Source organism: Rhodococcus sp. 05-339-2 (assembly GCF_002258965.1).
Classification (GTDB): Bacteria; Actinomycetota; Actinomycetes; order Mycobacteriales; family Mycobacteriaceae; genus Rhodococcoides.
Window position 1 is genome coordinate 807402 of record NZ_NOYW01000018.1, and the last position, 57671, is coordinate 865072.

The window sequence follows — 57671 nt, forward strand, 5'->3', positions numbered from 1 at the left end:
GCGCGTCGATCCGCGCACCGAGGTACGGACCGTCACCGACGGCCCGTACGCCGAGTCGCACGAGGTTCTCGGCGGCTACGACGTGATCGACGTCCCCGACCTGGACGCGGCACTCGAGTGGGCGGCCCGATGCCCGGGCTCCAAGGACGGCGGCGCGGTGATCGTGCGGCCCCTTGCAGAATTCTGACCGGCGCAGTCCCGCCATGCAGGATTCCTCGGTGAACGAGTCGGGGGTTCATCGAGCGCTCGAATCGGTCTTCCGAGCCGAGCGCTCGATTCTGCTCGCCTCGTTGGTACAGCGGTACCGCGACCTCGACCTCGCCGAGGAAGTGACCTCGGACGCCATCGAGTCGGCCCTGAAACACTGGCCGGTCGATGGCGTCCCGTCACGGCCGGGGGCGTGGCTACTCACCACTGCCCGCCGGAAAGCGGTCGATCGGCTGCGCCGCGATCAAAACCTGGCCGCCAAAGTCGGAGTGCTGCAGGCGGATACGGATCGCAGCGAACCGAGCAGCCCGAATTCGCTCGACGATGCTCTGCCCGACGACCGGCTGCAGTTGTTCTTCACGTGTGCACACCCGGCGCTTGCGGCCGGTGACCGACTCGCGTTGACGCTTCGATGCCTGGCCGGTCTCGGTACCGGCGAGGTGGCCCGTGCGTTGCTCATCCCTCCGGCCACGGCGGCGCAGCGAATTGTGCGGGCCAAAAACAAGATTCGGGCCGCACGGATTCCGTTTCGCCTCCCGGGCCCGGACGAGCTGGCAGGCAGGGTGCCGATGGTGCTCGAGGTGGTCTATTCGATCTTCACCGAGGGCTATTCGGCGACCTCGGGTGAGAGTGTCGGGCGAGTCGATCTCGTCTCCGAAGCCATCGGTATGGGACGACTTCTCCACACCGCACTGCCGACCGAGCCCGAGGTGGCAGGCCTGCTGGCGTTGATGCTGCTCATCGACGCCAGACGCGACGCTCGCACCGACTCGGATGGCGACATCGTGCTGTTGGCAGATCAGGACCGTGGACTCTGGAACGCCGAGATCATCGCCGAAGGGACGGAACTCGTGGTCGAGGCCCTCAGCGGCGGCCGGGGCGGTCCGTACGCCGTGCAGGCGGCCATCGCTGCGCTGCATGCAGAATCACCCGACACCGACAACACGGACTGGCCCCAGATCGTTGCGCTGTACGACGTGCTCATGACACGGACACCGAATGCGATCGTCGCGATGAACAGGGCTGTCGCACTGGCGATGCGCGACGGTCCCGAGCCCGGTCTGCGAGAGCTCGACCGGCTTGCCGACGAGGCGTCGTTGCGCCGATATCATCCGTATCCCATGGCGAGAGCCGATCTGCTGCAACGACTCGACAGGTTCGAGGAGGCGGCGGTGGAGTATCGCAGTGCGTTGGATTTCGCCCGAACCGCACCGGAGAAGCGCCTGCTCCGACGTCGGCTCACGGAAGTGAGCACCTGCCGCAGTCAGGCCGACAGAACCGCGTCCACCTGATCTGCCGTCAACGCACGGTCCGCGTACACCACGCGAATTGCGTCGACATCCGGATTGCCGACGTCGGGTCCGCGGGTGATCAACTCCAGGCCTACGCGTTCGGCCACCCGCGCCGACGCGACATTGTGTTCGAGCAGGTATGCCACGATCGGCAGTTCGGGCTCGGTTCGGTGCGCGCACTCGACTGCGATCTCACACATCTCCGCGGCATACCCGTTGCCCTGCGCGTCGGGATGGAGGCGATAGCCGAGATTCCAGAAGGCGTTGCGGCGCTTCGAACATCCGCCGTAGCCACTGACCGTGCGGCTGCCGCGCTCACGAATGATCCAGGTGGACAATCCATCCCGCCGCCACTGATCCGACCAGCCCTGCACCATTCGTTCGGTCACGCCGGGATCGGTGTGCCGCAGGCTCGGAAAGTGGGTCCACGACTGCGGGTCGCTGCAGATAGCGTACAACTCATCGAGATCGGCGACGGCCGGCTCGTCGAGGTCGAGACGCGAGGTTCGTATTCGCACACGCCGGATCCTACGGGGAGGAAATCTGGTAGACCGGTGGTACGGAATCGAGTGAAGGGTGTGACCGTCATGGCCGAGTGGGTCAAGAAGATCGAAGAGAACGCGAAGGGTCTCATCGCCGAGGCCGAACAGGAGTTGACGGCACTCGAGGGCGTGGACACGGTCGACCTCACCGCCGACGCCTCCGAGGACGGCGAGGATCCCGACACGGTCACCAGTGACGATGCCCGCGAGCAGGTTTCGGACTGAACCGACGGTACCCAGTCGTCACGCCCGGACCACGACGACACACGATCGGTCGGTGGACGTCGATCGGAATCATCTGTCGCGCACCAGGTCTCGACTCGACGACGGCCGTGCCCGACGCGGGATGTCCACCGTCGCGGCACTGTCCGAAATGCTCGAACACACCGACCGGTAGCCGGGATCAGTCGAACACGGACCAACAGATGCTGCTTCTTCTCTTCTGGTCTTCCAACACCAGCCGGCGCACGCTGTTCGGAAGCCGGTCACGCTGCCACTCGAGCTCTTTCCTGCCTGCACTCGTCTCTCGGCCTGCGGGTGCCGCCGCCCGCGCTGCCTTGATGGCGTAGGCGGCTGCTCCGAGCTCGTGTTCGGGTACGTGAGCCACGCAGGCTGCCTGGCCCGCGGCGTACGCGGCGAAGCGAGAGCAACCGACGAGCGGCCGTGCTGCTCCCATGGCGTGGCCACCGAGGGCGCGGGTGGCCATCATCGCGAGTTCGCCGCGCACCCACGCACGGGTGGCCTCGATCGCCTCGCGTGGTCGCGGGTCGACGGGTCGGACCGTCTCGAACAAGTGGAGGACGTGTTCCGCACACTCGGCCGCCCAGAGCGCGAGGCTCCGATGGTCGTCTTCGGACAGAAGTCCGCCGCGCTGCACGGTGATGAGGCGAGGGTCTCGGACGGCGGGAAGAATCACACGAGTCGTCCTTTCGACGGTATCGCGTTCGCCCTCGGGCCGAACGGGCCGTTCCTACACATACGAGAATACGAAAAAGACCCAGGACATAAGTCCTGGGTCTTCGTCAGTGGTAGCGGGGACAGGATTTGAACCTGCGACCTCTGGGTTATGAGCCCAGCGAGCTACCGAGCTGCTCCACCCCGCGTTGCAACTACGAAGTTACTACCGTGCGTACGGCCAATGCAAATCACGTGACTTCCGAGCGCTGTCACCCACTCGACGAAGTGCACCGCGGCAGGTTGTGGCTCGCGCTTATCATGCCGTAGGCGGCTCGAAATAGTGCTCCGCGTCTCTTTTCGTGCGTGTTTCGAGTCACATAACGGTCGGGTTACGAAGTAGAAACAATAGCGCCACGACCGGGCCTGAGCTGCCGAAATACCCCCTTGAGTCCCAGTATGTGGACAACGACTGTCCCATTCCGGCTCAGTGACGGTGAGCAGATCCTCGACTACCTTCACGGGCGGCCCTAAACCGCTGGGCCTGCACCACCCCGCCGCTTCCTTCGCTCTGCCCCGCGGGTGTGGTCCCCAATACGTACGGGGGCAGAGCCGCGACGATACGAAGTGCCTGGTCACGAACGCCGTACATCCCGGCGAGGTGATTGCAGGCCAGTCGCGCCAGTCGAGCGCGGAGAGGATTCACCCCGCATGACCACACAGAACAATTTCGGCAAGCGCGCTCTCGGATTGGTCGCCATCGCAGGTGCCGCCGTAGCAATCCCCCTCGGCGTTTCAGCCGGAACCGCCAACGCAGCCTCGAACAACTGGGACGCAGTTGCACAGTGCGAGAGCGGTGGCAACTGGAGCATCAACACCGGAAACGGCTACTACGGTGGCCTGCAGTTCTCGCAGAGCACCTGGACGGCCAACGGCGGAACCGGATCGCCGGCCAACGCATCCAAGGCCGAGCAGATCCGCGTCGCGGAGAACACCCTGCAGAGTCAGGGACCGGGCGCATGGCCCGTGTGCGGTCAGCAGCTGACCAAGGGTGCCTCCACTCCCGAGCCCGAGGCAGCTCCCGCACCGGCTCCGCAGCCGGCTCCCGCACCGGCACCGGCACCGGTCGTGGCTCCCGAGGCCGCAGCAGCCACGCAGGCTGCACAGGGCGTGTTCGACGCGGCGTCCAAGCTCGCCGACCAGTACGGCCTGAGCACCCAGTTCCAGCACCTCGTTGCAGCGAACGCCCCGGTGCTCGCGCCCATCGGACGCTGATCACCCGGCAGTTCGTCGAACTGCCTCTCACGTTGCCTCGTATCTCACGCGCGAGCAGGTGACGAACGACGGAAGGGCCGCCTCACCATTCGGTGAGGCGGCCCTTTCGCTCGTATCGACCGGTTCGGGTCAGCAGACCTGACTCGACCCGATCAGTTGCCGGCCCGGTTGTACGTGTCGACCGCGGTCTGCAGGTTCTCGAGCGCAGTGCCGAGTTCCGCCAGATTTCCGCTCTGCTGCGCAGTGCGCACAGCGGAGAGTGCAGCGTTCAAACCGGAAACGGCAGCATCCCTCGTCGCCGAACCGCCGGTGGCGGGGACAGGAGTTGCCGCAGGCGTGCCACCGTCGGACGGCGCGGTTTCGGGAACAGCGCCGGGCTGCGTATTTCCGTCGGTCTCACCGGGTGCGGTGACCGTGCGTCCGGCACCCGCTCCGAACACCTGCTCGATGGCCTCGGGCAGTGTCGCGGCATACCCGACGCGGCCCTCGTACGAGACGAGTACTCGAATCAACTGCGGATAAGCGGACGCCTCGTTGGTTCGAGAGGCGTACACCGGTTCCACGTAGATCAATCCACCGTTGCCGACCGGAAGTGTCAGCAGGTTGCCGAACTCCACGGTGTTCTCACGGCGCACGATGCCGAGACTCTCGGATACGTCCGTCGTGGTCGTCATCTGGTTCTGCACCTGATTGGGACCCTGAGTCGACGTATCGGTCGGCAATCGCAACACGGTGATCTTGCCGTAGTTCTCCGGGTCCGAATCCGCACTGACGTACGCGCCCAGCACCTCTCGGCGATATCCGACCAGCGCACTGGTCAGCTGGAACGACGCCTGATTCTCCTCGTTGGAGATGTCGGATGCGACGACGTAGTACGGAGGCTGCTTGGCCGCGGTGTTCTCTGCGGTCGGATCGGTCGGAACTTCCCAGAACGCGTTGTTGGTGAAGAACTCTCGCGGATCGTTGACGTGGTACTTGGTCAGCAGTTCACGCTGAACCTTGAACAGATCTTCCGGGTAACGGAAGTGATCACGAAGCTCGTCGGACACCTGGTCCTTGGGGATGACGGTTCCCGGGAACACGCCTTCCCATGCCTTGAGCACGGGATCGTTCTCGTCCTGCTCGTAGAGCTTGACGGTGCCGTCGTAGGCATCGACGGTGGCCTTCACCGAGTTTCGGATGTACGACACCTCTCGGCTCGGCAGTGCTCGTGTCGTCGTCGACTCGATGCTGTCGGCCGTGGCGTCCTCGAGCGACATCCGCTGGGCGTACGGGAAGTTGTCCAGCGTGGTGTACCCGTCGATGATCCAGACGAGCTTGCCCTCGACGATCGCCGGGTAGGTCGATCCGTCGGTGGTCAACCACGGTGCGACCTTCTGAACGCGGTCGCGGGGGTCACGGTTGAACAGGATCTTCGACTCGTCGCCGATCACGCTCGAGAACAGAATGTTGCGCTCGGCGTACTTGCTGGCGAAGACGAGCCGGTTGAAGAAGTTGCCGACGTCGACACCTGCTGCACCGGTGTAGGTGTAGCTCTTGCTGTCGGTGTCGTACTCGCGAGGCTCGCCGGTGGAACCGACGATCGAGTAGTCCGCGTCGGAGTTCGCGATGACCGGGCCGAAGTAGATGCGCGGCTGGTCCAGGTCGCCGGGCCCGTCCTTTCGGATGGTGCCCTCGGAGTCGTTCTCGATCCAGTTGACCTGGTAGTTCGGGTAACCGCCGCGTCCGCCGCTGGATTCGTCGGCGACGGCCTCGTCGACGGAGTTGGCCGGCGCTGCGACGAAACCGTTGCCGTGCGTGAACACGGTGTGGCGGTTGATCCAGTCTCGCTGGTTCGCGTCGAGGGTCTGCGGTGAGATCTCACGGGCAGCAACGACGTAGTCGCGCAGGTTGCCGTCGGCATCGGGGTACCGGTCGACGGCCAGAGTGTCGGGGAATCCGTAGAAGTTACGGATCTGACGCTGCTGGGTGAACGTGGGCGCGAGGATGTTCGGGTCGAGCAGACGGATGTTGGACATCGTGGCCGACTCCGACGCCACCTCGCCGGGGCTCAACGCCGCCTCACCGGAGTAGTTCCGATAGGTGACCACGTCGTCGGTCAGTCCGTACGCCGCTCTGGTGGCCGCGATGTTCCGCTCGATGTACGTGCTCTCCTTGTCCGCCGCGTTCGGGCGCACCGAGAACTGCTCCATCACCATCGGCCAGACGGCACCGATCAGGATCGACGAGAGCACCAGCAGCGCAGTGGCCAACGCCGGAATTCGAAGATCACGCAGGAAGATAGCTGCGAAGAACGCGATGGCACAGATCACGGCGATCGCGAGCAGGATCAATTTGGCCGGCAACACCGCATTGATGTCGGTGAAGCTGGCACCGGTGAACGTCGGTTCTTTCCGACTGCTCGACAGCAGGGTGTAGCGGTCGAACCAGTACGCCACGGCCTTGAGCAGAACGAAGCTGCCCGCCAGGACGGCGAGCTGGATCCGCGCTGCGCGAATGAGGGCTCCCTCACGTCCGGCGAGCCGGATTCCGCCGAATACGTACTGCGTCACCAAGTTCGCGAAGAACGCGACCAGGACGGCGACGAAGAGCCAGTTGAGGATGAATCGGTAGAACGGCAGATCGAACGAGTAGAACCCGACGTCGAGATTGAACTGTGGATCGGTCATCCCGAAGTCCCCGCCGTGCAGGAACAGCTGAACCGTCACCCAGTTGGTCTGGGCGATCATGCCGGAGAGGAAACCGAACACCACCGGAATTCCGATGCCGAACAGGCGCAGACGGCTCATCACCGTGGTGCGGTACCGCGCGATCGGATCGTTGGGACCGGCGACCGGAACGAACACCGGCCGATTGCGGTACGCCAACAGCAGTGCCGCGAAGACGATGAGTCCGACGACCAGGGAAACGACGAGGAAGATCACCAACCGCGTCAGCAGAGTGGTGGTGTACACGCCACGGAAGTCGACTTCGCCGAACCACAGCCAATTGGTGTACACGTCGATCAGACGGGGACCGATGAGTAGCAAACCTGCTGCCACCAAGGCCAATACGAGCAAGATCCGGCTTCGCCGCGACAAGGACGGCATACCGGTGGGGGGCCTCATGCCCACGTGCCACACTCCAACTTCGGGCGGCGCCGATCGGCACCGCAGATGACTTCGGCGATGCACTCAGTGTGCACCGCATGTCCGTTTCGCCCTACTGTACGTACGTTGATCCTACGGCTGCGACAACCGTACTGCGGCCACTGCCAAACCCAGGTCAGGAGCGTCGCGTCGAACAGAACCATCGGAATGCGAGGATAGTGCGGTGAGCAACGACAGCAACGGACTGCCCGGCAGAGACGATTTCGGAAGCGAGTTCGACCCGGAGTCGGGTGGGCAGGACGTGGCGGAGGCTCTGGCTCGATGTGCCCGCGAGGTGGCGGATTTCGTCGACGCGGGCGGATGGCACCAGGCCCCGCAGATGTTCGCGTTGGTGCCGACCGCAGCGCTCGCCGCGGCCGAGCCCGGCCTGCTCGACGATCTCGCCGACGGTGCCGCACTGACGCCGATCCAGCAGCACTCGCTGCCCGAGGACATCACCGGCGGCTCCCCCGCCCTGGACGAGTTCCTCGCCACCTCCACGTGGCCCGAGGGTGTGGTCGGATGCGCCCTGGTTCAGGAGATAGTCGTGCTTCCACCGACTGCCGAATCGACCCTCGACGATGCCTTGATGCCGTTGCTCGCAGATCCCGATGCAGCCGACGAAGCCGCACGCTCGGCCGCCGAGAACCATCCCGAGAAACGGGATGCTCGGTTGATCGTCGCGGTGCTCAAGGACGGCCCGTCCCTGACGTTGCTGCAGTTGCACCCGGACGAGGACGCCGATCCGTTCGCGCCCATCGACCTTCGCATCGCCGAGGATCTGGCCCCCAACGTCGTGCACGGCCTCTACGCAACGTTCGACGTCGTCGACGACGACGACGACTAGCGGCAGGGCCCGGTCAGCTGCAGGACGGCGCGTCGCCGCCGGAGCCGATCGCCTGCAGAGCGTCGACAGCACTGTCCAACGATTCGACGCGCACCAGACGCAGTCCGTCGGGAACGTTCTGTTGGGCTTCACCACAGTTGGCGTCCGGCACCAGGAACGTGGTGGCACCCGCTTCGCGAGCCGCGATCAGCTTGTAGGGAATGCCGCCGATCGGCCCGACGGTACCGTCGGCGTCGATCGTTCCGGTGCCCGCGACGAACTCACCGTTGCTCAGCTCCCCGGGACTGAGCTTGTCGACCACGGCGAGGCTGAACATCAGTCCGGCCGACGGACCGCCGACGTCGGCGAGGTTGAACTTCACGTCGAACGGCACGTCCGGCTGCTCCTCGGGCGTGACTCCGAGGTATCCGAGGGATGCATCGTCGGGCCGAGCACCGAGCACCACTGCGCTGGTCTGCGTCGACCCGTCTCGCACGTACTCGATGTCGAGAGAATCGCCCGGCGCTCTGGAACTGACGGCCTCACGAACGGCCGATGCAGTCGCGACGGGCGTGCCGCCGACCGACACCAGCGTGTCCCCCACATTCAGCACGCCTGCAGCGGGGCCGTCCTCGGCCACACTGGCCACCGCCAGTGACACGGGGAGATCGAGATGGTGCAGAGCAGCCAGTTCGGCGCTGGATTCGGACTGCTCGAAATCCGCCTGATTACCCTCCTGCACTTCTTCTTTCGTCATGTCCGGCGGATAGACCTCTTCACGCGGGACCAGGCCTTGGCGTCCGCTCGCCCAGAAGCCGAGAGCCTCGAACAGATTGAGCTGATCACGCACGGCCACGGTCGTCATGTTCAAGTGACCCGTGGTCGGGTCGACCTCGGTTCCGTCGATCTGCACCACGGGCACCCCGTCGACGTCGCCGAGAGTGTTGTACGTCGGTCCGGGGCCGAGTGCGGCGAAGGGAACGGTGACGACCGAACCGGTGACGCCCAGCACCACCACGGGCACCAGCGCAGCGACGAGAGTGGCGATCCTTCGGTTCACTCCGTAGACACTAGATCCGAACGAAGTCCACGGTGCAGACCGCCCCTACCGAGTGCGTCGGTGCCGGCTTCACACGGGTCCGACTGTTCGCCGTCAGCGTGACGATCCACCACTCTCTCCGTTCTCCGGGCTTGTACCGTTGAGTCATGAGCAATTTTGGTTTCGGTGCCCCCGACGACGACCCGGACAAGAAGAAGGATCCGGACGGCTCCGGCAACCCTGCCGGCTTCGGGTTCGGTGCGGAGGGCTTCGACCCCGCACAGCTGGGCCAGATGCTCACCCAGTTCGGTCAGATGCTCAGCGGAATGGGAGCTGCGGGCGGAACCGGTTCGGGGCCGGTGAACTACGACCTGGCCAAGCAGCTGGCACGCCAGCAGATGGGCGATTTCAGCCCGGTGTCGGCGGGCGAACGGGAGGCCGTCACCGACGCCGCGCACCTGGCCGAGCTGTGGCTGGACGGGGCGACGACGCTGCCTGCCGGTGCCACGAAGACCGTTGCCTGGACACCGGTCGACTGGCTCGACAACACGATCGACACCTGGAAGCGCCTGTGCGACCCCGTCGCCGAGCAGATTTCGGGGATGTGGACATCCGGACTGCCCGCCGAGGCCCAGCAGATGGCCGGGCCGATGATGGGCATGCTGACGCAGATGGGCGGGATGGCGTTCGGCTCGCAGCTCGGCCAAGCTCTCGGCCAGCTGTCCAAGGAGGTGCTGACGTCCACCGACATCGGCCTGCCCCTCGGACCGTCGGGGACGGCGGCGTTGTTGCCGTCGGCCATCGCGTCGTTCAGTGAGGGGCTCGAGCAGCCCGACCGTGAGGTGTTGGTGTTCCTCGCCGCTCGTGAAGCCGCCCATCAGCGGCTCTACAGCCACGTCCCGTGGTTGCGGCAGCGGGTTCTGGCCACCGTCGAGGAGTACGCCCGCGGAATCAGGATGGACTTCTCGGCCATCGAGGAGGCCGCCGCAGGACTCGACCCGTCCGCGCTGACCGATCCGTCGAAGATCGAGGCGATTCTGCAGCAGGGTGCCTTCGAGCCCCAGACGACGCCGGAGCAGAAGCATGCACTCGAGCGTCTGGAGACACTGCTCGCCCTGGTCGAAGGATGGGTCGAAACGGTGGTGGCGGCCGCTCTCGGCGATCGTCTGCCCGGTGCCGTCGCACTCGGCGAAACCATCCGTCGCCGCCGGGCGTCGGGAGGCCCGGCCGAACAGACCTTCGCGACGCTGGTCGGCCTCGAACTGCGCCCCCGCAAGGTCCGCGAAGCAGCCGATCTGTGGCGTCAGCTCCTCGCCGCCGCCGACATCGAGGGGCGTGACGGCGTGTGGGCACACCCCGATCTGCTGCCCGACTCGTCGGATCTCGACAATCCCGCGGCGTTCATCGACCGAGTGGTCGGTGGTGGAACATCGAACTTCGACGACCCGATCGCGCAGCTCGAAGCAATGGAGGCCAAGGAGGCCGAAGAGCGCGCCGAGCGCGCTGCGGAGAACGACGACAAGGGCACCGACGACGGTCCCGACAGAGGTTCATCCACAACCTGACCCGGGCGGTGTCGCACCGCTTCGATCCAGCTCGTCGAACGCCTGCTCGGAGGCCCTTCCACCCTGTGGATAACGCGCTCCGAGTGGGCGTTCTTCGCGGTCTGGGCTGCCAGAGTGTGTTTCATGATCACACCGACAGTTCGACTCGATCCTGCGGTGGCAATTCTGCCGCGGCGAGACGGCACAGTTCAGTTGGGTTGGAATCCCGAGACCAGCGTCGTCGTCACTCCACCTCCCGGCACCGAGCCGGGCTCGATACTCGACATTCTCCGACTCCTCGCCGCAGGCCACTCCAGACCGCACATCGTCTGTCACGCAATGACATTGGGAATGTCCGCCAATCGGACATCGGCGATGCTCGGCGAACTGGAGGATTCCGGGTTGCTGCTGCACGGCACGAGCGAACCGGTGGTGTCCGACGCCTCACCGGGTGCCTCGCAGGCCGGATCGGGGGCGGTGAAGACCGTCCACCTGGTGGGGCGAGGCCCGATCTCCGACGCGTTGGCCTCCGGTCTGAGTCGTACCGGAGTGACGGTGAGTCGGACGAGTCTGACTCCGACGCGCTACCCGCACTCGGTGGTGAAGTCCTGGAACTACGACGTCGTGGTGTTGGCCGACGATCTGGTTGCCGAACCTCGATTGGTGACCGATCTGGTGCGCCTGCGCACCCCACATCTGCAGGTGCGGCTACGAGACGGCAAGGGGATAGTCGGTCCTTTCGTGGTGCCCGGTCGGACCAGTTGCCTGCGGTGTGCCGATCTGACGCGCTGCGACTTCGAGCCCGAGTGGCCACATCTGTCCGCTCAACTGCTCGGCACGGTCGGCCAAGCCAGCAGCGCGACGGTGTTGGCCACGGCAGCGTTCGCGTTCGCTCAGTTGGAGAACCTCATCGGCCGTTCCGACGCCGCGCTCCCCGAGACCGCCGACTGCACCATGGAGCTGGACTTCGCGGCAGCCGGAACCACCGTGCACAAACGGCTGTGGTCCAAGCATCCGCACTGCGATTGCTGGCACTGACGAAACGCACCGAACGCGAGTTCACCTCGACCGACAGCGGTCGGTGCGGGGCGGTCCGAGCAATTGTCGGAAGGTTCAGCCATGATGGAGCTGTGTCTGACATACCGCGCCGTGGATCGACTCGTACTGCAAAACTGGCCAGCATTCCCCTCGGAATGGCCGGTCGTGCTGCCGTCGGGTTCGGCAAGAAGCTCGCCGGCGGCAATCGCGACGAAATCGACGCGGACATGGCCGCCAAAGCAGCAGAACAGCTCTTCTCCGTCCTCGGGGAACTCAAGGGCGGTGCCATGAAGCTCGGGCAGATGCTCTCGGTGATGGAAGCGGCCGTTCCGGAGGAGTTCTCGGAGCCGTACCGCGAGGCGCTGACCAAGCTGCAGGCGCAGGGACCGCCCATGCCCGCGAAGACCGTGCATCGGGTGTTGGACCAACAGCTCGGAACTGCGTGGCGGTCGCGTTTTCTCGATTTCGACGACACTGCGATCGCCTCGGCCAGCATCGGACAGGTGCACCGAGCTACGTGGTCGGATGGACGCGATGTCGCGGTGAAGATCCAGTACCCCGGCGCGGACGACGCATTGCGCTCCGACCTCAAGACGCTGAACAGGTTCGCGAACCTGTTCAGCACGGTGCTCGCGGGCACGGACGTCAAGCCGGTGCTCGAGGAATTGACGGCTCGTACCGAGGACGAGCTCGACTACCGCATCGAGGCGGCGAATCAACGTGCCTTCAGCAAGGAATTTGCGGGCGATCCACAGTTCGCAATTCCCAAGATCGTCGCCAGTGCACCCAAAGTGGTTGTCAGCGAATGGATGACGGGTCGGCCGCTGGCCGATGTGATCGCGAACGGAACGGCCGAGGAACGCAATCGGGCGGGCGAACTGCTCGCACTGTTCGCATTCGTCTCTCCGGCGCGGGCGAAGTTGTTGCACGCCGATCCCCATCCGGGCAATTTCATGATGCTCGAAGACGGACGCATGGGCGTCATCGATTTCGGTGCCTGCGCTCCGATGCCCGACGGCCTCCCTCCGGTTCTCGGCAGAATGGTCTCGCTCGCGCGTGACGAGAAGTTCGACGAACTCGTGGTGTTGTTCACCGAGAGCGGCTTCGTGGTGCCGGGCCGAACGGTGACGCAGAAGGAGATCGAGGACTATCTACGTCCGTTCACCGATCCGATTCACACCGAATCGTTCCATTTCACCAGGGCCTGGTTGCAGAAGGCTGCGGGCACAGCCGCGGATTTCAACAGTGCGCAGTTCCGCACCGTTCGCGCGTTGAACATGCCTGCCGAGTACGTGATGATCTTCCGAGTGCTCGGTGGGCTGGTCGGTATCTGCGCGCAATTGGACGCCTACGCCCCGTACATGGCCATTCTCACCGAGTGGCTGCCCGGCTTCGCCGATTGATTCGTTCGGCGAAACCGGGCACCGGTCTCGGACATCATGCTGCGTTCTTCCGCGGCCGTCCTCGGGGACGCTTGCGGGCGATGACGACACCCTGCTCGAGGATCTCACCGCCCCACACGCCCCACGGCTCGGCTCGGTCGAGGGCCGCGCTCAGGCAGGTACGCCGGATGGGGCACTCGGCGCACAGCGCCTTCGCCTGCTCGAGTTCGGCAGGGGTGTCGGCGAACCACATGTCGGGGTTCGCCGCTCGGCAGGGCACCGACAGTGCCAGCTCGACCGATTCGGTCGAACACTGTGCAGCGTAGGCACTCTCGGACTCTGGTCGGCATGTCGTCCGGATCGTGGCGGTTGACACGTCGGTCTCCTCTACTTTTCGTGCGGCGTCGTTATCGGTTCGAGGGGTGATGCGAACCTGTCGGCCTCACGCTCGGATAGAGGAACTACCTGAACGAGAAAGGCCACGGTCCGCGAGTGCGGGTCCGTGGCCTGGTGGGGCTTGTCGAAGCGTCTACCGACAGTGAAGTCGGTGTCTGCTGTCGAGCACGGACGCACGTGGTGCGCGGTGACGTCGGGCTGCCTGAGCAACGGCTTTCGCTCCTGGTGCCAGGGCGACCTGGGCGGAATTCGAACCCGAGGCCGCGTATGCGGACTCGTCGATGGGGCCGAAAGCGGAGGAACGAATCCACGTCTGCGCAACAGAGCCTGCGGCGGCGGCATGAGTGCCGAGGGGGGCAACTCCGAAGGGTGCCGTGCCGAGGACAGGGCTGAACGCGACGGTTGCGTGGGCAACGGCGGCGTGCAATGTGTTGATCATTTTCTTCAGCTCCTGTTCTGGTCTCGTCGGCGGATGGGACAGTGCGCGATCTCCCGCGGCACGTGAAACAGACTAAGCCCCCCGCCGATATCTGCACAAGTTATTTTCTACCTGCGGTTTCGCGGAAATTCTCACCCTCTGCGTCACGCGTCCGAGGCCCGCACGACGGTGAGGACCTCTTCGCCGAACCGCTCCAGTTTCTTGGCCCCGATTCCCGGAATCGCCACCAGCCCACGCTCGTCCTGCGGTTGCTGCTCCGCGATGGCCGTCAGCGTGTTGTCGCTGAAGACCACGTACGCGGGCACCTTCAGTTCGCGGGACTTGTCCAATCGCCACGACTTCAGCGCATCGAGCAGGGCGATGTCGACGTTCGACGGACAACTGTCGCACCGACCGAGCATGGTCGCGGACGTGCCGATCAACGGCTTGCCGCACAACCGGCACTTGGGACCGGACTTCTTGGCAGCAGGCGCGGCGATACGCGACGCGGGTGAGTCCTCGGGAATCAGACCGTTGAGAAACCTCGACCGTCGCCGTGATTTGCGTCCGCCCTCGTTGCGGGCGAGTGCCCAGGACAGATGCAAGTGGACACGGGCGCGCGTGACACCGACGTAGAGCAGCCTGCGCTCCTCCTCGACGGCTGCCTCGTTGTTGGCGCTGGGGTCGTTGCCGATCGCGTGCGAGATCGGCAGAGTGCCGTCGGCGAGACCGACGATGAACACCGCGTCCCACTCGAGTCCCTTCGCCGCGTGCAGCGAGGCGAGCGTGACGCCCTGCACCGTCGGTGGATGCCGAGCCTCGGCGCGTGCTGCGAGCTCGCCCAGCAGTTTGTCGAGAGTCAGGTCGGGCTCGTGCACCAGCAGCTCCTCGGTGAGCTGCACCAGACCACCCAACGATGCCCACTTCTCGCGGGCCTGCGCACCCGTCGGCTCGGTGGCAGTCAGGCCGAGCGGAGCCAACACCGCTCGCACCAGAGCCGGTAGCCCCTCGCCCGCCTGCGCGCCGTCGGGCAGATCGTCGCGACCGCCTGCCTGCCGCAACGCGTTGACACCCTGCCGCACCTCGGGTCGGGTGAAGAACCCTTCACCGCCGCGCACCTGGTAGGGGATCTTGAGCTCGGTCAACGCCTGTTCGTGTGCCTCGGACTGAGCGTTGATGCGGTAGAGGATCGCGATCTCGGCCGGTTCCACGCCCTTCGAGATCAACCTCTTGATCGCTCGCGCCACGCCGTCCGCTTCCGCCGGCTCGTCGTCGTACTCGAAGAACTCCGGTTCCGGACCCGGCTCGCGCTGACCGATCAACTGCAGTCGGGTGCCTGCGATGCGACCGCGGGCGGCTCCGATGACGCGGTTCGCCAGCGACACCACCTCGGGCGTCGAACGGTAGTCGCGCTCGAGCCGAACCACGGTGGCCTCGGGGTACTTCCGTGAGAAGTCGAGGAGGTACCGCGGAGATGCGCCGGTGAAGGAATAGATGGTCTGGTTCGCGTCACCGACGACGGTGAGATCGTCACGCTCACCCACCCAGGCGTCGAGCACCCGTTGCTGCAACGGCGTCACGTCCTGGTACTCGTCGACGACGAAGCAGCGGTAGCGCTCGCGGAACTCGTCGGCCACCGACGAATGTTCTTCGAGCGCGGCGGCCGTGTGCAGCAGAAGGTCGTCGAAGTCGAGCAACATCCCGTCGCCGCCGCGTGATTTGAGTTCCTCGTAGCCGGCGTACACGGCGGCGACCTTGGTCGCGTCCATCGGAACGTCACGGCGATTGCTCGCCGCGATGCGCGGATAGTCCTCGGGTGCGATCAACGATCCCTTGGCCCATTCGATCTCTCCCGCGAGATCCCGGATGGCGTCGGTCGACGTGGACACCCCGGCGCGGTTGGCCGCCTGCGAGACGACGGTGAACTTGCGATCGAGAAGCTGCCATCCGGTGTCGCCGACCACCTGCGGCCAGAAATACTTGAGCTGACGCATGGCCGCGGCGTGGAACGTCCGAGCCTGCACCGGAGGGCCGTCTCCCCCGACACCGAGCTCACGCAAGCGACCGCGCATCTCGCCGGCCGCGCGCGCAGTGAACGTCACTGCGAGCACCTGCCCCGAGGACACGTGCCCCGCCGAGACGAGGTGGGCGATGCGTCGGGTGATCGTGCGAGTCTTTCCCGTGCCCGCACCCGCCAGGACGCAGACCGGGCCGCGGGGAGCCAACACTGCCGCGGATTGCTCCGGATCGAGTCCGGCGGTCATCGCGTCGTCAGCCATGAGGTCCATTGTGTCAGTGCCTACCGACAGCTCCACCCGGGGCCGAACCGGGTGTCCGACGGCCGATGCGGGTGTCGGCCGGAACAATCGCGTCGGCGCTCCTGTTGACTGTTGGCGTGACCACTACCGAGAACACCCCACAGACCCCGGCCGCGCTGACCGTCTACTCCACCACGTGGTGCGGTTACTGCCGCAGGCTCAAGACCCAGCTCGACCAGGCCGGAATCGAGTACGCCGAGATCGACATCGAGCAGAACCCGGAGTCGGCCGACTTCGTCGGCAGCGTGAACAACGGCAACCATGTGGTGCCGACCGTGCTGTTCGCCGATGGGTCGACGGCCACGAACCCCACTCTGGCCGAGGTCAAGCGCGCGCTGTCGCTCTGACCGACCGTCAGGCCGACGCCGCCCAGGCCTCGAGCATTCCGCGCGCGATGGAGATCGAACCTGGGAGCAGCAACCGTGACGTCGAATCCGATCCCCAGTCACCCAGTTCGAGCGCTGCGACCACCTCTGCTCGGTCGAACCAGTGGGCCTCGGCGATCTCGCCGTCCTGAAAGTGCAACGGTTGCTGCGGGTCGGCGACGGCGGAGAATCCGATCATCACCGAACGCGGAAACGGCCAGGGCTGACTGCCCAGATATTCGATGTCGGAGACGTCGAGGCCCACTTCTTCCCTGATCTCCCGAGTCACACAGGTTTCCAGCGACTCACCGGCCTCGACGAAACCCGCCAGCACCGAGAATCGACGCTCGGGCCACGCAGGTGCTCGGGCCAGCAGCACTCGATCGCCACCGTCGTGAACCAGACAGATCACCGCCGGATCGGTACGAGGGAACTCCTCGTGACCGGTCGACGTGCTCGTCCTCGACCACCCCGCGCTCGACGGAACGGACGGCGCACCGTCGAGGGAACTGAACTGTGCGCTCGCATGCCAGTTGAGGATCGCCAGGGCTCCGGTCACCATCGACAACGCGTCGCTGTCGAGGCGATCACCGTCGGTGCGCAGGTCGCCGAGGGTGCCTGCAACCACCTCGACCCGCCTGGCCCACAGGTGTCGATCGCCGTGAATTCCGAGAAAGACCGCATCGGCCGTCGGCTCGGCGGCGACGTCCGCGGCGGAGCCGAGCACCAGACCGTGCTCGTCCACCGGGAATCGGCCTCTGCCGTCCACGTTCAGGATTCGAGCTGTCGGCCAACCCGCTGTCAATGTTGCGGTGTCTCGGCGCAGTTCCTCTGCCCTGTTCAGTGGCGATCGGGACAGTCGAGGTGGGTGAGCGAGGTGGAATTTCGGCACGCGCACGACCCTACTTGGCCGGGACTAGTCGCCCACGCGACGGATGTACAGCAATCGATCGGATGCCTCGACCGCATCGACTTCCGGGGTGCCGACTCGGAACAGTTTGCCGCCCCGCACCACTCCGAGGACGATGTCGGTGAGGTGCCGCGGAGAACCGCCCACCTCGTCACGCTCGACTTCGCGTTCGGCGATGGCGAAGCCCGCCTCCGGGGTCAACAGATCTTCGATCATCTCCACCACGGACGGGGTCGACGTGGCGATGCCGAGCAGACGTCCCGCGGTCTCCGAGGACACGACGACCGAATCGGCACCGGACTGACGCAGCAGGTGCGTGTTCTCCGCTTCCCTGATGGCCGCGACGATCTTTGCTTTCGGAGCGATCTCGCGTGCGGTCAGAGTCACCAGCACCGCGGTGTCGTCCCGGTTGGTCGCCACGATGATGGCCGCCGCATGCTGGGCTCCGGTGAGCCGGAGCACGTCGGACTTGGTCGCCGACCCGTGCACGGTGACCAAGCCCAGGGCCGATGCGGCGTCGAGTACCGTCTGATCGGTGTCGACGACGACGATGTCGGACGCCGAAACACCGTCTCCGAGCATCGCGTCGACTGCGGTACGGCCCTTGGTGCCGAAACCGATGACCACGGTGTGATTGCGCACGCTGCGTCTCCATCGCTGAATTTTGAATGCCTGCCGGGACCGCTCGGTGAGAACCGACAGCGTTGTACCGACCAACAGAATGAGGAACAGGACCCGAAGGGGTGTGATGACCAGGATGTTGACCAGGCGCGCCGACGGACTCATCGGTGCGATGTCACCGTATCCCGTCGTCGACAACGACACCGTCGCATAGTAGAACGCGTCGAGAAACGACAGTTCGCCGTTCTGGTTGTCGCTGTAGCCGTCTCGATCGAGATAGACGACGAACGCCGCGAGGAACAGGATTCCGAGCGCCATCAGCACCCGCTTGTAGATGGCGCGCCACGGACTCGACTCCAGTTCCGGAACCCGCAGCACTCCGACGAGCGCGAAGTCGGGCTTGTCGGTCAGCGCGCCACTGTCACTCAGACGCGCTCGCAACCTACCTGCCACGTCGTCCGCCGAGGTACTCACCGAAGTCGAGATCATTCACGGCACGCAGCGTAACCCCATGCCAGGCTTCTGTGCCGACGACGCCGGGTGTGGCACGGTATGGGCATGACACAGAGATCGAGTCAGGCGGCCGCACTGCGCCTCGCCGGACTGCTCGCCGGAGCCGGAGTTCTGCACTTCGCCACCCCGAAGTTCTTCGATGCCCAGGTACCGACGGCCCTGCCCGGCTCGGCGCGGACCTACACGCAGGTCTCCGGCGTTGCCGAACTCGCCGTGGCCGCAACGCTTGCCGCACCGCGGACCCGTCGACTGGGCGGTGCACTCGCAGCCGCGCTGTTCGTCGTGGTCTTCCCCGCCAACATCAACCTGGCATGGAAGTACGTGCAGAGCCCGAAGACCTCGCCGGCTCTCAAAGCAGCGATGATCGCCCGACTGCCGATGCAGATTCCACTGGTCACCGAGGCTCTGAAGGCTCGTCGGAACGCACCGTGACCCTCGGTTGCTCGGGCCCGCCCGGGCCTTCCAGGAGTTGGGCCAATTCTGTTGCGTCCGGAAGGTTTTCGGGCGCAATGGTGTGACCACTGCGCACGTAGTGGAACGCCGCGCGCACTCGATCGAGCGGTACCGGTTCGCTGCGCCCGATCGACATCAGCTCGGCCCACGCCAGCCGGTAGGCCGCGAGCTGCATCGCCACCGCCCGCTGCTCCGACGCCGTCGGCTCGGCACCGGTTTTCCAGTCGACGACGGTCCACCCGCCGTCGGGGTCTGCGAACACGGCGTCGATACGTCCTCGCAGCACCGTTCCCGCCACGGACGTCTCGAACGGCACCTCCACTTCGACGGGACTGCGGAGCGACCACTCCGAGTCGAGAAACGCCTGCTGGAGGGTTTCCAGGTCCACGTCGGCCGAGGCTCCGGTGTCGGCCGACCCCGGCAGTTCGTCCAGGTCGAGCAGTCGGGTCGCACCGAAGCGCCGCTCGATCCAGGCGTGGAACGCGGTTCCTCTGCGGGCCAACGGGTTCGGCGGGAACGGCAGCGGCCTGCGTAGGCGCGACGCCAACGCGTCGGGGTCGGCCGCGAGGTCCACCAGCTGTGTCACCGACAGGTTGCCGGGCAGAGCCACGTCGACTCCTGCGACCGATCTCGCGGCCCGCTCGGCCAGCAGAGTGTCGACGTCCGCGGCCCAGTTCTCGGGGTCCTCCCGAATTCGATCATCGGTGCCGTCGTCTTCGCTCGGTGCGGCCGAGATGTCTGCCAACGCGCGCAGTACTTCCTGCACGCCGCTCTCGATCGCTCCTCGTCGTGGACCGAGTGGATCGCGCGGCCAGGACGCGGTGTGCGGCACGGCCCCGAGTGGGTTCGACGCCCCGTCCTCCGGGGCCGAGGCCCACTGCTCGATCACCGCGATGTCGGCGAACTCCTCGACGTGCGTGTGCAACTCGTCGAGAAATTCCGACGGCCCACGCGGCTTCGTGGCGCTCTCGTCCCAGTGATGCGCGGATACCAGCAGCACCCGTTCGGTTCGGGTGAGTGCCACGTAGAACAGTCGGCGATCCTCGGCGAGCCGACGCCTCGCCAACGCATCCTTGTGACTCTTGACTGCGTCCTCCAGGTCCTTGCGATTGTGGAGCCCGTCGAGTTCGAGGACCGGAACCCCTTCCGAGCCTTCGCCGTCGAGCGCGCGGTCACCGCGCAGAGACGGCGGCAGCTCGGCCATCGCCCCGAGCCAGGTCGAGGATGCGTTCGAGGAGGGGAACACACCCTTGGCCACGTGCGGGACCGCCACCACCTCCCATTCGAGGCCTTTCGCGGAATGAACGGTGAGCACCTGCACGCGATGGGGAGCGACCTCGACCTCACCGGGAGCGAGGCCGTCCTCGACCGTCTCCGCGGCGGCGAGGAACGACAGGAATCCGGTGACCGTGGCGGTCGGATTGTCGGCGTAATCGGCCACCACATGGGCGAATTCGTCGAGATGTTCACGACCGACCGCGCCGTCGGTGCCGAACGGCGTGCGAGCCTGAGCTTCGACACCGATACCCATGATCCGCTCGATGTCGCCGACCAACTCCGTCAGAGGTTGACCGATTCGGTCGCGTAGCAGGTGGAGCTCGCCTGCCAGGGCGACGATCCGGCGGTGCCCCACCTCCGAGTACCGCTCGGCCGGACCGGGATCGGCTATCGCGTCGGCCAGACCGGCCTGCTCCGACTGCTCGCCGGGCAGAGCGCTACCGAGCGCCGCCTCGAGCGCCTGTGGGTCGTCGACGCGTCCGCTGGTGCCGTAGCCGCCGCGGATCTCGAGCTCTCGGGCGCGCTGGGAGAGTGCCCGCAGATCCGTCGGCCCGATCTGCCACCGAGAGCCGGTGAGGATGCGCATCGCCGAGCTACCGGCAGTGGGGTCGGCCACCAGTCGCAGCATCGCGATGATGTCGGCCACCTCGGGAACGTGCAGCAATCCACCGAGCCCGACGACCTCCACCGGTAGTCCGCGGCTGCGCAGCACCTCCGCGATCGGCTCGGCGTCGGCGTTGCGGCGCACCAGAACCGCGGCGGTGGGCGGCATGCGATCCTGCTCGAGAGCGGAGCGGTACTCCCCCGCGATCCGGTCCGCGATCCACTCTCGTTCGTCCAGCACGGTGTCGGTGACGGCCAGGCGAACATCACCGGGAACCGCACCGGGGCGAGCCCGCAGAGTCGGCACCGGCACGCCGACGCGACGCAGTGGGTCGGTGATCAGGTTGGCCAGCGTCAATGCCTCGGGCGGATTTCGCCAGCTGGTGAGCAGCTCGAGCCGAGGTGCGGGGCTTCCGTCGGCATTCGGAAAATCGGTGGCGAACCGCGGCAGATTCGCTGCCGATGCGCCGCGCCACCCGTAGATCGACTGCATCGGGTCGCCGACGGCGGTCAGGGCCAACTGCGGGTCGCTGCCGGAACCGAACAGGGACGACAGCAGAACACGCTGAGCGTGTCCGGTGTCCTGGTACTCGTCGAGCAACACGAGCCGGAATCGTTGCCTCTCGGCGATTCCCACCTCGGCATGCTCGGCGGCGACCCGCGCCGCCATCGACATCTGCGAGCCGAAATCCAGTGCGCCCTCGCGACGCAGAGTCTGCGCAAGCCGTTCCACCAACGGCAGCAACCCGATTCGTTGATGCTGCGCGTCGAGAATGTTCAGCAACTCCTTGGTGGGCCCGCCGCGTTGTCGTGGCCCCGGCCCGAGAGTGTGCACCAGTTTCTCCAGCTCCACGTGCGCGTGGCGCAGGTCCTCGGGATCGACCAGATGCTCGGCCAATTGACCGGAAAGCGCGAGTACGGCCTCGGTCACCGACGTGGGGTTGCGGTCGGTGTCCAGGTCGCCGTCCCAGGTACTGACGACACGGTGGGCCAGCTGCCACAGTTCGGTTTCCGAGAGCAGTGTCGCGGACGGTTCGATCGGCAACAGCAAGCCGTGCTCGGTGAGCAGGCGGCCCGCATAGGAGTGGTAAGTGCTCACTTCCGGCTCGGCACCGAGGATTCGCTCGCGCAGCGCCAGACTCGGATCGAGTGCACGCACCAGATCGGATCCGGCCAGCCGAGCCAGCCGAGCTCTGATCCGAGAGGTCAACTGCTGTGCGGCTTTTCGAGTGAAGGTCAGACCCAGAACCTGGTCGGGGTCGACGAAACCGTTGGCCACCATCCACACCACGCGGGCCGCCATGGTCTCGGTCTTGCCCGCACCTGCTCCCGCGACGACGAGCGTCGGGCCGGGCGAGGCGGCGATCACGGCGGCCTGTTCGTCGGTCGGTGGATGCTTCTGCCCGAGCGCCCGGGCGAGCTCGACCGGCGACACCAGCACCGAACCGGTCCGTGTCTTCGTCGATGTCGTCATTGCTCGGTCACCTGCCTACCCGTCTCGTGTGCCGGACAACTGGACTTGACCGGGCAGTGCCTGCACCCGTCGTTGACACGCGCCTCGAACGTCGGTCCCTGCGTCGCCGATGCGGCCTGGTGCACGGTGTCTCGCCACTCCTCGAGCTTCTCCGGTGTCGGCACGTCCTGGACGCGCTGCGTCGCCCCGTCCTTATTGTGAGGCTTGGCCACGAACACCAGCCGAGCTCCGCCGGGCTCGCCCGCAGGCTCGCCCTCGATCGCACCGGCTGCTGCGGCGACCTGGTAGGTGGCCAGCTGATGGTGGCCCTGGGCATCCTCCTTGGACATCACGGTCTTGGCCGTCTTGACGTCGATGATCACCGGCCGTCCGTCCGGGTCGTGCTCGAGTCGGTCGATGCGGCCGCGCAACGCCACCGCCGGTTCGTCCTCCGACCGAGCGTCGAGTATGCCGTCGACGCGCACTTCGACTCCGGCCTCGGTGAGCTCGCCTCGACTGCCCTGCAGCCAGGTCTCGAAGGTCTCGAGCATCGCCCCGGTTCGGTCGAGCTCGTGCCGCGAGTACCACTGCGATCCGAGATCGACTGCATCCCAAGCTGTTTCGAGGGCACGACGGAGTTGCTCCGGTGGTATCCGGCCGGCCACTGCCTGGACGAGAGTGTGCACGAGCGTGCCGGTGACCGCATGGGTGTTGGTGCCGTCGTTGCCGCCGTGACGTTCGAGCATCCACCGCAGCGGACACGTGGTGAGTTGTTCCACCGTGGACGGCGACAGCGGCACCGGACCGTCGCCGAGCTGCCACAACGGCGCGTCGGTACTGGGCCCTGCCACCCCGAACCACTCGTCGGGATGGGCACCTCGGACACCGGCGTGGGCGAGAGTGGCCAGATGCCGGGCCGCTCGGGCTCGCTTGTCCGGATCCTGCTCGGCGACAACCGGATCGCACACCACACTCCGCAGTTCGGCCACCAGCATCGGCAGCGCCAACACTCGGTGTGCGGTCTCGGGCCCGGGGAGCTCGGGTACGAGATCCGACTCACCTCCCGCGTCGACGCCGCGGAGTTCGTCCACGAATCGCGACCGGACCAGATCGGCGTCTCCGGTACTGGAATCGACGGCGGTGACGAGCAAGGTCGATCGGGCGCGACTGCACGCCACCAGAAACAGGGTGCGCTCCTCGGCCAGCAACGGTGCCGACTTCGACAGTCGCCCGTCGAGCGCCGCGGCCGCGTCGACCTTGCCGGACGCGAGGTCGACCAGGGTGTCGGTGCCCAGGAGACTGCCGCGTGACCGCAGACCCGGCCACAGCCCTTCCTGCACCCCGGCAACCGCGACGAGCTCCCATTCCCGACCCGCGGCAGAATGCGCGCTCAGCAGCGTCACCGCGTCGGCCCGAACCGTGGCGCGGTGTGAGTTGAGAGTGGGGATCTCCTGCTGCGCAATGTAATCGAGAAATCCACCGATCTGCGCCCGGGGCAACCTGTCCACGTATGCCGCCGCCGCGTCGAACAACGCCACCACCGCATCCAGGTCGCGGTCGGCCTGAGCACCGGCCGAGCCACCCCAGGCGGACGCCGCGGCCCAACGCCGCTCGAGTCCCGAAGCCTGCCATGCCGCCCACAACACGTCCTCGACCCCGCGGCCCGTGCGGGCGAGAGCCCGCGCCTTCCGGATGACACCGAGGGCTCTGCGCAACGGGGCGGACTCGACGTCCGACAGTCCGTTCGTCCACCCGGCACTCCCCCGAGCGTCGTCGGTGAGTACGACTCTGAGCAGCTCCGCCGAGTCGCGCTCGCCGCCCGATGCGAGCTCGAGCCTGCGCACGCCGCGGCGCAATCGCCGCAGACCCACCGGGTCGGCTCCGCCGATCGGCCCGGAGAGCAATGCGAGTGCATCTTCACCGTCGAAGCTCGGGTCGGAGATCGCCCGCAGTACCAGCAGGAGACCCACGGCCCCGTGCTGGCGGTGCAACGGTAGCTCCGAGGTCGGGGTGATCATCGGAACCCCTGCCCCGTGCAGCGCCCTACGCAACGGTGCGAGGGTGCGCGGTACCGACCGCACCACGATCGCCATCTCCGACCAGGGCATGCCGTCGATCAGGTGGGCCCGACGCATGGCGTCGGCGATGATCGCCGCCTCCTTCGCAGGCGAGGACACGACGTGCACCCGCGCTGCCGGCGCTCCGAATCGGGCCCTGCCCACCGGTTCGGGGCAGCGGTGGCGACCGAGGCCCGGCAATCGTCTCGCCACGATGTCGGTCAGCTCGGCGACCTCGGGCACGGAGCGGTAGTTGCGTGTGAGCACAACGCGGCGCGGCGAGCCCGCCTCGACCAGATCGGCCACGAAAGCGGGATCGGCACCGCGGAAAGTGAACACGGATTGATCGGGATCCCCGGCGACGACTGTCGATTCGGTGTCGGTGCCGATCAACCGAACCAGCTGCGCCGCTTGCGGATCGAGGTGCTGCGCGTCGTCGACGACGAGGTGCCGGATACGCGCGCGTTCGCTGCGCAACAGTTCGGGATCGGTGGCGAACGCCATGAGCGCGGCACCGATCAGCTCGGCGGCGTCCAGACCAGGAGCCGTGGCTCCCGCCGCCTCCACTCCCACAGCACCGCGCAGCAACATGGCCTGCTCGTATCGGGCAGCGAACCTCCCGACGGCGACCCACTCGGGCTTGCCGTGCTTGCGGCCGAGTTTGATCAGGTCTTCCGGTCCGATGCCGCGTTCGGCGGACCTGAGCATCATGTCTCGCACCGCAGTGACGAATCCCGCGGTGCCGAGGGCCGGACGCAGCCGCTCCGGCCAGTCGACCGCCCCGTCCTCCAGATCGCCGCGCAGCATCTCGCGCACCACGGCGTCCTGCTCGGCACCGGTCAGCAATCGCGGTGGCGGATTGCCGTACAGCGAGGCCTGCAGCCGCAGCACCGCGAAGGCGTAGGAGTGCACCGTGCGCACCAACGGTTCACGCGTCGCCCGCAGTGCGTGATCGCCGCTGAACAGACCCGAGGTGATGACCTCGCGCACCGCGGTTGCCGCCCGTTTGGACTGGGTCAGTACCAGAACCGACTCCGGATCACCGGTGACGATGCGCGAGACCGCGTAATCGGCGACGAGCGAAGTCTTACCCGTGCCGGGACCACCCAGGATCTGCCATGGATTCCATCGCGGCGCACCCGACGCGGCCGCTGCTGCCGCGTCGGGAGTCGACGACAGCAGCCGAGCTGCCGAGCCGGTCCACTCCCGTGCCGGGCGAGCCACCTTGGGTGCACGGACGAGAGTGACCGTCGCGCCGTGTCTGCCGTCCGAGCTCATGACACAGATGCAATCACGAGCCACCGACAGACCGGGCCACGGCAGTCGTCGACACCCGTCGAACCGGAGACGCGACCGCGCATACGGCATAGTGGTCGACGTGCCCGAGTTGAAACTGCATACGTTCGGACCCGCAGACGGTCCCGAAATCCTTGCCGTCCACGGTGTGACCGGCCACGGTGCCCGCTGGTGGGATCTCGCCGAGAATCACCTGCCCGAGGCCCGGATTCTGGCTCCTGATCTGATCGGCCACGGCTATTCTCCGGCCACGCCGCCCTGGGACATCGACGCGCAGGTCACGGCTCTGAAGGCCGTATTGGACGCCCACGCGCGCGGTCCGATGGTGGTGCTCGGGCATTCGTACGGCGGCGCGTTGGCCGTGCACCTCGCACAGAGGTTCCCGGACGCGGTGCGGGCGCTGGTTCTGCTCGATCCCGCGATCGCTCTGCCGCCGGACGAGCTGCTCGAGGTGGCCGAGGCCACCGCGAAGTCCCCTGACTACACCGACGCCGACGAAGCGCGATCGGAGAAGATCCACGGGGCGTGGGCAGACGTGCCCACCGAATTGCTCGACCGCGAGGTCGCCGACCACCTGGTCCCCGCAGAAGGCGGAAAGGTGACGTGGCGAATGTCGATTCCGGCGATCGTCGCGACGTGGGGCGAGCTCGCTCGTCCGATCGTGGTACCCGCCGAGAGCGTCCCGACCATCGTGGTTCGGGCCATGCGCGTCGAACCCCCTTATGTCACCGACGAATTCCTTGCTGCACTGCGAGAGAAACTCGGTGAGAACCTGCGTACCGTCGAGCTGGACTGCGATCACATGGTCGGCCAGGCCAAGCCGGTCGAGGTCGCCGAACTGGTGCGATCTGTGCTGTAGATGGCCCCGATCACCGAAGCCCAGGTCGAAAGGGTTCGCGCGCTGGTCGCGTCGATCCCCCCGGGATTCGTTGCCACCTACGGAGACATCGCGGCTGCCGCGGACCTGTCCAGCCCCCGCATCGTCGGCTGGATCATGCGCACCGATTCAGCGGACCTGCCCTGGCATCGAGTCCTCGGCGCGAGCGGAAAGCCGGCCCCGCACCTTGCCGCGAGACAGCTCGCCGCCCTGGCCGACGAAGGCGTGCCGAGTCAGGACGGGCGCGTGCCGTTGACCTCGATTCGGTTCGACTTCGGGGCGCTCCCACCCCCGACTGCGCCGACCACTAATCTCGGAGAATGAACATCAGGGACGCGTTCGAGCAGTTCGATCCACGCCCCACGGCGAAGTTCGCTCTGTCGAAGGCCAGCAGCTTCGTCGCGTCCGCCGGTCTCGTCGTCGACGAGGTCTCGGGCACCAGGGTTGCGGGGCACATCGATTTGACGGACGAGCACTTCACGCCGTGGGGCGTCGTCCACGGCGGCGTCTACACCACTGCCGTCGAGAGCGCCGCCAGCATCGGTGCCAGCGAGGCGGTCAAGGATCGCGGTGAATTCGCAGTCGGGGTACACAACGGCACCGACTTTCTGCGCGCCAGCAAGGGCGGTCGCGTCGACGTTGTCGCAGAACCGTTGCAGCAGGGCCGCGTTCAGCAACTGTGGCTGGTCACGATCACGGCCTCGGACAGCGGCAAGACCCTTGCGCGAGGGCAGGTTCGCCTGCAGAACGTGCCGCTGCCGACATGACCGAGCTCGCACCGTGACACGGCCGGTCTGCGACGCGATCGTTCTCGCCGGCGGCCGAGGGTCGAGGATGGCAGATCCCGAGCACCCCGCTGCGTCGGAGGGGGTCGACAAACCTGCCCTGACCGTCGGCGGACGTCGCATGGTCGACATCGCCGTGGACGCGGTATCGAGCTGTCGCAGAACGGTTCTCGTGGGTCCGCTCCGAACCGGAGTGCCCGAGCACGTGGTGCAGACTCGCGAGTCGCCCGCAGGCGGTGGGCCCGTCGCCGCCCTCGCCGCCGGACTGAAGTCACTCGACTCCGCAGAGTCGGAGGGCACCGCAGATCTGGTCGTGGTTCTCGCGTCGGATCTGCCCTTTCTCGACGCCGCGGCGGTCGAATCGCTGATCGGTTCCATATCCCACTCGCGCACCGACGCCGTCTTCGCCCGCGACGATCACGGCCGCACCCAGTTCCTGCTCGGCATCTGGCAACTGTCTGCCTTGCGCTCTGCTGTGGCACAGCTCGATTCGGTGGACGGCGCACCGATGCGCAGAATCGTTCCCGCGGAACACACGGTCATCCCGATGTCCGGCATCGAGGACTGCGATACCCGTTCCGATCTGCTCGCGGCCCGCCGCGCCGCGCAGCTGCCCGAGACGTTGGAGGTCGGCGACGCGCTCGAGCGAATTCGGAGTCGACTCGCTCCCCTGCCGGTCCATCGAGTCATGGTGCGGGACAGTGTCGGAACCGTTCTCGCGGAACCACTCGTGTCCCGGACCGCATTGCCGGCAGTCGACATCTCCGCGATGGACGGCTACGCCGTCTGCGGCACCGAACCCTGGACGCTGCGGTCCGACATCGCGTACGCCGGAAGCTCGAACATCGCCGAACTCACCGACGGTACGGCGGTGCGCATAGCGACCGGAGCCGCGCTTCCGCCCGGAGCGACGTCGGTGGTTCGCGACGAACACGTGATCCGCGAGCCCGACGGGTCCGCTCGGCGAATGCCGACGGCCCCGCAGTCCGACGACACGCGTCGACGCGGCGAGGACTGGCTGCCCGGCACAGAACTCGTCGCAGCAGGCACCCCGATCGATGCCGCGGTACGGTCGCTCGCCGCCAGCGCCGAGGTGTTCGAGATGGCGGTTCGAGGCCCGGTCCGCGGGCGAGTTGTCATCAGCGGCAACGAGATTCGATCCACCGGACCACTCGCCCCCGGCGAGACGAGGGACGTTCTCGGATCGGTGCTGCCGGAGTACCTGGCACACTGCGGTATCACCGTCGTCGATGTGACGCTGCTCGACGATACCGCGACGGGGTTTCGAGACGTGCTGACCCGCACCGAGGACGTGGACGTGATCATCGTCGTCGGGGCAACCGGAGGCGGAGCCGCCGATCAGCTCCGTGCGACCCTCGTCGGCCTCGATGCGGAGACCGTCGTCGGGCGAATGCGGATGCGTCCCGGGGGATCTCAGATCACCGCGGCGCTGCCCGATGGCACGGTGGTGCTCGGCCTACCCGGCAACCCGCTGGCCGCCGTCGGCACCGCGATGCTCACCGCACCCGCCATCGTCGACGCCCTGACCGGGAGGACGGTGCGCCCATCGCGGATCGGCCTGTTGTCCAATGCCGCCGAGGTTCGGTCCTCGACTCCTCGCATCGTCCCGGTCACCGCGGACGGCACGCGGTGGCGAGCAGATACCCAGGTCCGCACGGCACATCTGGCTCACCTCGTCGGCCGCGACGCACTGGCGGTGATCCCGGCCGAGGTCAGCGCCGACGAGCCGGTGACAATTCTTCCGCTACCGCACCACTAGATTCACCGAGAGAGCGAACACCCTCGCGGTAGCGCGCGACCACGAGATCGACGATCGCGGCATGCACTCCGAGGGGTTCACCGACGCCGTCGGCACCGGCGTCGGCCAAACGGGTGTGAAAGAGCCCGCGCGCCAACAGATACGACGCCACGAAGACCCGCACATGCCCGTCGTCACGCAGAGTCGACACCGCGTCGGACACGGTGGGGGTACTGGTGGCGACGTAGCCGATACGGACCGGGACCCGGGCGACGTCGGCCAGCATCGCTGCCGCGCGCCGATGTTCCTCCAACGCACGAGCGTCCGACGATCCTGCGGCAGCGAGCACGATACAGTCACCCGCCTGCCAACCTGCATCACGCAATCGGTCGACCATGACCTCGGCCAGCACGCGGTCGGGTCCGAGAGCGCGGGTGACCGCGACCGAGGTGTGAGCGCTGTCGGCGATCTCTCGCGGCACATCGGTGTGCACGTGGTAGCCGGACGCAAGGAAAGCCGGAACCACCACCGCCGACTCGGCGGTGTCGCGCAGCACCTCGGCCGGAGACGGCCCGAGAACGTCGACGAACGCCACGCGCGTGGTACCGATCTGCGTCGACACGGCATCGGCGAGGGCGGCGATCATCTCGACACCACGGGGGTTTCGGGTGCCGTGTGCAACCAACAGCAGAGTGGGTGTCATCAGTACTTCCCTCCTTCGACGACGGCCGAACGCGAGGCCGATTCGTCGGAGTCGCAGTCCGTTTCGGTCTCGATGTGATCGAGTGCGATGCGATAGCCACGCTTGACCACGGTCTGAATTGCCTTCGGCGCGCCCAGCGAGGATCTGAGTCTGGTCATCGCGGTTTCCACCGCATGGGTGTCGCCGCCTCCGCCGGGCAGTGACGCCAACAGGTCCTCGCGGGAGACGACGCGTCCGGGATTGCGGGCCAACGTCTTCATCAGTGCCATGCCTGCCGGCGACACCGGTCGAACTTCGCCGTCGACCACCACGCACTTACCGCGGACGCTGACCACGTGTCCGCCCGCGTGCAGCCGGCCGGTTCGCCTCGGCAGCTCCTCGGCGATATGCCGCGCGAGTGCCCCCAGACGCGCCCGTGCGGGCTGGGTGGTGGCAACGTTCAGTTGTTCCAGGGGCGCGGCCGTGACCGGCCCGACACAGGCCGCCAGCACCCTCGATCTCATCGATTGCAGCAGGGGTTCGAGCACGCCGTTCTCATCGGCGCGCATCAGCATCGACGCCACCGCCGGTGCCGAGGTGAAGCTGAGGGCGTCGAGATCGCCGACGACGACGGCTTCGATCATTCGGTCCATCGGGCTCTGGTCGTCGGGCGCCGTCCAGCGGTACACCGGCACCGGAACCACTTCGGCCCCTGCGCAGCGCAACACCTCGCAGAAGTCGGGAACAGGCTCCCATTCGGTGGTCGCGCCGTGCAGCTGCACCGCGACGCGTTTACCCTCCACCCCTTCGGCGAGCAGATGTTCGAGTACCTCCGCCGAGGACTCCGAGGCGGGCGACCATTCCTCGCGCAGATCGGCTGCTCGAATGGCGCCCTTCGCCTTCGGCCCGCGAGCCAGCAGGCGTGACGCGCCGAGTGCGCGCCCCAGTTCTTCGGCCTGCCCCCACCCGTCCGCTGCCTCGATCCAGCCACGAAAGCCGATTCCTGTTGTGGCAACGGTGATCTCGGGCGGATCCGCGATGACGGCGGCGGTGACGCGTTCGAGTTCGGCGTCGTCGGCCAAAGGGATGATGCGGATTGCAGGTGCATGCATCACGGTGGCACCGCGCCGCTCGAGCAGAGTCGCGAACTCCTCGGCCCGACGCGACGCCGTGATTCCGACCGTGAACCCGGCCAGAGGCAGTGCTGCCCCGGCGATTTCGCTCACGTAGATCCGCCGCGGACGAGCACGACGCCTTCGACGCAGGAAACCTCGAAGGATCCGAGGGTGACCTGCGGGTCGTCGAGGCAGCGCCCGTCGGCCAGGGAGAAGACCTGCTTGAGCAACGGCGACGCGACGGTGGGTTCGCCTCCGCGGTCTCCCACCAGTCCGCGTGACATCACTGCTGCGTGTCCGTACGGATCGATGTTGCCCACCGCGAACAGTCGTCCGTCGTCGAGCAGGAACAGCGCCGCCTGGGTGCCACCTCGCAGGAGCACCGCCACTCCGCGCCCCGGAATCAGTGCGTCGAGTGTGCAGGCCGGGGTCCAATCACGAGCGATGCCGTTCGGTACCGCTGTTGGTGACTTCACTGTTGATGAATCGATGACAGTCATGGCGCACCTCCTGATCAGCTATTCCACGTTGCTTGTGTTTCTGGGCCGTTAAGTCGCGATTACTCGTCTGTGCACATGCACTCAGTCTCGTGACCTGCCGGTTGTCAGCTCCTTCGGCGGTTCACGCGCCGATGCGCGGCATTCCCATCAGCACGGGTACCTTGCGTGCCCCGGACTCGTCGAACGCGATGGTGGGGTCGGCCTCGTCCGGGGCGTTGACGAAGGAGACGAATCGACCGAGTTTCTCGTCGTCTTCGAGCACACCCGCCCACTCGTCCTTGTACCCGGCGACGTGGCGTTCCATGTCGGCCTCCAGCTCCGCACCGATGCCGAGGCTGTCCTCGCACACGACTGCTCTGAGGTGGTCGAGGCCTCCGTCGAGCGACTCGAGCCACGGCGCAGTGCGCTGCAACCGATCGGCCGTACGCACGTAGAACATGAGGTAGCGGTCGATGTAGCTGACCAGGGTGGCATCGTCGAGGTTCGAGGCCAGCAGCTGAGCGTGCTTGGGTGACTGACCGCCGTTCCCGCCCACGTACAGATTCCAGCCGCCCTCCGTCGCGATGATCCCGACGTCCTTGCCCCGAGCTTCGGCGCATTCGCGCGCGCAGCCCGAGACACCGAACTTGATCTTGTGCGGCGATCGCAGACCCCGGTAGCGGTTCTCGAGATCGACGGCCATTCCCACCGAGTCCTGGACGCCGTAGCGGCACCAACTGGAGCCGACGCAGCTCTTGACCGTCCGCAGCGACTTTCCGTACGCCTGGCCCGATTCCATACCCGCGTCGACGAGGCGCTTCCAGATCGCCGGTAGCTGCTCGACGCGGGCACCGAACATGTCGATGCGCTGGCCTCCGGTCACCTTGGTGTACAGCCCGAAATCGCGGGCCACCTCACCGATGACGATGAGCTGCTCGGGCGTGCACTCGCCTCCTGGCATCCGGGGCACCACCGAGTACGTGCCGTTCTTCTGGATGTTGGCCAGGAAGTGGTCGTTGGTGTCCTGCAGTGACGCCTGCTCGCCGTCGAGAATGTGATCCGAGGACGTCGACGCCAGAATCGATGCCACGACGGGCTTGCAGATGTCGCAGCCGGTTCCGGTGCCGTACTTGGTAATCAGCGACGAGAAGGTGCGGGTGTTCGTGGCCCGAACGATCTCGAACAGCTCGGCCCTGGACTGAGCGAAGTGCTCGCACAACGACTTCGAGAGCACCACCCCGGATGCTGCCAGCAACGACTTGATGGACGGCAGGCATCCACCGCAGGTGGTGCCCGCAGTGGTGCAGCTCTTCACGGCCGCCAGATCGCAGGCCCCGTCGGCGATCGCCGAGCAGATCGCCCCCTTGCTCACACCGTTGCACGAGCAGATCTCGGCGTCGTCGGGCAGCGCACCGATACCGACCTGTTCGGCTGCCGGTGAGATCAGGGCACCCGGGTCGCCGGGCAGTTCCCGTCCGACGAGCGGACGGAGCAGCGAGTAGGCGGAGGCATCGCCGACGAGGATGCCCCCGAGGAGAGTCTTCGCGTCGTCGGTCACGACGAGTTTGGCGTACGTGCCCTTGGGTGCATCGCTGAACACCACCTCGAGCGCACCGGGAGTGGCCGCCATGGCGTCGCCGAAACTCGCGACGTCGACGCCCATCAGCTTGAGCTTGGTGGACATGTCGGCACCCGGGAATTGCGCTGCGCCACCGAGCAATCGGTCGGCCACCACCTCCGCCGTCGAATATCCGGGAGCGACCAGGCCGTAGCACCGGCCCTCGACGGCGGCACATTCACCGATCGCGTAGACGGCCGGATCGGATGTACTGCAACCGATGTCGACCATGATGCCGCCGCGCTCACCGACCTCGAGGCCGCTCTCGCGTGCCAGTCGGTCCTGCGGACGAACACCGGCGGAGAAGACCAGCAGCGCGGCGTCGATGCTGCTGCCGTCGCTCAGTTCGACCGTCAGACCGGCGCTGTCGTTCTCGGAGATCGACGACGTGCCCACTCCCACATGTACGTTCAACCCGAGTTCGGTGACGAGGCGAGCCAACAGCGCGCCGCCGCCCTCGTCCACCTGCAACGGCATCAGCCGTGGAGCGAACTCGATGACGTGCGGGGTCATCCCCATCTTCTTCAACGCATTCGCCGCTTCGAGACCGAGGAGGCCACCGCCGACCACCACACCGACGGCTCCGGGGCCCGCGGCGTCTGCGCGGGCACGAATCCTGTCCAGATCGTCGAGGGTGCGGTAGACGAAGCACGCGGTCAGGTCGTGACCGGCGATCGGCGGCACGAACGGGTAGGACCCGGTGGCGAGGACGAGAGCGTCGTAGTCGACGGTGTCCCCGGCCGAGGTCACGACAGTGCGATGGTCACGGTCGATGCGCTCTGCACGGACTCCGGTGCGCATCTCGACGAGCGCGTCACCGGGATAGTCGTTGCCCGCCAGCGCGAGTTCCTTGTGGTCCCACGCACCGACGTAGGACGACAGTCCCACCCTGTCGTACGCCGCCAGTGCCTCCTCGCACAGGACCGTCACCTTCCACTCGGCCGCTTCGTCGCGCGCACGCAGCGCTTCGACGAATCGGTGTCCGACCATCCCGTGACCTACCACTACCGCGTTCTTCATTGCGGGTCCTTCCGATCTTCGTTGCCGTGCAGTGCGTTTCGTTCTTGCCGGTGCCGGACCCTCAGACGGCTACCGGAGCGTTCGCATCGGCGGAGTCGGTCTTGCGGAGGTAGATCGCCCAGGTGACGATCGCGCACACGACGTAGAAGCCGAGGAACACCCAGAACGCCGTCGTGGCGGACTTCGCGGTACCCGAGTACGACGCCCGCAGCACCAGGTTGATTCCGACGCCGCCGAGAGCGCCGATAGCACCGGCGATGCCGATGAGTGCGCCGGACATCTTGCGCGACCAGTGCTGCTGTTCGTCGGCCGTCATACCCTGCAGTGCAACCGATTTGGCTGCGAAAATCGCCGGGATCATCTTGTAGACCGATCCGTTTCCGATACCGGAGAGCAGGAAGAGTGCGATGAATCCGACGACGAAGAGCACCATCACCGTGCCGCTGGCCGCCCCTGGCGTCGAATCGTCCCAGGTACTGGCCGCGACCAGAATTCCGGTGGCGAACGTCATGGCCACGAACGTGTACAGGGTGATCTTGCCGCCACCGATCTTGTCGGCGAGCTTGCCGCCGAACGGACGCGACAGCGATCCCAGCAACGGTCCGATGAAGGCGATCTGAGCGGCCTGCAGCGATGCCTGCGCCTGCAGAGCAGGAGTCGAGGGGCCGCCGTCGGTGAGTCCGGCGAGGAAGTTGATCTGCAGTACCTGGCCGAACGCGAAGCTGAAGCCGATGAACGATCCGAACGTGCCGATGTACAGGAAGGCGATCCACCACGAGTCCGAGAACTTCAACACGTCGATCATGGAGCGGCCGTTGGTCTTCTGGTTGTCGAGGTTGTCCATGAACAACGCGGCACCGACGGCGGCCACCGCGATGAAGACGAGATAGACGGCGCACACGATCTCGGGAGCGGTGTTGCCGATGGTGGCGATGACCAGCAAGCCGATGAGCTGGATGACAGGCACACCGATGTTGCCACCGCCCGCGTTCAGGCCGAGCGCCCATCCCTTCTCGCGTTGAGGATAGAACGCGTTGATGTTCGTCATCGAGGATGCGAAGTTTCCGCCGCCGAGTCCGGCGAACGCCGCGACGATGATGTACGTGGTGTACGACGCCGGGTTGAGCATGAAGTACATCGTCAGCACGGTGGGGATCAGGAGCACCAGAGCACTGAAGATGGTCCAGTTGCGCCCGCCGAACTTGGCCGTGGCGAAGGTGTAGGGAATCCGCAGGATCGCGCCCACGAGTGTGGGGACGGCCACCAGGAAGAACTTGCCCGCCGCGTCGATGCCGTAGACCGACATCGGCATGAACAGCACCATCACCGACCAGATCGACCAGATCGAGAATCCGACGTGCTCGGCGATGACCGACCAGATCAGATTGCGCTTGGCGATCTGCTTGCCACCTGCCTCCCAGGCCTCGACGTCCTCGGAATTCCAGTGCGCGATGTGATGGTTCACGGAGACGGGAACTGTTCCGGGTGGAACTGTCGCCGTGGTGGCTGAGCCGGCATCTGCCGAAGCGCTGCGAGAAAGGCTGGTCACGTGTGGCCTCCTGATCGGTGTGTGAACCGAACATAGGAAAGCCATGTTGCAGCGGCGCTGCGTGCGGTGACTCGCTGATTAACTCGGTCTCACGCGCCCACCGGCACCGTCGTGAGATGACGCGTCGACGTCGACGTGCGTCACCAGGTGTCTTCGAGCATCCGCGGTCGGCAGCACAGGAACCCTCCGACCAGCAGAACTGCCACGCATCCGGTGAGCAGTATCAACGGAAGTCCCCATCCACCGGACCGCGTGTGCAACAGCCCGAACAGAATCGGACCGGTCGACGACACCACGTAGCCCAACCCCTGGGTGAATCCCGACAGCGAGGACGAGCCCACCGCAGTGCGCGTCCTGAGGTTGATCAGCGTCAACGACATCGGGAAGGTCATCGTGCCCAGCCCGACCAGACACACCCACAGGACCGTACCGGCCGTCGGCGACCAGTGCAGACCCGCGAAGCCGCCGAGATAACACGCCGCTGCGACCACCACGATGCCGTACGGGTTGCGCACCCGCGCGCAGAGAGTGGGTGCGGCCAGCGACGTGATCAGGCCCATCGCCCCGAACGCGGCCACCGACGCACCCGCAAGGGCTTCGCCGATACCCGCATCGATCAACAGCGTCGGCAGCCACGTCAGCATCGCATAGGTGATCGTGGACGTCATCGCGAACATCAGGACCATCCCCCACGCCAGCGAGGACCGGTGGATTCGGCCGCTCGGCTCCACGTGCACCGCGTCCGATCCGGCCTCGGCCGTCACATCCTTCTCGTCGTGGCCGCGTCGGGCCACCACGACACCGAGCCACGGCAGTGCTGCGGCCAGGCCGACGACCGCCCAGATTCCGATGGACAGCCGCCACCCGTGGGCGTCGGCGACGGGGACCGCCAGCAGAGGCGGCACCATGGTGCTGACCTGCAGGGCGCAGATGTAGATGGTGCTCACCACGGCGAGTCGGTCGGAGAAGTAGCGTTTGACCAGCGGCGGGATGACGACATTTCCGATGCCCATGCCTGCGAGGGCGATCGCGGACAGCGCCAACAACGACGCGGTGTTCGGCGCGAACGCGCGGGTGGCCATACCGATGGTGGTCAGTGCCATGGCCAGCAGAGCGGCCCGCTCGAGCCCCGTGCGCTTGGCGAGAAACGGCGTTGCCAAACCGAACACTGCGAACATCGCGGGAGGCAACATGCCCACGATGCCGATCACCGTGGCACCGAACTCGAGGTCGGTGCCGATTCTGCCGAACAGCGGGCTGATCGAAGTCACGGCGGCGCGCAGAGTCAATGCGGACAGAATGATCGCGGAGAAGACCAGAATTCGCCCGCGCAGGAGGGAGGTGCCGACGATTCGGCCGGCGGGGACGGTGGGCGCACTCACCGCGCAATCATAGGATGACCGGATCATTGGGTGCAAAGTACTACTATCGACGCTGCAATGTCCCCGGCATGAGGAGCCCACGTGCGGCAGGTCCAGCGATCGAGCCTGATATCCCAGGTGACAGCTGCACTGCGCGAGGAGATCACGTCGCAGCGATGGCCGGTGGGTACCCGCATTCCCACCGAACCCGAACTGTGCGAGATGACCGGTACCGGGCGCAACACCGTGCGCGAAGCAGTGCAGGCACTCGTCCATGCAGGCATGGTCGAACGCAGACAGGGTTCGGGCACCTTCGTCATGACGTGCTCCGACCTCGGCGGGACACTGGGTAAGTACTTCTCGGACGCCCGGCACCGCGACGTCACCGAGCTGCGCGAAACCCTGGAGGTCACTGCGGCAGCACTCGCAGCCGACCGACGCGACGACGCCGACATCCGCGCCATGCTGGGTGCGCTGGCCGATCGCAACGCCGCGTGGTCCGACGACACCCCGCTGGCCGATGCCGTTCGGATCGACGCACGGCTGCACCGCGCCATCGTCGCGGCCAGCCACAACGCCATCTATCTGGAGTTCTACGATTCGCTGCTGCCGGTGATCCACGACGCCATGCGACATCACGCGATCGAGCACGACGACGATTACATCGACGAACACACCGCACTCGTGGCGGCGGTCATCGACGGCGACGCAGCCCGTGCGATGCAGGCCGCCAGGTCACTGTTCCACGAACTCTCCGAATCGCCGGCTCGTGCGGTGGAACTATCAGCTCGCGCAGCGGATCTCACAGAATGAGGCGCACCAGATCTGCTGTTCGCGCCAAGCCCGGGAAGGCCTCCGACGTCGATCGCGGGTGAAGCGCGTGGACTGCGAGACGAAACATCAACGCACGCAACAGCATCTGCGGCCATTCCGGAAGATCGTCCCAGCGGCCGACCAGACCGTCGTCGGCGTCACCCCAGGAAAGTGCGTCCACCACGGCCACCCCGGCAGCCCAGGGCGCGGGACGCCAGTACGGGGTGATGTCGCTGATCCCGGGGGCCTCGCTTCCGGAGAACAGAACCGTTCCGAACAGATCGCCGTGCACCAACTGGTCGGGTGATTCGACGGGCTTGCGTAGTGTCGCAAGCTGTTTGACCAATTCCAGACTGCTCTTGCCGTCACTGGACGACGGCTCGGGTGCGCCTGCACCGCGGGCGGAGCGCAGCGGGACCGCCTCCCAGGCAGCCCTGTCGGCAGCCACGAACACGTCCACGTCGGCCCACGGGGCCACGGGAGGCTGAACCAGAAATCGGGGTCGCTCGAGTTGAGCGGTCGCCGCGTGCAACCGCATCGACAACGAGATCACCTCGTCGTGGCGGGGCTCCGGCTCGCCGGCGACGAACGTGTCTGCGCGCCAGCCCGACACGACGTATCGGCCGTCGGTCGAACGCACGGGACGGGCGAGACGAACCCCGTCGACGGTCAACGTCTCGCGTACCTTGGCCGACCACGCGGCTCGGGCATGGTCTGCCACCGGAGACAGGACGACGTCACCCAGACGCCATCCACCGTCCCAGTCCGCACCGAGAGGTGCAGGCTCGACATCGCGCAGCCCGAACGTAGAGATCACGTGCTGAGGAGGTTCGACAGAGCTCACGAACGTCACGCTACCGTCGATCGCGGCACCACTGCGGACGACGCGCACACGGACCGCATCAGTACATGGGCAAACCGGGATCGATCTGCTTGGCCCACTCCACTATTCCGCCGTGCAGATGGGCGGCATCGGAGAAACCGGCACCGACGAGGGCCGAGAGCACCTCCGCGGACCTGATGCCGGTTTTGCAGTAGAGCACGATGGGAATGTGCTGCGGAAGCTCCGCCATCACCGCGCCCGACAGGATTCGATCCTTGGGAATCGAACGCGCACCGTCGATGCGGACGATGTCCCATTCCACCGGCTCGCGCACGTCGATGAGGGCGATCTCGCGTCCGGACTGCATCAGTGCGTGCAGCTCCGCCGGGGTGATCGATTCTCCGGTGGATTCGGTGGCCGGGACCACTCCGCAGAATGCCTCGTAATCGATCAGCTCGGTGATCGGCGTTCGATGCGGATCCCGAGTCAGGCCGACGGTTCGATAGTTCATCGCCAGCGCGTCGTAGATCATCAATCGACCCAGCAACGTCTCGCCGATTCCGGTGATCAGCTTGATGGCCTCGGTCACCATGACCGACCCGATCGACGCACACAGCACCCCCAGCACCCCACCTTCGGCGCACGAGGGCACCATGCCCGGCGGCGGAGCCTCGGGGTACAGGTCGCGATAGTTGATGCCTGCGTCACCGGGCGCGGCGTCCCAGAACACCGACACCTGCCCCTCGAACCGGTAGATCGAACCCCACACGTACGGGATTCCGACCAGGGCGGCCGCGTCGTTGACCAGATATCGGGTGGCGAAATTGTCGGTCCCGTCGAGGACGAGGTCGTACTGCCGAAAGAGTTCGAGCGCGTTCGAGGAGTCGAGTCGAACACGGTGCAGCGCCACCTCGACGCCGTCGTTGAGTTCGAGAATCGAGTCCCTGGCGCTGTCGGCCTTCGGACGACCCACGTCGGATCGGCCGTGGATGATCTGCCGTTGCAGATTCGACAGTTCGACATCGTCGAATTCCACGATGCCCAGGGTGCCGACACCGGCGGCTGCGAGGTAGAGCAGCGCGGGTGAACCGAGCCCCCCGGCACCGACGACGAGCACGCGTGCGTTGCGCAGTCGCTTCTGACCGTCCGTTCCCACATTGGGGATGATCAGGTGCCTGCTGTACCGGGCGACGTCCTCGGGAGTCAGTTCGCCCGCGGGTTCGACCAGAGGGGGGAGATGGACCACGACGCAGCGACGCTCCTCGACTCGACACGACGACCGAGTACCCGGCACGCCACGTTCGAATCTAATCCCCCGGCCCGTCCCGAACCCAGCCGATCAGCCTCGGGGGTAGGGCCACGGATTGAATCGGCACGTCTTGCCGTCCATCGGAACGACTCCCGCGGGGTCCAGTCGCGCGATGTCGTCGTTGGACGTTCCGAACGTCTGCTGCATCATCACCGGAGCGAGCCCGCCGTCGGTCTCGCACGGTTGGTGCTGTTGGTAGCCGATCGCGTGGCCGACCTCGTGATTGATCTGGTACTGGCGGTACGAGCCGATGTCGCCCTGGAACGAGATCGCTCCACGCACCCACCTCGGCTCGTTCAGCACCACTCGCTCGATGCCGGGGTTGTAACAGGAGACCTCGAGCTGGATGTCGTAGCCACAGGCCTGGCGGATCGACAATTGCGACGTCAGCGAGATCCTGAAGTCGGGATCGCCCTGATCGATTCGACGAAATCCGAACCGTGGATCGTTCGTCCAACTCTTGGGGTTGGCGAGGGTCTGATCCACCAATCGGCCGAACGACTCGTCGCCGCCGAACCCGACCGTGTCCACGCCGTCCTCCACCTCGACCGTGTAGGTGAACACCCGCTCGGTCCCCTGACCCACCTGCTCGGTGGTGCCCGGCACGGTGTGCCACGTTCCGGCCCCCTGCACCGCGAACGGACCACCGTCGGGTAGTTCACCCGAGGAGATCGATTCCGCGAAGTTGCCGTCGGCCTGCGGCGGCACGCCGATGACTCCGGTGCCCGAGGTCGTGTCCGCACTCAGGGTGCCGAATCCGGGATCGACATTGGTGGACTGCGCGGCGGTGCCTGTGACGGGGTCACCGGTACGCACGGCATCGAACACGACGAGCGCGGTCACCACGATCAGAATCGGAACCGCGTACGCCCGCCAGCCGTACGTGGACGCGAACTTTCCGAGCTTGCTCTGTTTCCTGATGTCGCGATCCGGTCTGGGACTGCGCTGCTTGACCTCGCGTTGCGTCGGGTCCCACTGCGCGCGGAGCGGTTGATGCGACCCACGACTTCCCACGGTGCGTGGGAAGTCGTCCGACCGATCGTCGTAGCTCTCGCCGACGCCGCCCGACTGCACACCACCGCGGATACGCGGCCCGCCTCGGTCAGTCACTCGATCACGATCTCACAATCCTCACCGCCCGCTGCTCGGCACGCCGATACCGGGAACGGAACTATCGGGTTTTCGGTACGAAAACATCGTACGAACAAACCGCTCGACATGATCCGGTATTGCCCACTTTTCGCAACGGTCCCCCAGGATCCCGTGAGTGCGGGCAGCCACGAGTATCGTTGCCCGTGATCTGCGCTACGAACGGTCCGAACCGACGGCCACCCGCCGGAAGTTCATGCCGGACCGTTCGTTGTCGAACCAAGACGAGCGCAGCTGTCGACGCGGATGGGAACATAATTGATGACAGATCTCGACGACCGGCGGTCTTCCGACCGGCCGGCCACCACCGGCAATCGCCGCGGCGCACGGTTGCCGCGCGATGCCCGTCGGGCGCAACTGCTCGCTGCTGCGAGCGAAATATTCGTGACCCGCGGATATCACGCATCCGGAATGGACGAGATCGCCGAATGCGCCGGTGTCAGCAAGCCGGTCCTGTACCAGCACTTCCCGGGAAAACTCGAGCTGTATCTGGCGGTGCTGCAGAGCTACGTGGACACCCTGATCGCGGGAGTCCGTCAGGCCCTGCGCTCGACCACGGACAACAGGCAGCGCGTTCGCGCCGCAGTGCTGGCGTTCTACGACTTCGTCGACACCGACACACAGGGCTTCCGCTTGGTCTTCGAGTCCGATCTGATGGGCGACCCGCAGGTCAATGCGCGCGTCGAGCAGGCGACGGAAGCCTGCGTCGACGCCGTCTTCGACCTGGTTGCTCACGACTCCGGACTCGATCCGTACCGGGCCCGCGTACTGGCTGTCGGCCTGGTCGGGGCCAGTCAGTTCACCGCTCGGTACTGGCTCGAAGCCGACCGGCCGATCTCCAAGGAAGACGCCGTCGACACCACGGTGTCGCTGGCCTGGGGCGGTCTGTCACACGTTCCCCTGCAGGCACCGTAGGGAACGGACCCACGAACGCAACACGCCCCTCACTCGATCCGAGTGAGGGGCGTGTTTTCGTTCCGCGCGGTCTCAGGCGGTCGCGAATCCGACCTTGCGAGCATCGGACGGACCGATCTCGACGTACGACACCTTGGAAGCCTGAATCAAGAACTTGCGTCCCTTCTCGTCCTCCAACGACAGCACTCCGTCCTTACCGGCGAAGGCGGTCGATACGAGCGCTTCGACCTCGGCCGGGGACTGCGTGCTGTTCACGACGAGCTCACGGGAACTCTCCGAAACACCGATCTTGACCTCCACGGTCAACCTCCGAACTCTCGACAACTCTGCTCACGCCAGGCTAGTGCAGAGGGGTCGCCCCGGATGCCCGACGCCCTGTGCTGTCAGCGAACAGCGCCCAGTGCGGTCAGTCCAGGCCGAGTGAGGACATCCGTTCCGCATGCTGTTCCTGCATGCGATCGAACAGTGCGACGACACCGTTGAGGTCTCCCGACGCGGTGATGACGAGATCGGTCAACGACTCGCGGCGAGCGAGCACGAACTGCGCCTGGGTGATGGCCTCACCGAGGAGACGACGACCCCACAGCATCAGTCGTGCCTTGTCCTGCGAGCTGGCGCGAACCCGGTCGGAGACCTCGTGCACCACGAACTCCGAGTGTCCGGTCTCGGCGAGCACGTCTCGAACGATCTCGGCCACGGCCGGGTCGAGACTGTGCGCGATCTGCCGGTAGAAATCGGCCGCGATGCCGTCACCCACGTAGGCCTTGACCAACGACTCCAACCACGTCGACGGCGTCGTCGACTCGTGGTACTCGTCCAGAGCGCGAACGAACGGATCCATCGAGGCGTAGACATCGAGACCGCGATCCGACAGGGCCTTCTGCAACGTCTCGAAGTGGCTCATCTCCGCAGCCGCCATGCTCGCCAGCGCGACGCGACCCTCCATGGTCGGAGCCATTCGAGCGTCCTCCGCCAGGCGATAGAACGCCGAGATCTCGCCGTAGGCGAGCACCGCGAACAGATCCGGAATGCCGGGGTGATCGTGCGCGATCGCCGGGTCGACCCGGTCCGTTTCCGGCGACTCGACGACGGTGGTGGGTGAAACTGCGGACGACGGCTCCGACGAATGGGCTCCCATGCGGCAATCGTAGTCCGGTGTCGGACCCGTCGTCTCGGCGCGCGCCGGACCTGCCGCGACCTGCCGACAATGGAGAAATCCGTTCGGCAAGCTACCATGGTGCTCGATCGTCGCTCGCGGACCGATGAAACGGACCGAAGAAGCACGCGACGGTCATCGATAATGTGTGCGCACCTGATCCGGGTCGCCTCGACAGCTTCGCCGCAGCGGACATCGCAGTCCGCGGCCGCGCTGAGGCTGACGGCGACATCACATCGGATCGAGGGCATCGACTTCGGCCGGCAATAGGCCTATGCCCTTCCTCGTGCGCACGTTCGAACACGAGGAAGGCCAGTCCCCTGAGCAAGACAGTCATCGACCAAGAGTCCGACACCGGCGACACCACAGTGTCGGCGCACGTGGACGACACGCACGTACCTCCCACTTTCGCCGAGCTGAACGTGGACCCCACCATCGTTCGCGCGCTGTCCGAGATGGGAATCGAGCGCACCTTCGCCATTCAGGAGTTGACGCTGCCGCTCGCCATCGCGGGCGACGACCTCATCGGTCAGGCACGCACCGGAATGGGCAAGACGTTCGGCTTCGGTGTGCCCCTGCTGCACCGACTCGCCACCGACAACTCCGGCACCTCCCCCCTGGACGGCACCCCCCGCGCCCTGGTGATCGTGCCGACGCGTGAACTGTGCGTGCAGGTCAGCTCCGACCTCGAGAACGCGTCGAAGTACCTCAGCGGCGCGAACGGCCCCGTCAAGGTGCTCTCCATCTACGGTGGCCGTCCGTACGAGGCGCAGATCAGCGCATTGCAGAACGGCGTCGACGTCGTCGTCGGCACCCCGGGCCGACTGCTCGACCTCGCCAAGCAGAACCACCTGATCCTCGGCAAGGTCGGGGTCCTGGTTCTCGACGAGGCCGACGAGATGCTCGACCTCGGGTTCCTCCCCGACATCGAACGCATCCTCGGCATGGTCCCCGACAAGCGTCAGACGATGTTGTTCTCCGCCACGATGCCCGGCCCCATCATCACTCTGGCCCGCACCTTCCTGACGCAGCCGACGCACATCCGCGCCGAAGAGGCGGAGTCCTCGGCCGTGCACGATCGCACCGCCCAACACGTCTACCGGGCCCACGCCCTCGACAAGGTCGAGATGGTCGCCAAGGTCCTCAAGGCCGAAGGTCGCGGCGCGACGATGGTGTTCACCCGCACCAAGCGCACCGCGCAGAAGGTCTCCGACGAGCTGGCCGAGCGCGGCTACTCGGTCGGCGCGGTCCACGGAGACCTCGGCCAGGTCCAGCGCGAGAAGGCTCTCAAGGCGTTCCGCACCGGCAAGATCGACGTGCTGATCGCCACCGACGTCGCGGCCCGAGGTATCGACATCGACGACGTCACCCACGTCATCAACTACCAGTGCCCCGAGGACGAGAAGACCTACGTCCACCGCATCGGCCGCACCGGCCGTGCAGGGCGCACCGGTATCGCCGTCACCCTCGTCGACTGGGACGACATCCCGCGCTGGCAGTTGATCGACAAGGCTCTGGGTCTGGGTATGCCGGATCCGGTCGAGACGTATTCGAGCTCGCCGCATCTGTTCTCCGACCTCGACATCCCCACCGATGCCACCGGCACCGTGCGCAAGGCACCGTCGCGTGCCCCGGAGAAGACGGAAGACGACGGCGAGACCAATGCCGCAGCGCCTGCGGCCGACGCGTCGTCGACGACGAAGCCGCGCCGCTCGCGCAGTCGCAGGCGCACCCGCGCAGGGCAGGACGGCGACAACGCCGCAGGCTCTGCCACCACCACGAACGAATCCACTTCCGCCTCGGATTCGGTTGCCGGACAGTCGGATACAACCGACACAGCGACCACCGACACGGCCACCAAGACTGCCCCGCGCCGCCGTAGGCGTCGTCGCCCCAGTGGATCGTCCGCCGATGCCGGACCGTCGACTGCGAGCGCATCGGAGTAACCTCCCGCCGTGCTGGCTCCAGAACGTCGGACGAGAACCGACCTCGTCGTCGCCGCCATCATCGCAGTGGTGGTGGTCGTTGCCGCGAGCATCGCCTGGTTCACCGGTGATGCTCGCGGAACCACATCGATCCCGGCCGAGGAGCCACTGCCTCGAGCCGAACCCGCCGCCGCGGTGCCCACGACGCTCACCGAACTGTGGCGCGCACCGAGCGCAGCGACGGATTCGACGCGAACCCCGTTTCCTGTCGTCACCGGATCCACGGTAGTCACCGCCGACGGGGGTGCCGTCCTCGGCCGCGATCCACGGTCGGGCGAGCAATCCTGGTCGTACACACGCGATCTCCCGCTCTGCTCGGTGGTCGCGTCGTGGAACACCGCGGTCGCGGTCTACCGCGACGGCCGCGGCTGCTCTCAGGTCACCGAACTCGACGGGGCCACCGGAGACCGCAAGGCGCAGCGCACGTCCGACGCCGACGATGCGGTCCGCCTGTCCTCCGACGGCACCTACGTGACATCGAGGGGCGACACCCGCATGGAGCTGTGGCGGTCGGACCTGGTGCGCACCCTCGAGTACGGCCGAGTGGACGCCCCGGTCAATCCGGGAAGTCAGCCGAGAACCGGCTGCACATTGCTGTCCTCGGCGTCGACGAACTCACGAACGGCCGTGCTCGAACAGTGCCCGGGAGAGCCCGCCGCGCGATTGTCGCTCATCAATCCTGCCCCCAAGGACGCCAGTGAACCCGAGGAGTACGGGTCAGCGGTGGTACCGGAACTCGTTCCCGAATCCGACGCACCGACTGCCGGGCGGATCATCGCGATCACGGGCAGCGTTGTCGCGCTGTGGATCCCAGCGAACAACGGCGCGCCCGATCGGGTGGGACTGTACGACGACGCGGCCGCGAGAACCTCCGAATTCGCTCTCCCCGGAGGCTCCTCCCCTACCCCGAACTTCCCTGCAACGAAAGCAGGTTCGGTGCTCACCTGGTTCACCGGCGCGGGAGTCCAGGCGTTCGATCCCGACAACCTCGGCCCTCTGTGGACCGTCCCCGGAGCCCTCGGGAACGGCGCGGTCATGGCCGGACGACTCCTCGTACCCGTACCCGACGGCATATCGGTGGTCGATCTCGCCACCGGTGTCTCGACGGCCGACATTCCGGTCGACCGAGGCGATTACGACGGCCCGATACAGATCACGGTGATCGGCGACGTGGTCGTCGAGCAACGCGGTTCCGACGTGGTCGCTCTGGGCTGACTCGATCTCAGGGGCTTCGTACTACTCCGCCGGATCGTAGGTCTTCAGATCGGCTTTGCCGTCCCAGTGCGCCAGCAGATTCTCGGCAAGTTCTCGATAGGCCTGCGCGCCCTTGTTCTTTCGGCCCGAGAGTACCGTCGCGCCGGATGCACTGGCCTCCGCGAAGCGCACGGTCCGCGGAATCGGCGGCGCGAGCACCGGTAACGAATAGCGGTCCGAGACATCGCCGAGCACGTCCCTGCTGTGCGTGGTGCGAGCATCGAACAGTGTGGGAAGGGCACCCAGAAGCGTCAGATCGGGGTTGGTGATCTGCTGCACCTCGGACACCGTTCGCAACAACTGACCGACCCCTCGATGCGCGAGGGTCTCGCACTGCAGGGGCACCAACACCGACTGCGCGGCGGTGAGGCCGTTGAGGGTCAGTACCCCGAGCGACGGCGGACAATCGATGACGACGACATCGAAATCCTCGAGGATCGGTGCGAGGGCCCGCTTGAGGGCGAATTCGCGACCCGCACGCATCAGCAGCAACGCTTCCGCGCCGGCGAGATCGATCGTCGCAGGCAGCAGCACGATTCCTTCCGCGGTCTCGATCAGGACGTCCTCGACCTTCGCATCCCCGGTCAGCACTTCGTGGACCGAGGAATCGAGCTTGTCCGGGTTGTGCCCGAGCGAGAACGTCAGGCAGCCCTGCGGGTCGAGGTCGACCACCAGGACGCGTCGATCGAGAGCATGCAGCGCAGCCGCGAGCGAAGCCACCGTGGTGGTCTTGGCGACGCCGCCCTTCTGATTCGCTACCGCGAGAATTGTCGTCACGGCCCTGATCCTTGCTTACATCGAGCCGATGAGCGAGGGTTCGGCATCTCTCGGGCGCGTCAGTGCATCGCGATCGGTGCCGCGGACCGCTCGGTGACGTGCTTCGTTCGGGGCAGGAAGAAGGCGGGGACGAACGTGGCGACGATCAGAATCAGCGCGACCATGAAGGTGGTTCCGAACGCCCTGGCCGAGATGTCGAAGGCCTCGACCTGGCTGGTCGCGGTCGATGCGGGCTTCTGCTGAGCGGTCAACACCACCGACATCAGCGCAGTGCCTATGGAACCGGCCGCTTGCTGAACGATGTTCATCAACGTCGAGCCGCGGGCAACCGTGTCGTCGGTCAGTGTCTGCAGCGCGGCCGTCATGATGGGCATCATCGTCGAACCGAGGCCGAGACCCATGACGAACAGTGCGCCGATGAGCAGGGTGTAGGACGTGTCGGTGCCGACCTGGGTGAACACCGTCATCCCTGCGGTGATGAGCACCATTCCCGCCAGCACGATCCTGCCGGGACCGAACTTGTCGGCGATCACTCCGGCGATCGGCATCGCGATCATCGCGCCGATGCCCTGCGGTGCGAGCAGCAGCCCGGCAGTCAACGTCGTTTCGCCGCGAAGCAGGAAATAGCTCGGGAACAGCAGTCCCGCGCCCATGAAGGCGACCATGAACAGCGTGGTGGTGATCACGGCCACGGTGAGCGATCGGTTCGCGAACAGCCGTAGATCGATCAGCGGATGCTGCACACGCAGGGCATGAAAAACGAACAGGACGATCAGCACGAGCCCGACGATGACCGGGACCAGTACCTTCACCGCGAGAACGGTTTCGGTTTCGACGACCGAGGACGCGCCGTAGAGGAACAGGGCGAGGCCGGGCGAGAGCATCAGCATGCCGCGGAAGTCGAAGGATTCGGACGGAGTCGGGTTGTCCCTGGGAAAGATCACCACGGCCGCGATCAGGGCGAGTATGCCGATCGGCAGGTTGATGAGGAAGATCCAGTGCCAGCTCGCTGCCTCGATCAGCCAGCCGCCGAGGATGGGCCCTGCGATGGGACCGATGAGCATCGGAACACCCAACACGGCCATCACCCGCCCGATTCGCTCGGGACCGGCGGCGCGCGTCATGATCGTCATGCCCAGCGGCATCAGCATGCCGCCGCCGAGACCCTGCAACACCCGGAAGGCGATGAGCGAGGTGATGTCCCAGGCGAAGCTGCACAGCACCGAACCGAGGACGAACAGCACCAGCGCGGTGATGTAGAGGCGCTTGGTACCGAACCGATCGGCAGCCCAACCGGTCAGAGGTATGACGGTCGCCAGAGCGAGCGTGTAGCCCGTCATCGTCCACGCGGCGTTGGCGTAGGTGGTGTCGAACACGTCGGTGAACGTCCGGAGTGCGACGCTGACGACGGTGACATCGAGAATCGACATGATCGCCCCGAGCACGACGACACCGGCGATCTTCAGCAACGCGCCGTCGAGCTTCTCCGGAGCATCGGACGACGCGGGCTTCTGCAGGTCGGTCATGGTTCTCCAGGAGATGAGAAGGAAGTGTGAGGCACGACGGGAAGAGCTGTGTTGCCCGAGGCAGCGAAGATTCGCCCCGAGAGTAACCGGCCGGTAGGTCCGTACTCAATCGACAAATCGGACACATCCGCAGGCCACCTATGACAAGGGCCACATCCCGAGAGCGGGCATGATCGTTCCATGACCACACACGGCGGCGTCGAGGCCGGCAGAGTCGTTCTACTTCGGCACGGTGAGACCGAATGGGCGCTTGCCGGCAAGCACACCGGGAACACCGACGTCCCTCTCACGAGTTCCGGCGAGCGACAGGCCGTCGAGGCCGGATCGCTCCTCCGACTCCTGAAGCTGCGCGATCCCCTGGTGATCACGAGTCCGCGAGAGCGCGCCCGTCGAACTGCCGAGCTCGCAGGCCTGGAGGTCGACCGGACGTGGGATGCGTTGTCGGAGTGGGACTACGGCGACTACGAGGGCATCACCTCGACGCAGATCCACGAGACGGTGCCGCACTGGACCGTCTGGACGCATCCGTGCCCGGGTGGTGAGTCCATCGGAGACATCGCAGTGCGCGTCGAACTGGTGCTCTCGGTGGTGCTGCCACTGTTGAGCGGCCGCGACGTCGTGTTGGTCGGCCACGGCCACTTCTCGCGCGCGCTGATCGCCGGCTGGACAGAGGCCCCCATCACCGAGGGCAAACGCTTCGCACTCTCACCCGCCGCGTATTCGTTGCTCGGTTTCGAGCATTCGTTTCGCCAGCTCGTTGCGCACAACGTGCACCCGTCGATTCTCACCGCTGCCACGGCACCGAAAGGAAACCCAGGATGATTCGCCGCGCCACCGAGGCCGATGTTCCCGCCGTCACCGCTCTCGTGCACGAACTGGCCGCGTACGAGAAGTCGTCCTCGCTGTGCACCGTTCGAGACGAGCAGCTTCGTTCTGCGCTGTTCGGGGCGCAGCCGTCGGTGTTCGCACACGTCGCCGAGCACGAGGGGACGGTGGTGGGGTGCGCGCTGTGGTTCTTGAACTTCTCCACGTGGGACGGCGTCAACGGAATCTATCTGGAGGATCTCTACGTGCAGCCCGCCGCACGCGGAGAAGGCCTCGGAACGGCACTGCTCGCGGCGTTGGCTGCCGAATGCGTCGATCGGCAGTACACGCGTTTGGTCTGGTCGGTTCTGGATTGGAACACCCCGTCGATCGGGTTCTACCGATCACTCGGAGCAGAGCCGCAGGACGAGTGGACCACGTTCCGCCTGACCGAGACGGCATTGGCAGAGCTGGCCACCCGGGCGCGTTGAACGACCACCTCGGCGGAATCAGTCGTCGACGTCGCTGTATTCGGCGGCCATCCACCGAGAGGACGGCGGGCTGAACAGCAACACGAGCACGCCGACGACAACTACTCCGAGGGCGATGCCGTAGACGGTTTGATGCGATCCGGTCAACAGTGACCACACGACGGGCAGCAGCAGCAGCTGTACGACGGTGGCGATGGACCTTCCCCAGCGTTTTCCGAGTACCAGGGCGATGCCCGCCGCCCCGACTCCGATACCGAGGACACCGAACCATCCCGCGGTGCCGTAGCCGTTGGCCACGGCGTTGTCCCCTTCTCCGGAGAACGCTCGGACGAGAAGAATGAAGGCGGCCACCAGCGACGCCACGCCTTGCGCTGCGACGAGCGCCCCGGCGGATCGGAACGTGGCCGGCGGGGTGAGGTTCTCGGGTGAGGTGGACACGCGACCAGCCTAGGCAACCGGGAGTGGAGCCTGCGGAACGACCCGAGGTGACGGGAGTGGAGCCTGCGGAACGACCCGAGGTGACTGGAGTGGAGCCTGCGGAACGACGCAGGTGACCGGAGTGGAGCCTGCGGAACGACCCCGTTAGTGTCAGTGCTCGTGCGTGCGCTGCTGATCGTCAATCCCAATGCGACTTCTACGACGGCTGCGGCTCGGGATCTGTTGGCTCATGCGTTGTCGAGTCGGGTGCGGGTGACGGTTGCGCAGACGACTCATCGTGATCATGCGTCGGAGCTTGCTCGGGGTGCCCGTGAGGACGGGATGGGTCTGGTGATCGTTCATGGTGGTGACGGGACGGTCAACGAGGTGATCAACGGGTTGCTCGGGGTGCCGTTGCCGACGTCGATGCAGGCGGTGACGATCGGTGCGATTCCGCCGATTGCGGTCGTTCCCGGTGGTAGTGCGAATGTGTTCGCTCGTTCGCTGGGTATCGAGGCGGATCCGGTGGCGGCGACGAATCAGTTGATCGGCCTGCTCGATGCACGGGCGCGGCGGACGATCGGGTTGGGGCACTGCGACAACCGTTGGTTCACGTTCAACGCGGGTATGGGTCTGGATGCGGACGTGTGTCGGGCTATCGATGCCGGGCGCAAGGACGGCAAGCCGGTGTCTGCGACGCGTTATGTGCGGTCGGCGGTGCAGGAGTTCTTCAAGCACAAGCGGCAGCCGGCTCGGTTGACGGTGGAGGTTCCGGGTCAGGATCCGTTCGAGGGTGTGCACTATGCGTTCGTGTCGAATTCGAGTCCGTGGACGTATTTGAACGAGAGGCCGGTGCACACCAATCCGGGTACCGGTTTCGATTCGGGTCTGGGAGTGTTCGGCATGCGTTCGACTGCATTGCTCCCTACCTTGCGGGTGTCTCGCCAGTTGCTGGCCAAGGGCGCAGAACCGAAGTCGCGCAAGCTGATTCGGATCGATGATGTGCCGAGTGTCCGAATTTCGTCGGCGGAACCGGTCGGTTTGCAGATGGATGGCGACTATCTGGGCGAGCGCACGGAAGCGGAGTTCTTCTCCACTCCCGACGCGCTCGAAGTGGTCGCGCCGGGCAGGTGAGGGCCGCCCGTCCTGGGCATATGCGGCAACACACAACGCTGTTCTGGGGAAACCACGAGCGAAATCCGTTCACTCGGGGTACAAAGGAGCGCAGAAGGCTAAAGCGAGCCTAACAGAGTGAGCTTGACCACGGTCACGCGCGTACCCCTTGACTTCACCTGAGTTCGTGAAAGCATTCACAAGCAACAGTGCGGAAACATTGGTTACCCACTCGTGAACAGAAGAGAAACGAAACGGCGCTTCGGCGCCCGGTAAGGAGCAGAGGATGGACTGGCGCCACAAGGCAATTTGTCGCGATGAAGATCCGGAACTATTTTTCCCGGTGGGAAACAGTGGTCCGGCGCTCGCGCAGATCGCCGATGCCAAAGTCGTCTGTACTCGGTGCCCCGTCACCGCTGAATGCCTGTCCTGGGCACTCGAATCCGGCCAGGACGCAGGAGTATGGGGCGCAATGAGTGAAGACGAGCGCCGTGCTCTCAAGCGACGCAACGCACGTACGCGCGCACGCAGCTCCGTCTAGGACGCACACGCAGCAATCGGCAAGGCCCGGTACCCGCTCAGCGGATACCGGGCCTTCTGCGTTCCACGGATCGTCGGCGGGCTCGTTACACACTGTTCACCGAACGTGCATCAGGCCCTCGGCACACGCCGCCCCAGAGGAACTCTCAACATCGCGTCGGTTCCCCCTCCCGCCGCCGGATGCAGACCGAGCGATCCGTTCAACTCCACCGATACCAGCGTGCGCACGATCTGCAGTCCGAGACCGTCCGAGCGTTCCAGGGAGAACCCCGTGGGCAACCCGCGCCCGTCGTCGTGGATGACAACATCGAGCCACTTCGCGGACCGGTCCGCTCCGATTCGGACGACACCCGCAGAACCGGCGTCGAATCCATGCTCCATCGCGTTCTGCACCAGCTCCGTGAGCACCATCACCAAGGGCGTCGCCCGTTCGGCCGAGAAGACTCCCAGTTTGCCCTCGCGCACCACTCGAACTCTCGGGTTGACCGTCGCTATGTCCAACATGATGGGCACCAGACGATCGACGATCTCGTCGAGATCCACTTCCTCGTCCACCGACATCGACAGCATCTCGTGCACGAGTGCAATGGACGTCACCCGACGAACCGACTCGGACAACGCCGTCCGCGCTTCCTCGTTCTCGAGTCGACGAGACTGCAGCCGGAGCAGCGCCGCCACCGTCTGAAGGTTGTTCTTCACCCGATGATGGATCTCTCGGATGGTCGCGTCCTTGCTGAGGAGGGCTCGATCGCGTCGCTTCACCTCGGTGACATCGCGGATCAACACAGCCGCACCGGCCGACCTCCCCCGGGGCTGCAGAGCCAACGTACGCACGAGAACGGTGGCACCGCGTGCATCGACCTCCATCCGGTGTCCCACGTTGCCGCTGAGCGACGATCTGATGTGGTCGGCCACTTCCTGTGAGTCGAACGGGTCGGTGACCAGAGATCGCGTGACCGACGCCAGATCTCGACCGGACAACTCCGTCGTCAGTCCCATCCGGTGGTACGCCGAGAGGGCGTTGGGACTGGCGTAGTCCACCCGCCCCTCGGTGTCGACGCGAATGAATCCGTCGCCCGCTCGCGGGGACGAGTTCACATCGGTCCGCTCCTCCGGGGTGGGAAACGTCCCTTCGCTGATCATCAGACACAGGTCGTCGGCACATTCCCGATACGCGACCTCTAGTGCACTCGGCGGACGAAGCTGCGCGGGATTGGTGTCTCGGGTCAGCACCGCGATGACGTGCTCCCCGCAGCGCACCGGAATGCTCTCGGTCCGGGTCACCACTCCTCCGTGCACTATTTGCCGCTGCTGCAGCGCGACCATCACGTCGGGGTGCTCGGACTCGGAGATCGTCGTTCCCACGATGTCGTGCGTGAAGACCGTGGGCGCAGTGGTCGGCCGGCACTGAGCCACACACAGCACGTCGGCAGTCCCACTGGCCACGTCATCGGTGCCGACCCACAGCAGCACGTCGGCGAACGACAGGTCGGCCAGCAGCTGCCACTCCCCCACGACTCGTTGCAAGTGGTCGACCGCGACACCGGGGAGGTCGGTGTGCTCGGCCAGAAGGTCACTGAGGGTCGACACGACAGCTCACGTGATCACTGCTCAGGACACGACGGCGATGAGGTCGCCCTGCTGAATGACGTCGCCCACCGCGACGTCCACCGATGTGACCGTCCCTGCCGTCTCGGCCAACACGGGAATCTCCATCTTCATCGATTCCAGGATGACGAGGGTGTCACCGACCTCGACTGCGTCGCCTCGGGCCACGACCACCTGAAACACCGTGGACACCATCTCCGCACGAACGTCCTCGGACACCGGCGAACCCCTCTCTCACGTCACCACGAACTGCGCAGACCACCCACCGGAGGCCAGGCCCGTCACAGTAAGCCAATCACACGTGGGAGACTGTAGTGAACAAACGAGAGGAGCCCATCATGGGAAAGCGTGGACGTAAGAAGCGTGCTCGTAAGGGCAACAAGGCCAACCACGGCAAACGTCCGAACAGCTGACGGTTTGCCACAAGCGACGAGGGGCCGAGAAGCTACTGCTTCTCGGCCCCTCGTCGTCGTACGAACTGCGGTTATTCGGAGTCGGTCTGACGAATCAACACCGTCCGTCGGATCTCGACGCTCAGTCGCTCGCGCAACCCGGCCGGTGCCTGGTCTCCCCCGCATTTGCGCGAGATGAGCCGCTTGACCTTCTCTTCGATTCCATATGCCTCGAAGCAGGATCCGCATTCGTCGATGTGCTTCTGCAGACGGGTCCGGCTCGCTTCGTCGCATTCGTTGTCGAGCATCACCCACACGTCCGCGATCACCGCCGAGCAGTCGAGCCGCTCGAACTGTGCGTCGCCTTCGTCCCGGCCGTCGATCTTTCCGGTGCCCGTCACTGGACTACCTCCTGCTCGTGCCGGTCGACTGCGCCGTCCCGGTTGAATCCGCGCTCCCGTGCAACCCCGGCCAGCAGGCCTCGCAGTTGCTTGCGTCCGCGGTGCAGACGCGACATCACCGTGCCGATGGGCGTGCCCATGATCTCGGCGATCTCCTTGTACGGGAATCCCTCGACGTCGGCGTAGTACACAGCCATCCGGAATTCCTCGGGCAGAGACTGCAGCGCGGCTTTGATGTCGTCGTCCGGCAGCGCGTCCAGAGCTTCCACCTCGGCGGATCGCAACCCTGTCGACGTGTGTTCGGCGGTGGCGGCGAGCTGCCAGTCACTGATCTCGTCGGTGGGGTACTGAGCGGGCTGACGCTGCTTCTTGCGATAGGAATTGATGTAGGTGTTGGTGAGAATTCGGTACAGCCATGCCTTGAGGTTCGTGCCCTCACGGAACGATCGGAACGCCGAGTAGGCCTTGACGAACGTCTCCTGAACCAGATCCTCGGCGTCGGCAGGGTTACGCGTCATTCGCAGAGCTGCGCCGTAGAGCTGATCGAGCATCGGCAACGCGTCGCGCTCGAAGCGCTCGGTCAACTGTGCCTCGGTCTCGGCAGCCCTGCGCTCCGCGATCGCCTTCTCGTCGTCCACGTCAGCGACGGGATTGCTGGCTTCTGTCACGCTGATCCCTTCGATAGCTTCCACCGCCCAGGCTACGGCGCCCGTAGTCGGCTTCTGCGAAGAGATCACCCCCTTCAACACGAGGGGACGTCCCGCGGTCAGCACTGCCATTCGTCATTCCTTCCGCCTGCATCCGTATCTGTCGTTACACAACACGGCGTCGTCCCGTCGTGTTCCCGCTCGGTCGCTAGAGTCCGGTGAATGGCTGCGTCCACACCCGCTCTCGCGCTGCTCACCTCACGAAAGGTGGCGCACACCGTGCACTCGTACGACCACGATGCTCGGGTGCAGTCCTACGGCGAGGAGGCCGCCCGGATACTCGTCGATCGGCTCGGCGTTCGACCCGAACAGGTCTTCAAGACGCTCGTCGTGGAACGAGCAGATCGCTCGCTGGCGGTGGCGATCGTTCCGGTGACGGCGATGCTCTCCCTCAAGGCCGCGGCCGCTGCGCTGTCCACCAGGAAGATCGCGATGGCCGACAGGGCTGCCGCCGAGCGCTCCTCCGGGTACGTCTTCGGCGGTATCTCACCACTCGGGCAACGCAGATCCCTGCCCACCGCGATCGACGACTCGGCTCTCGGCTTCGAGACGATTCTGTGCAGCGGAGGTCGCCGGGGACTGGAAATCGAACTCGCACCAGCCGATCTCATCGGGCTCACCCGTGCCACAACCGCGCCCATCGCCGCGCGCTGACATCGAATGAGAGAAGATGGACCGGTGAGCAATTGGACAGCCCCAGCCGCCGTCGCACCCGTCGACGCGACAGTCACTCTGCCCGGATCGAAATCGATCACCAATCGCGCACTGATCATCGCCTCGCTCGCCTCCGGCTCGTCCACGATCACCGGTGCTCTGCGCAGCCGTGACACCGATCTCATGATCGACGCCCTGGCAACCTTGGGGATCGAGATCATCGCCGCGGACGACGACAGGACGGCGTTGCGCGTGACTCCGGCTCCGTTGCACGGAGGAGCCGTGGAGTGTGGTCTGGCGGGTACCGTCATGCGCTTCGTGCCGCCCCTGGCTGCCCTCGCCGCGGGCGAGGTGTCGTTCGACGGCGACGAACAGGCTCGCATTCGGCCACTCGACACCATCCTCGACGCCCTGCGTGCGGTAGGGGCCGAGATCGACGGCAGCGCTCTGCCGTTCACGATGCGCGGCACCGGTTCGCTGCGCGGCGGATCGGTCGACATCGACGCCTCGGGTTCCTCGCAGTTCGTCTCGGGTCTGATGCTCTCCGCGGCGGCGTTCGACGAGGGAATCGAAATCCACCACATCGGCAAGCCTGTTCCGTCCATGCCGCACATCGACATGACCGTGGACATGTTGCGGCGCGCCGGCGTCCGAGTCGATTCCCCCGAGTCCGGTGGTGACGCGAACACCTGGCGGGTGCACCCCGGACCGGTCGCGCCGATCGAGTGGATCATCGAGCCGGATCTGTCCAACGCCACCCCTTTCCTCGCTGCAGCGGCGGTGACCGAAGGCCGAGTGCGCGTGCCGAATTGGCCCGAATCGACCACCCAGCCCGGCGATGCCTTCCGCGAGATACTCACCCGGATGGGCGCTCGAGTCGACCTGACCGCAGGCATCTTGACCGTCGAGGGCCCGGATACGTTGCGCGGCATCGATTTCGATCTTCACGATGTCGGCGAGCTGACCCCGACGGTCGCGGCACTCGCCGCACTGGCCGAAGGTCCGTCGATTCTGCGTGGCATCGCCCACCTGCGGGGCCACGAGACCGACCGACTCGCCGCACTGACAACCGAGATCGTCCGACTGGGTGGGCGCGCCGTGGAAACGGACGACGGCATCCGCATCGATCCGGCTCCGCTGCACGCAGGCGTCTGGCACTCGTACGCCGACCACCGGATGGCCACCGCGGGCGCAATCGTCGGACTGCGTGTCCCCGGGGTCGAGGTGGACGACATCGGTACCACAGCCAAGACTCTGCCCGGTTTCGAGATGTTGTGGGACGCAATGCTGTCCGCGTCGACACCGAGCGGGGTCGGCTCCTGACCGCGCGCCGATACGACGAGTCCGACGTTCGTATCCGACCGGGCAAGAGTTCGCGTCCACGGACCAAGACTCGACCCGAACACAACGACGCCGAAGCAGGCATGGTGGTGTCCGTCGACCGCGGCCGATGGGGTTGTGTGCTCGGCGGTGACCCGGCACGGCCGGTGGTGACGATGCGTGCCCGCGAGTTGGGCCGTACTCCGATCGTGGTGGGCGACGAGGTCGGCATCGTCGGAGATCTGTCGGGCAAGGTCGACACTCTGGCCCGAATCGTGCGCGTCGCCGAGCGGCGCACGGTGTTGCGGCGCACGGCGGACGACACCGATCCGTTCGAGCGGGTGGTGGTGGCCAACGCCGACCGGCTGCTCATCGTGGCCGCGCTCGCGGACCCGCCGCCTCGGACCGGTTTCGTCGAGCGGGC

55 protein-coding genes and 1 tRNA gene (2 of these 56 cut by a window edge) are annotated in these 57671 nt (G+C 66.0%); 26 read left to right on the forward strand and 30 right to left on the reverse strand.

Annotation, left to right across the window (positions count from 1 at the left end):
* Together CH273_RS21525 and CH273_RS21530 are read left to right on the forward strand one after the other, a co-directional pair.
* A protein-coding gene (locus CH273_RS21525) for a YciI family protein (RefSeq protein ID WP_032397697.1) crosses the window boundary here: on the forward strand, positions 1-187 show its 3' portion. The gene continues 158 nt to the left of window position 1, outside the view; only the last 187 of its 345 coding nucleotides appear in the window; its start codon lies beyond the left edge, outside the window; it ends in the stop codon at positions 185-187.
* Between the two features lie 16 nt (positions 188-203).
* Complete coding sequence (locus CH273_RS21530; protein ID WP_052050268.1) at positions 204-1499, forward strand: RNA polymerase sigma factor; 1296 nt, start codon at positions 204-206, stop codon at positions 1497-1499.
* Here the strand turns inward: CH273_RS21530 and CH273_RS21535 are convergent.
* Entirely contained in the window at positions 1472-2017 is a 546-nt protein-coding gene (locus CH273_RS21535) for a GNAT family N-acetyltransferase (protein ID WP_032397696.1), read from the reverse strand. The genes CH273_RS21530 and CH273_RS21535 overlap by 28 nt on opposite strands.
* A 51-nt stretch (positions 2018-2068) precedes the next feature.
* Here CH273_RS21535 and CH273_RS21540 point away from each other — a divergent pair, with 51 nt between their 5' ends.
* Positions 2069-2266, forward strand: a complete 198-nt coding sequence (locus CH273_RS21540; RefSeq protein ID WP_256991339.1) for a hypothetical protein — start codon at positions 2069-2071, stop codon at positions 2264-2266.
* Between the two features lie 178 nt (positions 2267-2444).
* On the opposite strand, the gene CH273_RS21545 is transcribed toward CH273_RS21540, so the two are convergent.
* Together CH273_RS21545 and CH273_RS21550 are read right to left on the reverse strand one after the other, a co-directional pair.
* A complete protein-coding gene (locus CH273_RS21545; protein ID WP_032397694.1) occupies positions 2445-2957 on the reverse strand; it encodes a putative immunity protein in 513 nt (170 codons plus the stop codon).
* A gap of 110 nt (positions 2958-3067) precedes the next feature.
* A tRNA-Met gene (locus CH273_RS21550) sits at positions 3068-3144 on the reverse strand.
* Between the two features lie 502 nt (positions 3145-3646).
* Here CH273_RS21550 and CH273_RS21555 point away from each other — a divergent pair.
* The gene (locus tag CH273_RS21555) at positions 3647-4210 is read left to right on the forward strand and encodes a transglycosylase family protein (RefSeq protein ID WP_032397693.1); all 564 of its coding nucleotides are present in this window, start codon (positions 3647-3649) and stop codon (positions 4208-4210) included.
* Between the two features lie 152 nt (positions 4211-4362).
* Here the strand turns inward: CH273_RS21555 and CH273_RS21560 are convergent, their stop codons facing one another.
* Positions 4363-7323 (reverse strand): UPF0182 family protein, encoded by a 2961-nt coding sequence (locus CH273_RS21560; protein ID WP_179275528.1) that lies wholly within the window; start codon positions 7321-7323, stop codon positions 4363-4365.
* 277 nt (positions 7324-7600) lie between these two features.
* Here CH273_RS21560 and CH273_RS21565 point away from each other — a divergent pair, with 277 nt between their 5' ends.
* Positions 7601-8185: a PPA1309 family protein gene (locus tag CH273_RS21565; RefSeq protein WP_032398316.1), complete on the forward strand. Its 585-nt coding sequence runs from the start codon at positions 7601-7603 to the stop codon at positions 8183-8185.
* A 13-nt stretch (positions 8186-8198) separates the two neighbouring features.
* Here the strand turns inward: CH273_RS21565 and CH273_RS21570 are convergent, their stop codons facing one another.
* Entirely contained in the window at positions 8199-9224 is a 1026-nt protein-coding gene (locus CH273_RS21570; RefSeq protein WP_032397692.1) for a YlbL family protein, read from the reverse strand.
* Between the two features lie 146 nt (positions 9225-9370).
* On the opposite strand from CH273_RS21570, the gene CH273_RS21575 reads away from it, so the two are divergent.
* The 3 genes from CH273_RS21575 to CH273_RS21585 all read left to right on the forward strand — a co-directional run bounded on the left by CH273_RS21575 (position 9371) and on the right by CH273_RS21585 (position 13188).
* Positions 9371-10768, forward strand: coding sequence for a zinc-dependent metalloprotease (locus tag CH273_RS21575; protein WP_032397691.1), 1398 nt, complete (start codon positions 9371-9373; stop codon positions 10766-10768).
* A 123-nt stretch (positions 10769-10891) separates the two neighbouring features.
* Entirely contained in the window at positions 10892-11785 is an 894-nt protein-coding gene (locus tag CH273_RS21580; protein WP_032398315.1) for a hypothetical protein, read from the forward strand.
* A 92-nt stretch (positions 11786-11877) separates the two neighbouring features.
* A complete protein-coding gene (locus CH273_RS21585; protein ID WP_032398314.1) occupies positions 11878-13188 on the forward strand; it encodes an ABC1 kinase family protein in 1311 nt (436 codons plus the stop codon).
* Between the two features lie 34 nt (positions 13189-13222).
* Here CH273_RS21585 and CH273_RS21590 read toward each other — a convergent pair whose 3' ends face one another.
* From CH273_RS21590 to CH273_RS21600, 3 genes are all read right to left on the reverse strand, one after another.
* The gene (locus tag CH273_RS21590; protein WP_032397690.1) at positions 13223-13543 is read right to left on the reverse strand and encodes a WhiB family transcriptional regulator; all 321 of its coding nucleotides are present in this window, start codon (positions 13541-13543) and stop codon (positions 13223-13225) included.
* Positions 13544-13696: 153 nt separating this feature from the next.
* Entirely contained in the window at positions 13697-14002 is a 306-nt protein-coding gene (locus tag CH273_RS21595) for a hypothetical protein (protein ID WP_032397689.1), read from the reverse strand.
* A gap of 143 nt (positions 14003-14145) precedes the next feature.
* Entirely contained in the window at positions 14146-16260 is a 2115-nt protein-coding gene (locus tag CH273_RS21600; RefSeq protein ID WP_371828390.1) for an ATP-dependent DNA helicase UvrD2, read from the reverse strand.
* Positions 16261-16376: 116 nt separating this feature from the next.
* Here CH273_RS21600 and CH273_RS21605 point away from each other — a divergent pair, with 116 nt between their 5' ends.
* Complete coding sequence (locus CH273_RS21605) at positions 16377-16646, forward strand: mycoredoxin (RefSeq protein ID WP_032398313.1); 270 nt, start codon at positions 16377-16379, stop codon at positions 16644-16646.
* 7 nt (positions 16647-16653) lie between these two features.
* Here CH273_RS21605 and nudC read toward each other — a convergent pair whose 3' ends face one another.
* Positions 16654-17556 carry an NAD(+) diphosphatase gene (gene nudC / locus CH273_RS21610; protein ID WP_032398312.1) on the reverse strand — a complete coding sequence of 301 codons (903 nt, stop codon included), beginning with the start codon at positions 17554-17556 and terminating at the stop codon, positions 16654-16656.
* Between the two features lie 24 nt (positions 17557-17580).
* A complete protein-coding gene (locus CH273_RS21615; protein WP_032398311.1) occupies positions 17581-18648 on the reverse strand; it encodes a potassium channel family protein in 1068 nt (355 codons plus the stop codon).
* 105 nt (positions 18649-18753) lie between these two features.
* Between CH273_RS21615 and CH273_RS21620 the strand changes: the two genes are divergently transcribed.
* Positions 18754-19140 (forward strand): DoxX family protein, encoded by a 387-nt coding sequence (locus CH273_RS21620; RefSeq protein ID WP_032398310.1) that lies wholly within the window; start codon positions 18754-18756, stop codon positions 19138-19140.
* Here CH273_RS21620 and CH273_RS21625 read toward each other — a convergent pair.
* Both CH273_RS21625 and CH273_RS21630 read right to left on the reverse strand, forming a co-directional pair.
* Entirely contained in the window at positions 19103-22516 is a 3414-nt protein-coding gene (locus CH273_RS21625) for an ATP-dependent helicase (protein WP_032397687.1), read from the reverse strand. The two genes, CH273_RS21620 and CH273_RS21625, sit on opposite strands and share 38 nt — an antisense overlap.
* Positions 22513-25830 (reverse strand): ATP-dependent helicase, encoded by a 3318-nt coding sequence (locus CH273_RS21630; RefSeq protein ID WP_032398309.1) that lies wholly within the window; start codon positions 25828-25830, stop codon positions 22513-22515. Before CH273_RS21630 ends, CH273_RS21625 begins: the two co-directional genes overlap by 4 nt.
* 91 nt (positions 25831-25921) lie before the next feature.
* Here CH273_RS21630 and CH273_RS21635 point away from each other — a divergent pair, with 91 nt between their 5' ends.
* From CH273_RS21635 to CH273_RS21650, 4 genes are read left to right on the forward strand one after another with little or no spacing between them, the layout of a single operon-like run.
* Complete coding sequence (locus tag CH273_RS21635) at positions 25922-26707, forward strand: alpha/beta hydrolase (protein WP_371828402.1); 786 nt, start codon at positions 25922-25924, stop codon at positions 26705-26707.
* Positions 26708-27049, forward strand: coding sequence for an MGMT family protein (locus CH273_RS21640; RefSeq protein ID WP_032397686.1), 342 nt, complete (start codon positions 26708-26710; stop codon positions 27047-27049).
* Positions 27046-27492 carry a PaaI family thioesterase gene (locus CH273_RS21645; RefSeq protein ID WP_032397685.1) on the forward strand — a complete coding sequence of 149 codons (447 nt, stop codon included), beginning with the start codon at positions 27046-27048 and terminating at the stop codon, positions 27490-27492. The genes CH273_RS21640 and CH273_RS21645 overlap by 4 nt, the downstream gene beginning before the upstream one ends.
* A gap of 13 nt (positions 27493-27505) precedes the next feature.
* A complete protein-coding gene (locus CH273_RS21650; protein ID WP_032397684.1) occupies positions 27506-29290 on the forward strand; it encodes an NTP transferase domain-containing protein in 1785 nt (594 codons plus the stop codon).
* Here the strand turns inward: CH273_RS21650 and CH273_RS21655 are convergent.
* The 6 genes from CH273_RS21655 to CH273_RS21680 all read right to left on the reverse strand — a co-directional run bounded on the left by CH273_RS21655 (position 29244) and on the right by CH273_RS21680 (position 37114).
* Positions 29244-29972 (reverse strand): sirohydrochlorin chelatase, encoded by a 729-nt coding sequence (locus CH273_RS21655; protein ID WP_082322645.1) that lies wholly within the window; start codon positions 29970-29972, stop codon positions 29244-29246. The genes CH273_RS21650 and CH273_RS21655 overlap by 47 nt on opposite strands.
* On the reverse strand, positions 29972-31177 hold the full coding sequence (locus CH273_RS21660; RefSeq protein WP_052050257.1) for a uroporphyrinogen-III synthase: 1206 nt from the start codon (positions 31175-31177) through the stop codon (positions 29972-29974). Before CH273_RS21660 ends, CH273_RS21655 begins: the two co-directional genes overlap by 1 nt.
* Positions 31174-31566 carry a nitrite reductase small subunit NirD gene (gene nirD / locus CH273_RS21665; protein WP_032398305.1) on the reverse strand — a complete coding sequence of 131 codons (393 nt, stop codon included), beginning with the start codon at positions 31564-31566 and terminating at the stop codon, positions 31174-31176. The genes CH273_RS21660 and nirD overlap by 4 nt, the downstream gene beginning before the upstream one ends.
* Before the next feature lie 121 nt (positions 31567-31687).
* Positions 31688-34183 (reverse strand): nitrite reductase large subunit NirB, encoded by a 2496-nt coding sequence (gene nirB, locus CH273_RS21670; protein ID WP_032397683.1) that lies wholly within the window; start codon positions 34181-34183, stop codon positions 31688-31690.
* 61 nt (positions 34184-34244) lie between these two features.
* Entirely contained in the window at positions 34245-35648 is a 1404-nt protein-coding gene (locus CH273_RS21675; RefSeq protein WP_052050432.1) for a nitrate/nitrite transporter, read from the reverse strand.
* Between the two features lie 224 nt (positions 35649-35872).
* The gene (locus CH273_RS21680) at positions 35873-37114 is read right to left on the reverse strand and encodes an MFS transporter (protein WP_045199967.1); all 1242 of its coding nucleotides are present in this window, start codon (positions 37112-37114) and stop codon (positions 35873-35875) included.
* An 81-nt stretch (positions 37115-37195) separates the two neighbouring features.
* Between CH273_RS21680 and CH273_RS21685 the strand changes: the two genes are divergently transcribed.
* A complete protein-coding gene (locus tag CH273_RS21685) occupies positions 37196-37906 on the forward strand; it encodes a FadR/GntR family transcriptional regulator (RefSeq protein ID WP_032397682.1) in 711 nt (236 codons plus the stop codon).
* On the opposite strand, the gene CH273_RS21690 is transcribed toward CH273_RS21685, so the two are convergent.
* From CH273_RS21690 to CH273_RS21700, 3 genes are all read right to left on the reverse strand, one after another.
* Positions 37896-38750 carry a TIGR02569 family protein gene (locus tag CH273_RS21690; RefSeq protein WP_032398302.1) on the reverse strand — a complete coding sequence of 285 codons (855 nt, stop codon included), beginning with the start codon at positions 38748-38750 and terminating at the stop codon, positions 37896-37898. The two genes, CH273_RS21685 and CH273_RS21690, sit on opposite strands and share 11 nt — an antisense overlap.
* Positions 38751-38808: 58 nt before the next feature.
* Positions 38809-39975 carry an adenylyltransferase/sulfurtransferase MoeZ gene (moeZ, locus tag CH273_RS21695; protein WP_032398301.1) on the reverse strand — a complete coding sequence of 389 codons (1167 nt, stop codon included), beginning with the start codon at positions 39973-39975 and terminating at the stop codon, positions 38809-38811.
* 93 nt (positions 39976-40068) lie between these two features.
* The gene (locus CH273_RS21700; RefSeq protein WP_032397681.1) at positions 40069-41148 is read right to left on the reverse strand and encodes a DUF3152 domain-containing protein; all 1080 of its coding nucleotides are present in this window, start codon (positions 41146-41148) and stop codon (positions 40069-40071) included.
* A 300-nt stretch (positions 41149-41448) separates the two neighbouring features.
* Here CH273_RS21700 and CH273_RS21705 point away from each other — a divergent pair, with 300 nt between their 5' ends.
* Positions 41449-42102 carry a TetR/AcrR family transcriptional regulator gene (locus CH273_RS21705; protein WP_032397680.1) on the forward strand — a complete coding sequence of 218 codons (654 nt, stop codon included), beginning with the start codon at positions 41449-41451 and terminating at the stop codon, positions 42100-42102.
* Between the two features lie 72 nt (positions 42103-42174).
* On the opposite strand, the gene CH273_RS21710 is transcribed toward CH273_RS21705, so the two are convergent.
* Positions 42175-42402 carry a DUF3107 domain-containing protein gene (locus CH273_RS21710; RefSeq protein ID WP_032397679.1) on the reverse strand — a complete coding sequence of 76 codons (228 nt, stop codon included), beginning with the start codon at positions 42400-42402 and terminating at the stop codon, positions 42175-42177.
* Between the two features lie 106 nt (positions 42403-42508).
* The gene (locus tag CH273_RS21715) at positions 42509-43240 is read right to left on the reverse strand and encodes a ferritin-like fold-containing protein (protein ID WP_032397678.1); all 732 of its coding nucleotides are present in this window, start codon (positions 43238-43240) and stop codon (positions 42509-42511) included.
* A 284-nt stretch (positions 43241-43524) separates the two neighbouring features.
* On the opposite strand from CH273_RS21715, the gene CH273_RS21720 reads away from it, so the two are divergent.
* Positions 43525-45204 (forward strand): DEAD/DEAH box helicase, encoded by a 1680-nt coding sequence (locus CH273_RS21720; RefSeq protein ID WP_032398300.1) that lies wholly within the window; start codon positions 43525-43527, stop codon positions 45202-45204.
* A gap of 9 nt (positions 45205-45213) precedes the next feature.
* Entirely contained in the window at positions 45214-46458 is a 1245-nt protein-coding gene (locus CH273_RS21725; RefSeq protein ID WP_032397677.1) for an Rv3212 family protein, read from the forward strand.
* Positions 46459-46479: 21 nt separating this feature from the next.
* On the opposite strand, the gene CH273_RS21730 is transcribed toward CH273_RS21725, so the two are convergent.
* Positions 46480-47274, reverse strand: coding sequence for a ParA family protein (locus tag CH273_RS21730; RefSeq protein ID WP_032397676.1), 795 nt, complete (start codon positions 47272-47274; stop codon positions 46480-46482).
* A gap of 59 nt (positions 47275-47333) precedes the next feature.
* Positions 47334-48800, reverse strand: a complete 1467-nt coding sequence (locus tag CH273_RS21735) for a DHA2 family efflux MFS transporter permease subunit (protein ID WP_032397675.1) — start codon at positions 48798-48800, stop codon at positions 47334-47336.
* 180 nt (positions 48801-48980) lie between these two features.
* Here CH273_RS21735 and CH273_RS21740 point away from each other — a divergent pair, with 180 nt between their 5' ends.
* Positions 48981-49622 carry an acid phosphatase gene (locus CH273_RS21740; protein WP_052050254.1) on the forward strand — a complete coding sequence of 214 codons (642 nt, stop codon included), beginning with the start codon at positions 48981-48983 and terminating at the stop codon, positions 49620-49622.
* On the forward strand, positions 49619-50095 hold the full coding sequence (locus tag CH273_RS21745; RefSeq protein WP_032397674.1) for a GNAT family N-acetyltransferase: 477 nt from the start codon (positions 49619-49621) through the stop codon (positions 50093-50095). The genes CH273_RS21740 and CH273_RS21745 overlap by 4 nt, the downstream gene beginning before the upstream one ends.
* A gap of 18 nt (positions 50096-50113) precedes the next feature.
* Here CH273_RS21745 and CH273_RS21750 read toward each other — a convergent pair whose 3' ends face one another.
* On the reverse strand, positions 50114-50533 hold the full coding sequence (locus CH273_RS21750) for a hypothetical protein (RefSeq protein WP_032397673.1): 420 nt from the start codon (positions 50531-50533) through the stop codon (positions 50114-50116).
* 159 nt (positions 50534-50692) lie between these two features.
* Between CH273_RS21750 and CH273_RS21755 the strand changes: the two genes are divergently transcribed.
* Together CH273_RS21755 and CH273_RS21760 are read left to right on the forward strand one after the other, a co-directional pair.
* The gene (locus tag CH273_RS21755; RefSeq protein WP_032398298.1) at positions 50693-51646 is read left to right on the forward strand and encodes a diacylglycerol/lipid kinase family protein; all 954 of its coding nucleotides are present in this window, start codon (positions 50693-50695) and stop codon (positions 51644-51646) included.
* Between the two features lie 265 nt (positions 51647-51911).
* On the forward strand, positions 51912-52166 hold the full coding sequence (locus CH273_RS21760) for a WhiB family transcriptional regulator (protein ID WP_032366305.1): 255 nt from the start codon (positions 51912-51914) through the stop codon (positions 52164-52166).
* 110 nt (positions 52167-52276) lie between these two features.
* On the opposite strand, the gene CH273_RS21765 is transcribed toward CH273_RS21760, so the two are convergent.
* Both CH273_RS21765 and CH273_RS21770 read right to left on the reverse strand, forming a co-directional pair.
* Positions 52277-53755, reverse strand: coding sequence for a sensor histidine kinase (locus CH273_RS21765; protein ID WP_032397672.1), 1479 nt, complete (start codon positions 53753-53755; stop codon positions 52277-52279).
* 21 nt (positions 53756-53776) lie between these two features.
* Positions 53777-53992 (reverse strand): biotin/lipoyl-binding carrier protein, encoded by a 216-nt coding sequence (locus tag CH273_RS21770; protein WP_008717734.1) that lies wholly within the window; start codon positions 53990-53992, stop codon positions 53777-53779.
* Positions 53993-54111: 119 nt separating this feature from the next.
* Between CH273_RS21770 and CH273_RS28500 the strand changes: the two genes are divergently transcribed.
* Positions 54112-54186 (forward strand): 50S ribosomal protein bL37, encoded by a 75-nt coding sequence (locus tag CH273_RS28500; RefSeq protein WP_370878772.1) that lies wholly within the window; start codon positions 54112-54114, stop codon positions 54184-54186.
* Positions 54187-54257: 71 nt separating this feature from the next.
* Here the strand turns inward: CH273_RS28500 and rsrA are convergent, their stop codons facing one another.
* Positions 54258-54566 carry a mycothiol system anti-sigma-R factor gene (rsrA, locus tag CH273_RS21775; protein ID WP_179275529.1) on the reverse strand — a complete coding sequence of 103 codons (309 nt, stop codon included), beginning with the start codon at positions 54564-54566 and terminating at the stop codon, positions 54258-54260.
* On the reverse strand, positions 54563-55345 hold the full coding sequence (locus CH273_RS21780) for a sigma-70 family RNA polymerase sigma factor (RefSeq protein ID WP_230596997.1): 783 nt from the start codon (positions 55343-55345) through the stop codon (positions 54563-54565). Before CH273_RS21780 ends, rsrA begins: the two co-directional genes overlap by 4 nt.
* Positions 55346-55435: 90 nt before the next feature.
* Between CH273_RS21780 and ybaK the strand changes: the two genes are divergently transcribed.
* The 3 genes in view from ybaK to rsgA are tightly spaced (at most 6 nt apart) and all read left to right on the forward strand, a layout consistent with a single transcriptional unit that may run on beyond the window.
* Entirely contained in the window at positions 55436-55927 is a 492-nt protein-coding gene (ybaK, locus tag CH273_RS21785) for a Cys-tRNA(Pro) deacylase (protein ID WP_032397671.1), read from the forward strand.
* Between the two features lie 6 nt (positions 55928-55933).
* Entirely contained in the window at positions 55934-57250 is a 1317-nt protein-coding gene (gene aroA / locus CH273_RS21790; RefSeq protein WP_032397670.1) for a 3-phosphoshikimate 1-carboxyvinyltransferase, read from the forward strand.
* A protein-coding gene (gene rsgA / locus CH273_RS21795) for a ribosome small subunit-dependent GTPase A (RefSeq protein WP_052050252.1) crosses the window boundary here: on the forward strand, positions 57202-57671 show its 5' portion. 565 nt of this gene lie beyond the right edge of the window; only the first 470 of its 1035 coding nucleotides appear in the window; the start codon lies at positions 57202-57204; the stop codon falls past the right edge of the window. Before aroA ends, rsgA begins: the two co-directional genes overlap by 49 nt.

Bases quoted from the DNA above. Each gene is read 5' to 3' on its own strand.
- CH273_RS21705 (WP_032397680.1), top strand. From the start codon at position 41,449: ATGACAGATCTCGACGACCGGCGGTCTTCCGACCGGCCGGCCACCACC.
- CH273_RS21600 (WP_371828390.1), bottom strand. From the start codon at position 16,260: ATGGCTGACGACGCGATGACCGCCGGACTCGATCCGGAGCAATCCGCG.
- aroA (WP_032397670.1), top strand. From the start codon at position 55,934: ATGAGAGAAGATGGACCGGTGAGCAATTGGACAGCCCCAGCCGCCGTC.
- CH273_RS21745 (WP_032397674.1), top strand. From the start codon at position 49,619: ATGATTCGCCGCGCCACCGAGGCCGATGTTCCCGCCGTCACCGCTCTC.
- CH273_RS21530 (WP_052050268.1), top strand. From the start codon at position 204: ATGCAGGATTCCTCGGTGAACGAGTCGGGGGTTCATCGAGCGCTCGAA.
- CH273_RS21580 (WP_032398315.1), top strand. From the start codon at position 10,892: ATGATCACACCGACAGTTCGACTCGATCCTGCGGTGGCAATTCTGCCG.
- CH273_RS21780 (WP_230596997.1), bottom strand. From the start codon at position 55,345: ATGGCAGTGCTGACCGCGGGACGTCCCCTCGTGTTGAAGGGGGTGATC.
- CH273_RS21555 (WP_032397693.1), top strand. From the start codon at position 3,647: ATGACCACACAGAACAATTTCGGCAAGCGCGCTCTCGGATTGGTCGCC.
- nirB (WP_032397683.1), bottom strand. From the start codon at position 34,183: ATGAAGAACGCGGTAGTGGTAGGTCACGGGATGGTCGGACACCGATTC.
- CH273_RS21640 (WP_032397686.1), top strand. From the start codon at position 26,708: ATGGCCCCGATCACCGAAGCCCAGGTCGAAAGGGTTCGCGCGCTGGTC.
- CH273_RS21735 (WP_032397675.1), bottom strand. From the start codon at position 48,800: ATGACCGACCTGCAGAAGCCCGCGTCGTCCGATGCTCCGGAGAAGCTC.
- CH273_RS21625 (WP_032397687.1), bottom strand. From the start codon at position 22,516: ATGACGACATCGACGAAGACACGGACCGGTTCGGTGCTGGTGTCGCCG.
- CH273_RS21760 (WP_032366305.1), top strand. From the start codon at position 51,912: ATGGACTGGCGCCACAAGGCAATTTGTCGCGATGAAGATCCGGAACTA.
- nirD (WP_032398305.1), bottom strand. From the start codon at position 31,566: ATGACTGTCATCGATTCATCAACAGTGAAGTCACCAACAGCGGTACCG.
- CH273_RS21630 (WP_032398309.1), bottom strand. From the start codon at position 25,830: ATGAGCTCGGACGGCAGACACGGCGCGACGGTCACTCTCGTCCGTGCA.
- ybaK (WP_032397671.1), top strand. From the start codon at position 55,436: ATGGCTGCGTCCACACCCGCTCTCGCGCTGCTCACCTCACGAAAGGTG.
- CH273_RS21575 (WP_032397691.1), top strand. From the start codon at position 9,371: ATGAGCAATTTTGGTTTCGGTGCCCCCGACGACGACCCGGACAAGAAG.
- CH273_RS21655 (WP_082322645.1), bottom strand. From the start codon at position 29,972: ATGACACCCACTCTGCTGTTGGTTGCACACGGCACCCGAAACCCCCGT.
- CH273_RS21595 (WP_032397689.1), bottom strand. From the start codon at position 14,002: ATGATCAACACATTGCACGCCGCCGTTGCCCACGCAACCGTCGCGTTC.
- CH273_RS21620 (WP_032398310.1), top strand. From the start codon at position 18,754: ATGACACAGAGATCGAGTCAGGCGGCCGCACTGCGCCTCGCCGGACTG.
- CH273_RS21715 (WP_032397678.1), bottom strand. From the start codon at position 43,240: ATGGGAGCCCATTCGTCGGAGCCGTCGTCCGCAGTTTCACCCACCACC.
- CH273_RS21740 (WP_052050254.1), top strand. From the start codon at position 48,981: ATGACCACACACGGCGGCGTCGAGGCCGGCAGAGTCGTTCTACTTCGG.
- CH273_RS21645 (WP_032397685.1), top strand. From the start codon at position 27,046: ATGAACATCAGGGACGCGTTCGAGCAGTTCGATCCACGCCCCACGGCG.